A 43309-nucleotide genomic window follows, 5' to 3' on the forward strand; every position below is an offset into this window, starting at 1 on the left:
CGGCGCGCGCTTGGCTTCAGCCTGGCCTACTACCTGGGCGTGTCGGCAGGCCTGTACACGGTCTGGGTGGCCTGCACCGCGCTGGGCGCGATCGTTGGCCCGATGCTGGGCGACATCCACGCCTATGGTTTCGACATGGCCTTCCCCGCCGTGTTCCTGGTGCTGCTGCGCGGCATGTGGCAGGGCATGAAGGCGGCGCGGCCGTGGCTGGTCAGCCTGGTCGTGGCCGCCGCCACTTATCTGCTGGTCCCGGGCGCGTGGTACGTGGCCAGCGGCGCACTGGCGGGCCTGGCCGCGGCCTGGCTGCTGGCGGAGGACGCGGCATGATCTTCAATGGACTGATCCAGTGGACCTCGGTGCTGACCATCGTGCTGATGGCCGCTGCCACCTACCTGACCCGCATCGTCGGCTTCTTGGCGTTGCGCAACCGCACCCTGAGCAAACGTGCGGTAACGGTGATGGAAGCCGCGCCGGGCTGCGTGCTGATCTCGGTGATCGCCCCGGACTTCGTTGCCGACAAACCCGCCGACCTGGCCGCGCTGGCCATTACCCTGCTGGCCGCCACGCGGCTGTCGATGCTCCCGACCGTGCTGATCGGCGTGGTCTCGGCGGGTGTGTTGCGCTATCTGATGGGGTAGCTACCGGTACGCCGGGCAACGCCCGGCGCACCGTAGTGGCGCAGCAGTGCAATCACGCGCTGCTGCTTGCCGCCAGCAGGCACAGGCTGCGCGCCGGCAGCGTCCAGGCGCCTTCCTCATCCGGCTCCAACGGCGTTTCGTCGGTCTGCAGGAGTACGCGCCGGAACGACAGGGCGTCATCTGACACGCAGAACCGCTGCGGCTGCTCGCCGGCGTTCAACAGCAGGGCCAGGCTGACATGCCGCCCGGGCTCGCGCAGGCCACTGTCCGGACTGCGACCGTCCAGCACGATCAGCAGCGCACGCAGCCCTGCGTCATGCCAGTCCGCTTCCTCCATGCCGCGACCATCGGGATGCCGCCAGTCGATATCGCGCAGGCCCAGCGCCTCATCGTACTCGCCGCGCAGGAACCGGTTCCGGCGCAGCAGGCCGTAGCGCCGGCGCAGTGACAGCGCCCGCCGCACGAACGCCACCTGCGCCTGTGCAGCCGGCAGTGCTGCGCGCTCCCAGTCGATCCAGCTCAGTGGATTGTCCTGGCAGTAGGCGTTGTTGTTGCCCTGCTGCGAATGGCCGAACTCATCCCCGGCGAGCAGCATCGGCGTCCCCTGCGCCAGCAGCAGCGTGGCCAGCAGGTTGCGCATCTGCCGCGCACGCAACGAGAGGATCGTCGCATCATCGGTGTCTCCCTCCACGCCGTGGTTGCTGGAAAGGTTGTGCGAGTGGCCGTCACGGTTGTCCTCGCCGTTGGCCTCGTTGTGGCGATCGTTGTAGCTGACCAGATCGTGCAGGGTGAATCCATCATGCGCGGTCACCAGATTGATGCTGGCCGACGGTCGCCTGCCGTGGTGTTCGAACAGGTCGGCCGAGCCGGTGAAGCGCGTGGCAAACTCCGCCAGCTGCCCGCCGTCGCCACGCCACAGCGCGCGCACCGTGTCGCGGAAGCGGTCGTTCCACTCGGCCCAGCCCGGCGGAAACTGGCCCAGCTGGTAGCCGCCCGGGCCGATGTCCCATGGCTCGGCAATCAGCTTCACCTGGCTCAGGATCGGGTCCTGGCGTACCGCATCGAGGAAGCTGCCCGAGGCGTCGAAGCCATGCCGTTCGCGGCCGAGGATGGTTGCCAGGTCGAAGCGGAACCCATCCACCCGCATCTCGGTCACCCAGTAGCGCAGAGAGTCCATGACCATGCGCAGCGCACCGGCATTGGTCAGGTCGAACGTGTTTCCGGTGCCGGTATCGTTGATGTAGTAGCGGCGATCATCGGCCAGGCGGTAGTAGCTGGCGTTGTCGATGCCCTTGAAGGACAGCGTAGGGCCCAGCTCATTGCCTTCGGCGGTGTGGTTGTAGACCACGTCCAGGATCACTTCGATGCCGGCATTGTGCAACCGCGCGACCATCTGCTTGAACTCGGCCACGATGCCCAGCGACAGGTAGCGAGGGTGCGGCGCGAAGAAGCCGATGGTGTTGTACCCCCAGTAATTGCGCAGCCCGCGCTCGAGCAGCTGCTGGTCATCGACGTATGCGTGCACGGGTAGCAGTTCGATGGCGGTCACGCCCAGATGGCTGAGGTGGTCGACCACTGCGTCATGGCGCAGGGCAGAGAAGGTGCCACGCTCGGCCTGCGGGACATCGGGATGCTGCATGGTCACCCCGCGCACATGCGCTTCGTAGATCACGGTCCGGTCCCAGGGCGTGGCAGGTGCACGCTCGACACCCCAGCTGAAGGCCGGGTCGATCACGGCGCAGCGCGGCATGTAGCTGGCGCTGTCGCGGCGGTCGAAACTGAGATCGCCATCGCGGTGACCCAGGGTGTAACCGAACAGGTGGGGGGCCCACTTCAGTTCGCCGACGATCTGCTTGGCGTAGGGGTCCAGCAGCAGCTTGTTGGGATTGAAGCGATGGCCCTCTTCCGGCGCATACGGGCCGTGCACCCGGTAGCCGTAACGCTGCCCGGGCCGCACGTCCGGCAGGTAACCATGCCAGATCTCGTTGGTGTACTCGGGCAGCGCGATGCGTTCCACTTCGCGGTTGCGTCCATCGAACAGGCAGAGTTCCACCCGTGTGGCATGCCGCGAGTACAGTGCGAAGTTCACACCCAACCCGTCCCAGGTCGCCCCCAGCGGGAAGGGCCGGCCTTCGCGCACGCGCGAGGTCTGCGTCCACTTACGGCTCGCCATCAGTGCCCTCCTCCCCGCGCGCGGCGGCAATCTCGGCTTCCACCAGCCGCTCGGCCATGTGCCAGTGCCGTTGCTGCTGGTCGTCCGGGCGCCCTTCTGCCTCCCAGATCTGGTGGGCAAGTGCCTCAATCCGCTGCCGTCGTTCCCTGCTGTCCATCCCTACCTGTCTCCTCGTTGATCCATATCGCCAACGGGCTGCCAGCCAGAAGCCCGGCCACGTCCGCGGTTGCGTTGAAATGTTCGATGCGCCCGTCCAGGACATTGCGCATGGGGCCTGCCGGCAGCCCACGCAGCGTCACGCCGCTGCCGACGTCGCGCGGAATGTGCAGGCTGGGCCCCGGCATGGTGGTGGGCGAACTTCGCCGTACGACCACCAGCAGCACCTGCGCCTGATGCCTGCGCGTGAACGCCAGCCACGGCGAGCGCGCAGGCGCGGACAGCGGCTGCAGCGCGCCGTGCAGGAAAAGATGCGGGTGCCTGCGGCGGCAATCGAGCAACTGCCGGAGCAGGAATGCCTTGATCCCACCGTCCCGCCAGTCATCCAGCAGCGCGGGCCACCCGCGCGCATCACGCAGCCACGCGTGCCGCGCCGGATAGTCCACCGCGTGCCGGTTGTCCGGGTCCACCAGGCTCAGGTCCCAGCCTTCGCCGCCCTGGTAGAGGTCGGGCACGCCGGGCAGGCAGTGCTGCAGGCACAGCTGTGCCAGGCCGTTGCAGGCGCCCGCCGGCGCGATGCGCGCCACGAACGTCGCCAGCGCCTCCCGCACCGGCTGCAACGGCGCTCCATCCAGCAGCGCGTGCAGCCACTGCGCGGCGCCCTCCTCCACGGCCACGTTGGGATCGGACCAGCTGCTGACCCGTTTACCCTCGCGCAATGCCTTGGTCAGCCATTGCACCATCCTCGATGCGAAGTCGGCGCCGGGGGTACCGTGCATCGGCCACGCGGCGACGAGCGCCTGCCATAGCGCATAGGTCTCGGCACCCGGCAACGGCATCGGCGCGCCGGCGTGGGTCGCCATCCGGCTCCAGCGCCGCACCGCGTCCCGCCACTCGACCGTGCAGGTACTGAGAACCGCCAGCCGTGCCCGGCTGTCGGCCCCGCGCTTGTGATCGTGGGTGGCCAGCGCAAGCAGCGCCCTGGGATGGCGCCGCAGGCGCCCGGCTGCATGTTCCAGCAGCTCGCGCCCTTCCATGCCCAGCCGCTGCGGATCACTGCCGACTTCGTTGCGCGACAGCAGCCTGAAATAGCGATAGAACCCGGTATCTTCCACCGACTTGGCATTCAGCGGCGCGGCCAGCTGCCCGAACCGTACGCGCAGCTCGGTTTCAGCCGGCGCCTGGCCGGGAAGTGCCTGCAGCAGCAGATCCAGCGCGGCGCGTGCGGCACCGTCCAGCGCCTCGCGCGCAGCACCGGCAGCGTCCACCAGCGCCTTTCGTTCACCCGCCCCCTCCAGCGAATAGGGCCGGTAGGTGCGGTAATGCCGCAGCAATGAAGCCAATGCGCGTGCCAGCGCAGCCACTCCGATATCGGCCTCGGCCAGCCGGGGCTGCAGGACCTGCTGCGCACTGCGCAGCAGCCGCTGGAAGTCTGCGTGAAGGCCCTGGCGCAACATCATGCCGCGAGCGTCCTGCTGAATCCGGTCAAAGCTGCGCGAGTCACCGCCCAGCGCCTGCCACGTGCGCGAGAGCGCGGGGGCAGCCGCCGGATCGTGCAACCAGGCACCGGTCTGGTCCATGAAGTCATAGCCGGTGGTACCGTCGCAGGCCCAGCTGTCGGGCAGCTGCTCGCCCTCGGCCAGTATCTTCTCCACATGCAGGCTCACCGCCTGCGGATCACGACCGCCGGCCGCACAGGCTGCGTCGAGCGATTCACGAAGGCGCCGCAGGTAGGCGCCCGGGGAGGACAGGCCATCCACATGATCGATACGCAGGCCGTCCACCCGTCCCTCGCGTACCAACCGCAGCGGCAGCGCATGCACCGCCTCGAACACGTCGTCGCGCTCCACCCGCAGCGCGGCCAGTTCATTGATATCGAAAAAGCGCCGGTAGTTCACCTGATCGCCCGCCGTGCGCCACCAGGCCAGCCGGTAGTGCTGCCGCTGCAGCAGCGTATGCAGCCGTTCAACGCTGCGGTTGCAGCGCTCGGCCCACGCCGGCCACTGCGCGGGGTCCAGTGGATGGCTGCGCGGCGACAAGGGCAACGCCAGACCATGGTGGCGCAGCACGGGACGCGCGTTGTCCACCACCACGCGCACTACGCCATCGCGCACCGCGTCGTGCAACGGCCGGTCCAGTGCAGGCAGCCAGAGCCGGCCCTCGCAGCCCGGCGCCTCCCAGTCGATGTCAAACCATTCTGCGTGCGGGCTTCGACGCCCGTGCATCAGCACATCGTTCCACCAATGGCTGTGCGGGGACGCCGCCAGATGGTTGGGTACGATGTCGAGGATCAGGCCCATGCCGTGCGCGCGCGTCGCTGTGGCCAGTTGCCGGAAGGCTTCTTCGCCGCCCAGTTCCGGATTGATGCGGGCCGGGTCGATGCCATCGTAGCCATGCGTAGACCCGGGCAGCGCAGCGGTGATCGGCGACAGGTAAAGGTGGCTGACGCCCAGCGCGGCGTAGTACGGCAGCTGCGTCGCGGCGGCCTCGAGGTCGAAGCCTGCATGCAATTGCAGGCGTACGGTGGCACGCAATGGAGTCATCGCCGCTCCCTCCGCCGCGTGGCGCTGAAGCGGGCAATACGTGCGTCAACCGCGTCCTGGTCCCACGCTAGCGGTAGCCGCCGGCGCCAGTTCGGATGGCCGTTGACGGTGCCCGGCAGGTTCACCTGCGCGCGACTGCCCAGGGCGTCTTCCAGCGGGAGCAGCGCCAGCCGTGACGATGCGTGCGCGACCAGCGACAGCGCACGCGCTTCAAGCGTGGCCCCCTCGCCCCGGGCCACTGCGGACAGCGCCTGGACCTCTCTGGAGCGCGCGTGCAGCGCCGACGGAAGCCCGCTCAGCTCACCCAGGCGGGCGCGCCAGCGCAGGTCGCGCCCGTGCAGCCAGCCGGACAGCGGTGGCAGATCATGGGTGGAGGGCATGGCCACCGCATCGCGGCGCCACCGTGGCGCCGGCAGGAAGCGCTCACCGTTGCGGGCGAACGGCAGCACCTCGATGCCCAGGATGCCGCGGGCTGCCAGCCGCTGGCGAACGCCCGGCGGCACCACGCCCAGGTCTTCACCAATCAGCACGCAGCGATGCCGCCACGATTCCAGCACCAGCAGGTTGATCAGATCATCGAACGGATAGCGCAGGTAAACGCCCTGCCCGGCGCCCGCCCCGCGGGGAAGCACCCACAGGCGCTGCAGGCCAAGGATATGGTCGATGCGCAGCCCGCCACGGCCGGCCATCACAGCGCGCAGCACGCGGATGAACGGCTCAAAGCCCTCGCGCTGCAGGGCGAAGGGTGACCAGCTGGTGATACCCCAGGCCTGGCCCAGCGGATTGAACGCATCCGGCGGCGCGCCCAGTTCAAGACCCTGCAGCAGTTGGTCGCCGCCGGTCCGCGCCTCGACGCCCTGCGGTGCGCAACCCACCGCCAGATCCGCGATCAGCCCGATCGACGCGCCGTCGTTGCGCAATCCCGCCTGCACCTGCGCCCAGCCCTGCCGCGCCAACCATTGCGCAAACGCATGGTCGTCGGCGCTTCCAGTGAACCGGTCGGCGGCGTGCTGGCAATAGCGCAGCAGGGGTTCGCCTTGCGCATCGCGCCACGTCTGCATCTGTTCGCACTGTGCCGGCGCCTGCTGCCGCAGCCACTGGTGCACCTGGCGCAGCCAGCGCCACTTCAACGCCGCCGAGTGCGGCCAGTGGATGCGGCGCGCTGCGGTGGCGGCTGCAACTGCCGTTGCCAGTGCTTGGTCTTCAGCCAGCACGGCGTCGGCTGCCTCCGGCAGTACCTGCGGCAGGGACACCTGCAGTGGATCGAGCCAGTGCCGGTCGCTGGGCGAATAGGGGCTGTAGCCTGGCCCAGGTGGCAAGCCGGCATGCAGCGGGCTCAACGCCACTGCATCGCCGCCGTGACGGTGCAGCAGTTCGCTCCATCGTGCACAGCCGGCGCTGTCACCGATGCCAGCGTCGCAAGAGGCGCGAAGGCTGTAGACCTGCGCCGACAGGCCCCAGCCGCGCAGCGTGCCCTGCGGCCACCAGGCACGTTGTGGCGCCACCGCAACCGCCTGTTGCCGGTCGCCCCGGCGCCACTGCCAGTAACCCGGCTGGTCCGGCACGCGCCAGCGCCCTTGCGCATCGGCGCGTGCCGGCAGCACTGCGCCATGCTCATCCACCCAGCACGCTGCGCCGGCTGCGTCCGGCATCGCCAGCAGCTGTCCACAGCAGGCCGTGCGCAGGCCACCGTGCTCGGGCGCTGCATCGCCCTGCAGCCCCTCCAGCACCGCGCGCAGCACGTCCGGTGCGACTTCGCGCTCGACACCGGCCACGTCGGTCCAGCGAACCAGCAGGCCCGCGCGCCGTGCCGCCTCCAGAACCGCCGCATCGGTCCTCATGCGGCGACCCAACAGGCAAGCACGCCGCCGCCTGCGGGCAGCAACGTGGCAGCGTCCGGCCCTACAACGTGCTCCCCGGCCGGCATCGCATGCACCACCGGCGACGGGCCGACATTGACCGCGATCCACCACTGGCCCGACGGCAGCTGCCAGCCCGCCTGCACCGCGCCTTCGCCCAGCACGCGCGCACCCAACGACCGCGCCTGCAGCAACCCGGGTTGCAGATAGCGCCTGCGCAGTGCCAGAAACCCGCTCGTGCAGCGCAGCCAGTCCTGCGACCAGGGATCATCGCCGGGCGGCGACGTGTAGGACGCCTGCAGGGTGGCCGGGTCGTTCGGGTCGGGAATACGCGCGCGCGAGGCGGCGTCGGCAAAGGCGCTGAAACCAGCGAACTCGCGGCGACGCCCTTCGCGCACCGCCTCGTCCAGCGGCGGCGCGTAGTCGGTGAAGAACAGGAACGGCGATTGCGCCTGCCACGGTTCGCCCATGAACAGCAGCGGGATCATCGGCGTCAGCAGGGTCAACGCCAGCGCCGCACGCAGCCGCGCAGGATCGGTCAGCATCGACAGGCGCTCGCCGAGAGCGCGGTTGCCTACCTGATCGTGGTTCTGCGCGAATACCACAAAACGCGCGGGCGACAGGTCGGCGCTGGGTTCGCCGCGGGGATCGCCGCGCAGGTCCGGTTCACCCTGCCAGGCGAATCCTTCGGCCAGGCAGCGCGCCAGCAGTGCTTCGGCGCGACCGGCATAGGCCGCGTAATAGCCCTCCTGCTCGCCGGTCAGCATCACGTGCAGCGCATTGTGGAAGTCATCGTTCCACTGCCCCTGGTAGGCGCCGCGCAGCCACCGCGCCTGGTTGCGCTCGTTCTCCAGCACCAGGTGCGCGTGCGGGGCCACCGCACGTACCTCATCGGCCAGCTGCTGGAGGAAACGGTCATCGTCAATGGCGTGCACCGCGTCCAGGCGCAGGCCATCGAAGCCGTAGTCGCGCAACCACATCAGCGCGTTGTCGATGAAAAAGCGCCGCACCCAGGGCTGGCGGAAGTCGATGGCCTCGCCCCACGGCGTGCTGCGGTCGTCACGGAAGAACCCGCGCGCGTAGTCGCGCAGGTGGTTGCCCTGTGGTCCGAAGTGGTTGTAGACCACATCCAGCAGCACCGACAGCCCTGCATCGTGCGCCGCTTCGATGAAGGCCCTCAGCGCTGCCGGCCCGCCATAGGCATGGGCCGGCGCATACGGGAACACGCCGTCGTAGCCCCAGTTGCGCTGGCCGGGAAACTGCGCGACCGGCATCAGTTCAATGGCGGTGATGCCCAGGGCCGCCAGCATCGGCAGCTGCGCGGTCAACGCCGCGAAGCCGCCGCAGGCCTCGATGTGCACTTCATAGATCACCAGGTCCTGCCAGGCATGCCCCTGCCACGTGGGCTGTGCTCCATCCGTGCCAAGCACCACCGCGCTGTCACCATCGACGCCGTCCGGTTGCCAGCGCGAGGCCGGGTCGGGCACGTCCTGGCCGGACGGCAGGCGGAACCGGTAGCGGTCACCATGCGACGCCTGTGTCCGCAGCCAATGGCAGCCGTCCGGGTCGCGGTGCATCGGCCGCAGCACGCCCTCCAGGCGCAGCGCCATGGTGTCTGCGTCCGGTGCCCACACACGGAACTCGACACCTTCACCGTCCACCGGCCAAGCGCCCAGGCGCGGAGCCACTGTGGTCATGCATCAACCTGCAGATACAGCGTGGACAGCGGCGGCAGGGTCAGCCGCAGCGACTGGGCGTGACCATGCATCGGCCTCGGCTCGGTATGCACTGCACCGAGGTTTCCCGCATTGCCGCCACCGTAGTAACCGCTGTCGGTGTTGAGCCGTTCGGTCCAACACCCCGGTTGCGGCACGCCGACCCGGTAGCCGTCGCGACGCACCGGAGTGAAGTTGCTCACCACCAGCAGGGTGCGGCCGCTGCCGGCAGGATCCCGTCGGATGAACGCGTAAACGCTGTTGCGGCTGTCGTCGGCCACGCTCCAATCGAAACCGCGTTCGTCGCGCTCGTCGCGATGCAACGCGGGTTCGGCGCGGAGCACGCCGTTGAGGTCTCGCACCAGGCGCGACAGGCCCTGGCCCTCACTGCTGGCCGCCTGTGCCCAGTCCAGTACCGCATCGTGCGACCACTCGTGGCCCTGGCCGAACTCGCCGCCCATGAACAGCAGTTTGCTGCCCGGGTGCGCCCACATGAAACCGTAGTACGCGCGGAGCTGGGCCAGCCGCTGCGCCGGCTCGCCCGTCATCTTGGCCAGCAGCGCTCCCTTGCCATGCACCACCTCGTCATGCGACAGCGGCAACACGAACCGTTCGGAGAAGGCGTAGACCAGGCCGAAGCTGATCTCGCTGTGGTGATGCTGGCGATGGACTGGATCGCGCCCCAGGTACTGCAGGGTGTCGTGCATCCAGCCCATGTTCCATTTGTGGGTGAAGCCAAGCCCGCCCTCCTCCACCGGCGCGGTCACACCCGTCCACGCGGTGGATTCCTCGGCGATCACCAGCACATCCGGGAAACGCTCACGCAGCGCCTGGTTCATCCGCCGCAGGAACGCGACCGCCTGCAGGTTCTCGCGCCCGCCCTGCTCGTTGGGAATCCACTCCCCCTCGGCACGGCTGTAATCCCGGTACAGCATCGACGCCACAGCATCCACGCGCAGACCGTCGATATGGAACCGCTCCACCCACTCCAAGGCACTGCCGATCAGGTAGGCAGCCACTTCGTTGCGGCCGTAGTTGTAGATCAGCGTGTCCCAGTCGGCGTGCACCCCTTCGCGCGGGTCGGCATGCTCGTACAGCGCGGTGCCATCGAACCCGGCCAGGCCATGCGCATCGTTCGGGAAGTGCGCGCTCACCCAGTCCACGATCACTCCCACGCCGGCCTGGTGGCAGCGGTCCACGAAGCGCACGAAGGCCTGCGGCGTGCCATGGCGCGCCGTCGGCGCGTAGATGCCCAGCGGCTGATAGCCCCAGGAACCGCCAAAGGGATGCTCGCTGACCGGCAGCAGCTCGATGTGGGTAAAGCCGAGTCCGGCCACGTACGGAATCAACCGGTCGGCCAGGGCGTCCCAGTCCAGCGGCGCACCCTCGTCGCTGCGCTGCCAGGAGCCCGCATGTACTTCGTAGATGGACAGCGGTGCGCAGGTTCCGGCCTGGCGCCGGGCCTCCAACCAGGCGTCATCGTGCCACTGCATCGGCGCCGCCGAAGGCACCCGCGAAGCGGTGGCCGGTGGCAGCTCGGCCCAGCGCGCCATCGGATCGAACTTGTCGGGCATCACCCGGCCGTCGGCGCCGACGATGCGGAATTTGTAGCGGGCACCGGCCTGCACGCCCGGCAGGAACAGCTCCCACACGCCGGCGGTGTGACGCAGCCGCATCGGATGGCGTCGGCCATCCCATCCATTGAAATCGCCAACCACCGCGACCCGCTGGGCATTGGGTGCCCACACCGCGAAGCGCACGCCCGCGATGCCCTGCACCTGCATCGGCACCGCCCCCAGCTGCCGCGCCGCATCGGCATCACCGGCATGGAACCGCTGCAGCAGTGCTTCGTCCAACAGTGGACCGAACGCATAGGCATCGTGCACCTGCTCCACGCCCTGTTCGAAATGCAGGGCAAGCAACGGTATCGCCGCGTCACCGGCCGCGCCCTCGAACAGGCCGGGCAACGGGCCAGGAGACAGGTCCCAGCGTTGCCCATCGTCTGCAACCACCTCGACGCGCTGCGCGTGCGGCACCAGCACGCGCAGCTGGCGTCCGCCTTCTGGCTGGCGATGCGGGCCCAGCCAGGCAAATGCATCGGCCGGGCGCGCGTGGACGAGGTCCTGCAGCGCCGGGGCGATACGCTGATCCAATCCCGTCTCCGTGATCGCTTCATCCTCCAGGGCGGCCAGATGCAGGCTGTCGTGGCTCATGCGGCCACCTGGCAGGTCTGCTGGTACAGGGCCAGATACGCGCGACCGGCCGCATCCCAGCCACCCGGCCGCAGCATGGCGGCGCGGCGCATGGCCTGCAGCAGGCCGGGCAGGCGGAAGGTGCGCATCGCCCGTTCCACGCAGCGGCGCAGGCCATCGGCATTGGCACCATGGAACAGGAAACCGGTCACGCCGTCCTCCACCGTATCCACCAGCCCGCCGGTCGCGTGTGCGATGGGCAGGCAGCCGAAGCGCTGCGCGTACATCTGGCTCAGCCCGCAGGGTTCGAAGCGTGAAGGCATCAGCAGGAAATCGGCGCCGGCAAACATCTGGCGGGCCAGCGCTTCCTCAAACCCGATGAAGGCGCCCACCCGCCCCGGGTAGCGGCGGGCCAGCGCCTGCACCTGTGCTTCCACCTGCGGCTCGCCACCGCCGATGATGACCAGCTGGCCGCCGGCCGCCACGATCTGGGGCGCCACGTCGCAGGTGATGTCCAGGCCCTTCTGGTGCACCAGCCGCGAGACCACCGCGAACAGCGGGCCGGTCGACGGCGCCAGGCCGAACGCCTTGCGCACCGCATGCGCGTTGGTGGCGCGCCCGGTCCACTCACCAATGCCGAAGTGGGCCTTGAGATGGATATCGCGGCGCGGGTCCCAGCTGGCGTCGATGCCGTTGACGATTCCACTCAGGTGCCCGCCGGCCGCGCGACGCGCCAACAGATCATGCAGCCCGCAGCCGTCATCCGGGGCGGTGATCTGCTGCGCGTAGCGCAGGCTGACCGTGTTCAGCCGCGTGGCGTTGGTGATCCCGCCCTGCAGGAACGACATCTGCCCGTGGAAGTGCAGTTCATCCAGGTGTTCGGCCGGCACGCCCAGCACGGGTGCAAGCGCGTACGGAAACAGCCCCTGGTAAGCCAGGTTGTGGATCGTCAGCAGGGTCGGCACGGCCGTCCGGTCCCAACGCACGTAGGCGGCCGCCATGGCCACCGGCCAGTCATTCAGGTGCAGCAGCTGCGGCGACCAGTCCAGCCCGGCACGCCCGGCCGCAATCTCCGCAGCCGCATGCGAAAGCGTGGCGAATCGAACCGCGTTGTCCTTCCACTCCTGTCCCTGCCCGTCCACGTAGGGCGAGCCCTCACGCTCGTACAGCTCCGCCGACAGCAGCACATAGATCGGAAGGCCGTCGGCCTGCACCGCCATGCCGATCGTGCACGCTGGCAAGCCGGCCCGCGCGCTGACGTGCCCCACCCGCTGCAGCTGTGGCAGGCGCTGCAGTACCTCCGGGTAGCCGGGCAGCAGCACGCGCGAATCACACGCACCGCGCACCGCACGCGGCAGGGCCGCAGCTACGTCGCCCAAGCCACCGGCCTTGACGAAGTCCGCCATCTCGGTGGCAACGAACAACACCCGCTGCACCAGTTCCGGCAGCTCCAGCGGTTGCGAATGGCCGCGGCGGGTGCCGATCGGCACGGGCGTGACCGGAGCGATCGCAACGGGTGAAGCGGACTGGGTGGCGCGGGCCATGGGGATGATCTCGGATGCTTCAGGCAGACAGACGCCAGCGGCGCCCGGACGGGCGCTGGTGCTGGGAAGGAAGTCGACGCAGGACGTGGGGGACGCCAGCGAGAGGCTCAGGACGACAATAGCCCTCCATGCGATCAATCAACCGTGAAGCCATGGCGATTTCTTTGTGACAAGGCGTCATGAGCTCAGTACGCATGAGGTACGCCCGCCAGCCGCCCGTGCCTCTCCTGTAGAGCCGAGCCCACGCTCGGCTGCGGGCAGTCCCGTTGGCGCTCGAGCCGAAAATGGGCTCGGCTTTACAGAGATTCTCCCTGCGACACCCGGTCGCAGGCCTTCGCGCCACGCGCTTGACCAATGTCAAATCGCTCGCCGCCACGCGGGCGTATTCCTATGCAGGAACCGAACACACCGGCGCTGCCGGCCTCTACAAGGACCCCGCGATGAACTACTCCCCCGACAACGACCAGCTCGTGAATGCGCTGCAGAACGTCATGGTGATCTCCACCACCGACCTGCAGGGCAACATCACCTACGCCAATGACCTGTTCTGCACGCTCACCGGCTTCGCCCGCGAAGAGCTGATCGGCCAGCCGCACAGCATCGTGCGCCACCCGGATGTGCCCAAGGCGGTCTACAAGGACATGTGGGACACCATCAAGGCCGGCAAGACCTGGACCGGGATCGTGCCCAACCTCGGCAAGGGCGGCGTGCTCTACGTGGTCGACACCACCGTGCAGCCGCTGTTCGACGCCGACGGCAACATCACCTCCTACATCAGCATCCGCCGCGTGGTGAATGACCTGATGCAGAACTACGACCTGGTCGAGTTCAGCAAGGAAAAGTTCGACGACTTCTACGAGGCCGCGTGAACGCCCTCCCGACCAGTACGCCCTTCAGCCGCCTGCTGGTGGGTTTCGCGTCCGAGTCGGGCAATGCCCGCGCCTTGGCCCAGCGCTTGGGCGCGGACCTGCAGCCGCACGCGCCGCAGGTGCTCCCGTTCAACGACATCGACGTGGCCAGTCTCGGCCACGGCGATGTGCTGCTGGCGATTTCCAGCTCGTTCGGCGATGGCGAACCGCCGGCCAATGGCGAGCGGTTCTTCGAAACCCTGCGCCAGACCCCGACGCTGAGCGGCCTGCGCTATGCGGTGTTCGGCCTGGGTGACACCGGCTACCCCAGCTTCTGTGGCTTCACCAAGGCGCTGGATGCTGCGCTGAGCGAGCGCCAGGCGCAGCCGCTGCTGCACCGCGTGGACGCCGACCTGGGTTACGAGCAGTTCTTCCAGCAATGGCAGCCGGTGCTAAGCCAGGTGCTGGGTGGCGACCTCAGCGCTGGCCAAGACCTGCACCTGCAGGTCACCGCCTATGGTGAAGACAATGCCTTTGCCGCCCGCATTCTCGAACGCCGCCGCTTGAACAGCAGCGACCCCGCTGCCTGGCACCTGCAGCTGGACATTGCCGGCAGTGGCATGGCCTACCGCGCGGGTGACACCCTGCACGTGGTGCCGGAGAACGATCCTGCCCTGCTGCAGGCATTGGCCACTTGGTACGGCGACAGCACCGCCGTGGCCGCCCTGCGCGACCGCGAGCTGCGCCTGCTGAGCAAGAGCGTGCTGCGCGAGCTGGCCCGGCTCGGTGGCAGCGAAACGCTGAAGGGCCTGCTGAAGGTCAGCCAGAAGCGCGAGCTGGACGCCTACCTGCACGGCCTGGACCTGCTGGACGTGCTGCAGGACCACGCCACCCCGGACAGCATGCCGCTGCCGCGGCTGCGTGAACTGCTGTCAGCGCGGCTGCCGCGTGCCTATTCAATCGCCTCGCACCCGCGCGACGACCAGCTGAGCCTGTGCGTGCGCGAAGTGCATTACACCCTGCGCGGCCGCGAGCGCTTCGGCACCGCTACCGGCAGCCTGCTGCACGGTGGCGACCGTGCCCGTGTGTACTGCCGTTCCAACCCTGGCTTCCACCTGCCCGATACCGGCCAGACGCCGCTGCTGCTGGTTGGCACCGGCACCGGCATCGCACCGCTGATGGGCCTGATGCAGGAACTGCAGGCCAACGGCTGCGAACGCGAGGTGCACCTGGTGTTTGGCGAGAAGCACAGCAAGCGCGACTACCTGTACCGCGACCAGCTGCAGGACTGGCATACCCGGGGCGTGCTGGCCGGCCTGCATACCGCGTTCTCGCGCGATGGCGCCGAAAAGGTCTATGTGCAGCATGTACTGCGGCAGCGCGGCGATGAAGTGCGCGATGTGCTGGCCCGCGGTGGGCATCTGTACCTGTGCGGCAACAAGCGCCACCTGGAAAGCGCGGTGCGCGAGGCCATCGATGCCGTCGCTGGCGAAGGGCGCTGGGACGCGCTGCGCGGTGAAGGCCGCACGCACTGCGAATTGTATTGATCCTTTGATCCTGTAGAGCCGAGCCCATGCTCGGCTGCTGTTGGCGGTGTCGCGCAGAGCAGCCGAGCATGGGCTCGGCTCTACAGGTGCAGGTCAATCGCCGACGATCCGGCCGTCCACCACGCGCGCCACCTGCTGGCCGAACATGGCCACATCCTGCGGGTCATGGCTGATCAACAGCAACGGGATGCCGGTCCGGTCCAGCACCGTTTCCAGCTCCTGACGCAGGTGCTGGCGCAGGTCATGGTCCAGTGCGGAGAACGGCTCATCCAGCAGCAGCGCCTGCGGCTGCGTCACCAGCGCCCGCGCCAATGCAGTGCGCTGGCGCTGGCCACCGGAGACCTGCGAGGGCAGCAGATCGCCCACCGTGTCGATGCGGAAGGCGTGCAACCACTGCTCCACGGCATCGAAACGCTGGCCGAGCCCCGGATTCAACCAGCCCTTCTGCAGCCCGAACGCCACGTTCTGGCGCACGCTCAGGTGCGGGAACAGCGCGTAGTCCTGGAACACATAGCCCAGCCGGCGGCGCTGCGGCGGCAGATCCACGCCGGTGGCCGCATCGAACAGGGTCTGCCCCTGCACGCGCACATGACCCTGGCCCGGCCGCAGCAGCCCGGCCACCGCCTTCAAGGTCAGGCTCTTGCCCGCGCCCGAGGGCCCGAACAACACCACTTGGCGCTGCGTGCACTGCAGCGATACGTCCAACACGAAATCCTGGCCGGCCGCCTGCAGGCGACGCTGCACCTGCAGGTCAAGCCACATCGCGCAGCTCCCGGCGACGCCCGCCCACCAGCCGCGCGGCCAGCAACAGGATCACGATGCAGACCACCGAGGTCAGTATCACCAGCGCATTGGCCTTGCCGTCCTGGCCGGCCTGCACCGCCTCGTAGATGGCAATCGACAGCGTCTGCGTGCGGCCCGGAATGCTGCCCGCCACCATCAGCGTGGCGCCGAACTCGCCCATCGCGCGCGCAAACGCCAGCAGCAGGCCGGCGAGGATGCCGCGCCAGGCCAGTGGCAGCGTGATGCGGAAGAAAACCGCCGCTTCGGATACACCCAGGGTGCGTGCGGCCTGCTCCAGCTGACCGTCCACTTCCTCGAACGCCGCGCGTGCCGGCTTGAACACCAGCGGCAGCGAGGCCACCGTCGCAGCAATCACGGCCGCCTGCCAGGTGAACACCAGGTTGATGCCGAACCACGACTGCAGCCACGCACCGATCGGACCATTGCGACCGATCAGCACCAGCAGGTAATACCCCAGCACCGTCGGCGGCAGCACCATCGGCAAGGTCAGCAGCGAATCCAGCAGCTCACGGCCGGGAAATCGCCGCCGCGCCAGCAATGCGCCCAGTGCCACGCCCAGCACCAGATTGATCGCGGTGGCCCAGCCGGCCACCTTCAGCGACAACCACAGTGCGCTCCAGTCCAGATCCATGCCTCAGGGCTTGCCGAACCCGTGCCTGGCCAGGATCGCCTGGCCTTGCGGCGAACGCACGAAGGCAGCGAAGCGCCTGGCCTCCACCGGCTGCGTACTGGCCTTGGTCACCGCCAGCGGATAGGCGATGCGCCCGGACACCGGCACCACGAACGCACGGCGCACCCGGTCGGGCATTGCCTGTGCATCGGTGGCATAGACGAAGCCGGCATCCACTTCACCGCGCGCCACGTAATCCAGCGACTGGCGCACGTTCTGCGTCGTGATGATCCTGCCCTGCACCGACGGCCACAGGCCCGCCGCTTCCAGCGCGCCTTTGCCATAGCGGCCGACCGGCACGCTGTCCGGGTTGCCCAGTGCGATGCGCTGCACACCGGCACCGGCCAGGTCCTTCAAGGTACGCGGCGCCGCCTTGGCCTGCGGCGGCACCACCACCCACAGCGCGTTCACCGCGAACACCTCGCGGGTGCCGGCCGCCAGCAGGTTCTGCTGCTGGGCCTGGTCCATCGTGGTTTCGTCGGCCGAGGCGAACACGTCCACCGGCGCACCGCGGCTGATCTGTTGCACCAACACGCCGGACGCGGCGAAGTTGAAATCGACCCTGGTGCCCGGGTGCGCCTTCTCATAGGCATTGCCCAGTTCGCGGAAGCTCTCGGTCAGGCTCGATGCCGCCGACACCGTCAACTCGGCCGCCCAGGCCGGCACTGCAGCCAGCATTCCCAGCACCAACAGCCCCGCTCGCATCATGGGTCGGCCCCTCGCCTGCCTGATCAGTCCAGTCCGGATTCCCGAGCCACGGCCAGTTCCGCCAGCCGCTCGGGTTGCAGCAACAGCATCTCACGTTGATTGACCGCAATCACACCCTCGTCGCTCAACCGGCGCAGCACCCGACTCACCGTCTCCGGCGCCATCCGCAGGTAGTTGGCGATCTCGGTGCGGGCCATGCTCAGGTTGAAGCGGGTGGCTGAGAAACCGCGCCGGGCATAGCGTCCGGAAAGATCCAGCAGGAACGCTGCCATGCGCTCCTCAGTGCGATGGTTGGCCGCCAGCGTGGCGACCTTGCCGATCTCGGCGCTGAGCAGGCTGAACAGCCGCGCCTGCAACCCCGGCATGCGCGTGGCCAGCAGGCTCAATCGCGGAAACGAGATCCGGCACAGGTAGACCGTATCCAGTGCCACCGCATTGCAGGGGAAGCGCGCGCCATGGATGGCATTGAGCCCGATCACTTCACCGGGCAGGCTGAAGCCCAACACCTGCTCGTTTCCCTGGCTGTCATCGACGAAGGTCTTGACCATGCCGGCACGCACGGCTGCGATGGAATCGAACGGATCACCCGCACGGAACAGGTAATCACCGGCCTGGAACGGCCCCACGTGGTCGACCAGCACATGCAACTCGCCCAGCGCAGCCTTGTCATAGCCCTGCGACATGCAGGCGTCCGAGAACGCACAGGTACTGCAGAAGTGCAGCGCGTCACCGTCATCGGCCGCTGCCGGATTGGGCGTGGCCGGTCGGGACGCGGAGGGAGCGGAGGGATTCAGGGGCATTGCAGCAACGCAGGAACGAAGGCCGTCATCATACGACAGCGGGGCGCCCCACCCTGCGCACCATGCGCCTACTCTGCCGCAGGTTCAGAGCGTCGCTGCGGGCCACGCTGGCGCATGCTGTCGCGCACGTCCACGTCGAACTGGAGCTGCAACATGCTGTCGTCATCCAGGGCGATACCGAAGCCCAAGCCATCCCGGCAGGGCAACCGCCCCGCCAGCGACTCAACGGCTTGGCGCGGCAGTACCAACCGGCAGAATGTACCGCCATCGAGCAGCACCGCCTGATCGCCGGCATGCAGCGACAGCGCTACGCCCCAGCCGCCGCTGCCGCCGAAGCGGGTCAGGTTCTCGACCGACTCGCCGGCCAGCAAGCGTGCCAGCTCTTCCTCATCCACGCGCAGGCGCATCGATTGCTGTTGCAGCTGGACCTTCATGCTGTGATGGACTCCCACTCTGATGGCGTATTGCAGTTGAGCAGCAACGCCTGATCCTCGGGTGCCAATGGCAATCGGGTCACGCCCAGGCGTTCCTGCAGGGCGCGCAGTGAACGTCGCGCCATCGGATCATCAATCAAGTCCCGCAGCACGCGGCGGCAATGATCATCGATCTGCAGCCGCATCGGCAACGGTTCATCGTCGAATACCGTGCAGGCGCGCGCTTGATCGGCCTGCAGACGTAGCAACAGCGCGGGCGTCATCCGCGGCGTATCGACCGGCACCACCCAGGCCGGCCCGTCAGGCATCTGCATCGCCACGCTGTAGAGCCCGCCCAGCGGGCCGCAGCGTGCCACGCAGTCCGGCACGCCGCCGAACGCCGGGTAGTTGCCGCTCACCCATACCCGCCCGGCGCCCGCCTGCTTCAACACGCCGCGCATGTGTTCCAGCAGGGTGCGGCCCTGCCAGGGCAGCAGCGCCTTGTCGCGGCCCATCCGGCTGGACAGGCCACCGGCCAGCACGATGCCGTTGATGCTCATCGCAGTAGGGCCACGCCATGCGTGGCTGCGTCGGCCGGATTCATCGGGAACGCCTCATCCACGCATGGCGTGGATCTACTGGACCCGGCGCCCTCCCGAAGGGCGCGGTCAATGCCCATGGTCATGTGTGTGGTCGTGGGAGTGCGAAGCTTCGCTGTCCACATGGCACAGGCTGCAACCCTCGCTCCACTGGCTGTCGCCGTCCTCGTAATGCTCCTGCTTCCAGATCGGGCACTGGTGCTTCACCACCTCGATCAGCTGCCGGCACGCGCGGAACGCCTCGTCCCGGTGCGGACTGCCGGCGGCCACCACCACCGCCACATCGCCGATGCCGAGCCGGCCCTTGGCATGGGCCACATACAGCTTCAGCTTCGGCCCGAACGTGCCTTCGACCTCGGCGGCCAGGCGCTTGAATTCGTTCAGCACCAGCGGTTCAAACAGATCGTAGGTGATCCCGGTCACCCGCCGGCCCACATTGACGTCGCGCACCTTGCCGATGAACACATCGATGCCGCCGAAGCCCGGATCGGAGACCGCCGCGATGCCCTCGGCCGGATCAATCGCCGCCTGCGCGCGGTCCACCACCTTCGCGATGATCTTCTCGCTCATCGCTCAGCCCCCGCTCACCGGCGGCAGGATCGCCACCCGGCCATCGTCGGGCAACGCGTCGTGGTCGCGCAGCACGCGTTGCTGATCGGCGAATGCCGAGTAATCCAGCAGGCCGGCACGGAAACCCGGCCAACGCAGTGGCAGCAGCTCGCGCAGCGCCTGGCGCAGATCGGCCACGGTGCCACCAGCCACCTCCACCGCGATTTCACGGCTTGCATCCAGATCGGAAAACGCACCGAACAACTGCAGATTCACCTGTCTCATCACGGCTCCTGGCTCGCCAGCTGCACCGGGTCCTGATGACCCCAGCCCTGCACACGCACCGGCGTGCCGGCAGGGGCCAGACCGCCCTCGCCTTCCAGCACCACCCAGGCGTTGGCCTGCAGCATGGACATCAACCGGAACGACTCCTGCCCGGCCAGCACGCGCGCACTCAGGCGACCCTGCGCATCCACTTCCACCCGCGCCCGCGCGTGGAAGCGCAGGCCCGGCGGCGTGCGCACGTCGGCCTGCAGCGGCAACGTCAGCACCGGCTCCGGTGCCAGCCCCAGCAGGCGGCGCAGCACCGGCTCGACAAAGAAGCGCTGGCCCACCGCAGCGGAGACCGGGTTGCCCGGCAGGCCGAAATACAGCGCGCCATTGGGCAGCACCGCGAACAGCAACGGCTTGCCGGGGCGGATCGCCACCTTGTGGAACACGATGCGCGCACCTCGGCCACGCAGCGCGTCGGGAATGAAATCGTAGCGGCCGGCCGACACCGCGCCTGTGCTGATCAACAGCTGCGCACCCGCGTCCAGCGATTCATCCAGGACAGCGTTGAACGCCGCCACCTCATCGCCCACCGTGCCCTGCCAGACCACCTCGGCACCGGCGGCCTGCAGGCGGCCGACCAGATACGGCCGGTTGCTGTCACGAATCTGCCCGGATGCCAGCGTCTGCGCCGCCTCGGTCACCAGCTCCTTGCCGGTAGCAATCACCGCCGCCTTTGGCCGCGCCACCACCGCCACCTCGCCCACGCCGATGGCATGCAGCAGGGTGCGCGCGTTGATGTCCAGCACCTGCCCGGCCTGCAGCACGCGCTCGCCGTCGCTTACATCCTCGCCGCGCAGGCGCACGTTCTGGCCCGGCTTCACCAATGCCTTCAGGGCAATGCGGGTCGGGCGGCCATCCTCGCTGGCGAGGATCTCCACGTTCTCGACCGGCACCACCGTATCCAGCCCAACCGGCATGCGTGCCCCGGTCATGATTTCCCAGGCACCCTCGCCGCCTTCGGCGCCAGCATCGCCGGCCGCCTGCCAACCCTGCACGGCAAATTCGGTGCCGGCCTCGAACGTCGCGCCGTTGGCGCGCAGCGCGAAGCCGTCCATCGCCGAATTGTCGAACGGCGGCAGCGACTGTGCGCTGTGGATGTCACGGGCCAGCGTGCGGCCCGCGGCCTCGTGCAGCGGCAGGCGTTCGGCCGGCAGCGGCGTAGCCGCGTCCAGCAGGCGCTGCAAGGCCTCGCTGTAGGCAATCATCAGTGGCCACCGCCATCGACCATGGCCAAGGCGTGGCCCAGCACCGGCGCCAGAATATCGAGGCACTGCGCCGCCGCCTTTGGGCTGCCCGGCAGCGCGAACACCAGCATGTTGCCCAGCTGCACCACCTCGGCGCGGCTCAGCCAGGCCATCGGCGTGTGCTGTGCACTCAGTGCCCGCACCATCTGCGCCAGGCCATGCACCGGCCGCGCATTCAACGAACGCAGCGCCTCCGGAGTCAGGTCGCGCGGGCCCAGCCCGGTACCGCCGGTACACAGGCACAGGCGCACGCCCTCGGCGGCCAAGGCCTGCAGGCGGCCTGCCAACGGCTCGATGCCATCGGGCAGCACTTCGGCGGCCACCACCTCGCCACCCAGCTTTTTCAGCCCGGTCACCAGGGTCGGGCCGGAGACATCTTCATAAGTGCCTTCACTGGCGCGATCACTCAGTGTGATCACCGCGCAGGCCGCGCCCTCCAACCCCTTTGGCGCACGCGGGTTGAAACGCTCACGCTCGGCCTCGTCCATGCCGTCCGGGTGCAGCCACACACCACGCTTGCCGCCTTCCTTGAACAGCAGGCGGATGCCTTCGATGCGCAGGGCCGGCTCCACCGGCTTGCTCAGGTCGTACAGGGTCAGCAGCGCCGCGTTGACGCCGGCCAGTGCCTCCATCTCGACGCCGGTGCGTGCCTCGCTGGCGCACTCGCACCACACGCGGATCGCCTGCCGTTCCGGCACCGGCGCGCAGAACACCTGCACCAGCTCCAGCGGCAACGGATGGCACAGCGGCATCAGCATCGAGGCCATCTTCGCGCCCTGCAGGCCGGCTATCTCGGCCATCACCAGCGCATCGCCCTTGGGCAGGCGGCGCTCGACAATCAGCGGATAGGCCACTGGACCGGCATGCAGCTCGCCCACCGCCACCGCACGGCGGCGGCTGATGCGCTTGTTGCGCACATCGGCCATGTGGAAGGCCGTGTTCAATTCCCCACTCATCGTGTTGCTCATCCTCCGATCGAGGCCAGGTGCGGGGTCAGCCCGGTCTGGCCCTGGTGCAGTCCATGCCCGGCCGCTTTCAGGCCAAGCTGGGTGGTGATGCGTGCCAGCAGCGCGTCGTGGTCCTCGTCGCGCTGCAGCAGCGGGCGCAGCGGAACGCCGAACTCGCCGAACAGGCACAGCCGCAGGTCGCCCTTGGCGGTCACCCGCAGGCGGTTGCAGCCCTTGCAGAAGTCACGCGAATACGGCGCGATGATGCCGATGCTGCCGCGATGGTCAGGGTGGCTGAACTCGCGCGCCGGGCCGGCATCGGCGGCGCGCGGGCGCTCGTGCCAGCCAGCGGCCAGCAGCTGCTCGATCACCCGATCGGCGCGCAGGTGGTGGCGCTGGAAATAGGCTTCGTTGTCGCCGGTGCGCATCAGTTCGATGAAGCGCACGCTGAAGGGGCGATCGCGCAGGTACTCCATCCACTGCGGGAGCTCGTCGTCATTCAGGCCGCGCAGCAGCACCGCGTTGAGCTTGATCGCCGGCAGGCCCAACGCCTGCGCCAGGGCCAGGCCCTGCTGGATCTCCGGCAGGCGGTCATGCCCGGTGATGGTCCTGAAGCGTTCGCGCTGCAGGCTGTCCATGCTCACGTTCAGCGCGGTCAGGCCGGCGCGGTGCCAGCCCGGCAGGCGCCTCGGCAGCAGCGTGCCATTGGTGGTGATGGCCACCTTGCGGATGCCCGGAACCGCCGCCACGGTGGCGATGATCTCGTCCAGATCCTTGCGCAGGCTGGGCTCGCCGCCGGTCAGGCGGATCTTGCTCATGCCCAGCGCGGCAAAGGCCCGCACCAAGCGGCCGATCTCATCCACCTGCAGGAAACGCGGGCGGCCGTCGGCCTGGTACCCGTCGGGAAGGCAGTAGCTGCACCGGAAGTTGCAGGCTTCGGTGAGCGACAAGCGCAGGTACGGAAAGCTGCGTCCGAAGCTGTCGGTGAGTTGGCTCATCGCTGTTCCGCCTCCTGGTACCACCCTGCAGCCCTGCCCCTGAACGGGTTGTCGACCCCAACCCGCAGAGTGCGCTGGGGCGTTGAAAGCGTCAACCCGGGAGGCACGCAGCCTGAATTGGCACCGCCTGTCGTGATAGGCCCTCCCCGCCCGTCCCGTTCGCCGTGACAACCTCGACCCCTGTCGCAGATTGCACGTTGCGGGTGGATCGCTACGCCAGCCAGCACTGGCGGGGCTTAACAGCGTAGGACAATGTCAAAAGCGTCTCCAATCGAGTGATGTTTGCAACTCTTCTGATTGGCATTGCACAGCGCCAGGGGCTCAGATGGGCGTGCCACCGGAAAAGGGTGGCCGGGTTTCGAATCCCGAGTTGGTCCTGAGTGATTGCGCTTGCCAGTCGGCGTCCACATTCCGTGGCGCCGGCTGGCAATCCGTCTGCCGGCTATGGCGGGCGGTGCGTGGGGGCGTTCGCGCCCACCGGCTTGGGACCAACCCGGATTCGAACCACGTACCGCCCGCCACTTTTATGGGTGGCGGCTACCGATTGCCCTGCACGGAGCCTTGCCATGAACGAATCGGACTTCCCGCATCTGCACGCCTACCGCAGCACCGCCGGCGACGACGGTTCACCACAGGCTGCGCCTGCCATGGACAGGAACACCTTCATTGCCAATCTCCACCGCATCGGCTCCGGTGCGGCGGCCGATGGGCAACCGTGGCCGGAGCGTCACCCGCTGCCCGGCCGCCGCCTCGCCCTGGCCGACGCCGATTGCGCGTTGACCGGGTTGCGGGTGGTGCTGGAAATGCTGCTGGCGGCGGAGCGCACCCGCCAGAACGGCGAACCGGAAGAGTACGTGGGCGACCGGGTGATGGAGGGGTTGGTCATGGCCTGCCAGTCGTTGTGCGCGCAGGCGGTGGGGCGGTTGCAGCCCGAAGGGTGAAGGGCATGCGCCACGCCCTTCAGCGAGGACCGCTTTCAGCAGGCGTCAGCGCTAGCTGAAAGCGCTCCTCAGATCGACGCCGATGATCGGCGAGAAGTCCACCTTGCACAGCTCCAGCTCGAAGAGCTGATCGTGATTGTCCAGGCACAGGGTGACTCTCACCGGCACGCCGTCGGCATCGGCAAGCATCGCCGTGGCAATGTCGCTTCCGAAGACCTGGGTCGTGCTGGACAGGAACACCACGCCCCCGAATCCGACGACCTCCACGTCCTCCACCTGGGCGAGCGCCAGATCCTTCAACAACCGTTCGGACAGCTCGGTCGTCTCGGGCAGCAGCCTGTGGATGAGGGAGACCTCGTCGGGGGTGAGGAATCTGGGCACGGGATGTCCTTCAGGGCACTGCATCCAGCCTCCCCCGCAAAGACTACTGTGAGTAATTGACTTCTTTAGTGACATTTCCACTTCGGTCGTACCATCGCCACACACCGGCCTTATGCCCATTCTTAAACTGTCCACGCATACGAATATACCCATCATCTGCGGCGACAAATGGACCATCAGCAATCTCGCACCCCTTCAAAGAGCCCGCTTTTCCCCACGGCTCGGTCTTCAGTCGAGCGGGCTCAACACATTCTATCCGCTCATCGTCGAACGAATTCGTCGTTGCGCCCTGCTTCTGATCCGCACATGCCGAAGAAAGTGACGCCAGCAGGACGCATGTCATGTATCTCTTCATACCTACCTCAGCCCAGGAACCTTCGAGTTGAGCAATCGTTTGTTCTGCTCTTGCTGCAGTTCGACTGTACTAGCATTCCAAAGTGTCTTGGCTACAAATGATTGGCAATGGTTGGTAGGCCCCCACCTACCAAGTGATCTCCCTATCTGAAGCTGGGAATTGACTCTCGCTTCGTCGACATTTTTAACCACTTTGCATGATGCTCCAGGCTCATTGCTACGACCGACATGGTTGGTCACCTGCACGGGATCGCCCGGCATGTCTCCACTGTCGTTACCAGGTACGTTTCCACGAGTGCCACCCATGCCTGCCTCAACTGTATCCGTACGAATCCATTGGTGATCAATTGGATTGTTGGATACTCCAAAGGCCGGCTGACTACATACAAGTACTTCCAAGCCCTCAGGGTCAATCCAACTCATCGGATTTCCCATCACGTAGCCAAAGGTATTTGGCCCCGCTGCGAGCCCAATCGGATCACTCTGCGAATAACGACCCACCGCAGGGTCATACTCCCGCTGGTAGTTGTAGAACAGCCCACTCGCATCCGTCGCCTGCTGGCCCGGGAAGCGCAGCGCCAGTTCGAACGCCACACCATCCCCGTCCGGGTCTGCACTCGGAATCTGGTTGCCGAACACCTCGCTCTTGTTGCTCCACTCCCAGATCGCGACATTCCGTACCGGATCGATCACTACGCGCGGTGTGCCCAGGTGATCCGGCTGCACGTAGGCCAGTTCCGGCACGCCGGTGGCCGGCATGTTGATCAACGCCACCGGGTAGTTGTCCAGCCAGATGGCCTGCTGCTGCGCCTGGCCCGTGGCCGAGTAGTTGCCCAGCCACTGCCCTGCTTCGTCGTACAAGGTGATCTGCGCTGCGCCACCGGCCGGGGTACGCAGTACGCGCTCACCGCGATGGTTGTAGGCGTAGCTTTCCAGTACAGCATCGCCCTGCTTCACTGCGTTCATGCGGTTGGCATCGTTGTAGGTGAACGTCTTGCCACCGATGCTGGTGGTGTTGCCCACCGCGTCATGGTTGCGCGACTCGCCATCCACCGCAGTCAGGCGATGGCTGGTTGCGGGATAGGTGTAGCTGGCCGTGCCTGCCGAGGTGGTCAGCGCGGTGCGATTGCCGGTGGCGTCATACGCATAGGTTTCAATCGGGGTGCCGGTCGTGCCGTCCTGGGTCTGGGTCAGGCGGCCCAGCGTGTCGTAGGCGTACTTGGCCAGCACCGTCGAGCCTGCGCCATTCTTCAGCTCAGTGATCGAGCCGACCGGATCATAGCCATAGCCCAGCGACAGGCCGCCTGCAGCCGGGTCATGCACCGCCTGCGGGCGATAATCCAGATCCAACGGACGCTGCAGCTGGCGGCCGTTGCCGTAGGCCCAACCGGTCGCCGGGCCGAAAGCCGCGTAGGTCAGGTTGTTCACCACGATCTGGCGGGCCTGGCCGGGGCGGGTCAGGCCGATCTGGCTGATGCGGCCCTGGGTATCGCGGACGTAGTCGGCCACGCTGCCGTCGGGGTAGGTCAACGCAGTCAGGCGGCCCGACTTGCTATAGGCGTAGCGCAGCGTGCTGGCAACGCCGTTGACGGTCTGTACCTTGCGGGTGACCTGGCCGAAACGGTCATAGCAGTACTGGGTACTGCCATTGGCGTGCAGCACCTGCCCCAACCGTCCCTTGGCGAAGCGCTCGTCGGCGGCACAGGCGGCAGGCGCCACGTCATAGCTGTAGCCCGCGTCCAGATTGGGATCCGGGTAGGCGATGCCGATCAGGCGGTTGAGTGCATCGTAGTGATAGGTGGCGGTGACGCCACGCGCATCGGTAGCCGTCTTGCGATTGCCGGCGGCGTCCACGGTGAAGCTGCTGGCGCCACTGTCCGGGCTGACTTGCCCGGTCAGATCACCGAAACCGTTGTAGACATAGCCTGCTCTTCTCGGGCTTCACGCGCGGCTCGCATCGCTACCTGGCGACCGGGCACACCCTCCAGCGCGAGGATCCTGCTGCAGTGGTGGCCGCGATTCAATCCGTCTCCGGCACTTTGAAGTAGCCGTTCCAGGCAATGGCTTTCCGGGTTGTTCCCTGCTACTGCCCACGCAGGCGCACCGCAAAGTACCGCGCCGGGGAAAGGCCAAGCGCCTTCTTGAACATCGTGATGAAGGCCGTCACCGACTCATAGCCCAGCGTCTCGGAAACGCGTTGTACCGGTGCGCCCGCGGCGAGTTCACGAATGGCGATGAGCAGGTGCAGCTGCTGCCGCCAGCGTCCGAAGGACAGTCCCGTTTCCCGTTCGATGAGGCGGGTCAACGTGCGCTCGCCCAGGGCCAGGCGCACAGCCCACTGGCTGATGGTGCTGCGGTCTGCCGGATCCGCCGACAGCGCCGCCGCCAGCGCACGCACCTTCGGGTGATGGCTGACCGGCAGCGACAGATGCTCGGCCGGCATCTGTACCAGCTCGTCCAGCAACACCCGCGCCAGCCGGTCGGTGTGGCTGCCATGCGGATAGTCCAGCGGCGCGTCGGCCAGGTGCAGGATCATCTCGCGCAGCATCGGCGAGATCGCCAGCGTCACGCACTGCGCCGGCAGGTCGACGATGCCGGGCTCGACGAATAGATAGCACAGGCGCGCGTTGGCGGTGGCGCGGTTGCTGTGCGGCATGCCGCCCGGAATCCAGACGCCACACTGGGGCGGCACGATCCACAGCGCATTGGCCACTTCGCAGGTCACCGCCCCATGCAGCGCAAGAATGAGCTGGCCCTTTCGATGCTCATGCACCGGAATTTCCGCGTCGTGCTCGGCCACCTGCAGGCGGCTGGCAACCGCCGGGCGATCGGTCTCGTCCGGGTCCAGGTCAAAGCCGGGGAGCGAAATGCGAGCCATTCTCACATTGACCGGTTTTAGCGATTGGTTGTCATTGTAGCGAAATTCGCCAGTGCGGCCGATCACTAGGATGAGCCGCATGCACTCCCCCACTCCTGCCCGTCCCCACGTGTTCCAGGCATTCGCCCGGTTGAAAAGCCCTGCCCTCAGGACCGATCAGGAGGCGGTGCTCTTCTCGCTCAAATGCCTGCTCGCCGCGTCGCTGGGGCTGTATGTCTCCCTGCGGATCGGCCTGAATCGCCCGTTCTGGGTGATCGGCACGGTCTATCTGGTGTCGCAGCCCCTTTCCGGGGCAACACTGAGCCGCGGCCTGTTTCGCCTGCTCGGTACCGTGGGCGGGGCTGTCGCCACCGTCGCGCTGGTGCCACGCTTCGCCAATGCACCCCTGGTGCTGAGCGCCGCGCTCGCCACCTGGATGTCGCTTTGCCTGTATCTGGCAATGCTCGACCGCACGCCGCGTGCCTATGCGTTCCTGCTGGCCGGCTATACCACCAGCCTGATCGGCTTTCCTGCGGTGATGGTGCCGGGAGACGTGTTCACCATTGCCATCACGCGGGTGCAGGAAATTGCCATCGGCATCCTGGCCGCAACGCTGATACACGCGCTGGTGCTGCCGCGCCGGGTCTCGATGCGCGTGCACGCACGGGTCGCTGCCGTGCTGGATGACGCGGAACGATGGACACGGGACATGCGCGCCGGCGCATCGGACACGGTGCTGGCGACGGACCGCTCGAAAGTGGCGGCCGACCTGCTCGAGCTGCATGTGCTGTCGATCCACCTGCCCTTCGACAGCGCCCACGGCGTGGCCCAGGTGCAGATCCTGCGTGCCCTGCATGACCGGATGCTGGACGTGCTGATGCTGTCCAGCGCGGTGGAAGATTCCATCGACCGGCTGCGTTCACCACAGGCCGGCGCGATGGATGCAACGGGCTGGCGCGATCTGCTGCAGGCCGGCCTCGCCGCGCAACAGACCGAGCTCGACCTCGCCCACGCCGATTGCCGCGTACTGCAAGCGGAGCTGCACACTGCCCGGCCCGACTGGCGCCGGCATGTACCTGCCCGCCTTGCACGACATGTGCAGGGTGCGGTACTTCACCGGGATCATCGGCTTGCCCTGCGCAGCGCGCTGGGCGCGTTCGTCGGCATCCTGCTGAGCTGCGTTCTATGGATCGCTACCGGCTGGTCGGAGGGCGCCACGGCGGTGTCCATCATCGGCACGGCGTGCGTGCTGTTCGGCACGATCGAAGCGCCGGCACCGCATGTCATGCGCTACCTGGTGGGATCGTGCATCGGCGTGGCCGTCGGCCTGCTCTACGGTCTGCTGATCTTCCCCGCGTTGTCCGATATCACCGGCCTGATTACCGCGCTCGCGCCGGTGCTGCTGCTGTGCGGATCGTTCCTGGCCCGGCCGCCCTTCATCATGGCCGCCCTGGGCGTGGTACTGACCTTCCCGATCATCGCAGGCCTGGGCGCGACCAATTCGGTCAACATCGTCGGCGCGCTCAACAACAGCGTTGCGTTGTTCATCGGTACGACGGTGGCACTGTGCAGCATGCAGCTGTTCCAGACCGCCGATGCGGGCCGCAACCGCGCTCGGCTGGAGCGGTCGATCCGTCGGGACATCGCACGACACGCCGCCGGGCAAGGCGGTGCGAGCCACGCGTGGCTCAGCCGCATGCTGGATCGAATCGGGCTGCTCGCTCCCAGGTTGCAGGGCCGTTCCAGCGCAGTACACGAGCTGCGGGCATTGTTTGCGGACGTTCGTGCGGCACATGCATCCAGCCAACTCCGCACACTGGACAAGTACCTGGACGACCCGCACGTTCGGGCGCTAAACGCGGCGCTGGTCGAACGCGTCGCCGCACATTTCAGGGTTCGCGCCCACGCGCCACGCAGTGTCGATGCCCATCTTCTGAAGTTGTTGGACTGCATGCGCGAGGCCGCAACAGCCATCGCCGAGGCCGATCGAGGGAATCTGCTGCACCTGCTCAGCGGGTTGCGCCGCGACCTGCTGGCCTCACCGCTCACCCATCGGCACTGACCGCATGCTCTCTGATCTTTCCATTGATGGCGTGCTCATTCCCGGCCTGCTCGCCGTGGCCATCGCCGCGTTGGCGCTGTCGGTACTGACCTCACGTTTCCTCGCCAGCCTCGGTCTGTACCGGTTGTTCGCCGCGTGGCCACTGGTGGGCCTGTCCCTGTTCGTGATCCTGGCGGAGCTGATGATCCAGCTCTCGCCCCTGCTCGAGAAATGAAATGAAAGACCTGCTTGCTGTCATCGGGCGCTGGAGCGCAACTCTGGTAGTGTTCGCAATTGCCGTCGTCGCTGCACTGGCCATCTGGCATCGCTACGAAACACGCCCATGGACGCGCGATGGCCGGGTGCGCGCCGATGTGGTGCGCGTTGCGTCAGACATGGGGGGGCTGGTCACCCAGGTGCTCGTGCACGACAACCAGCGGGTCAGTGCCGGCCAGCTGCTGCTGGTGCTCGATCAGCCACGCTTCGCCGCCACGCTGGAGAAGGCAGACGCGGCGGTCAGGAGCGCGCATGCCACGCTGGCGCTGGCTCGCCGCGAATCGGCGCGGGACAACGCACTTGGCAACCTGGTCGCTTCGGAAACCCGCGAACGCAACGCCGCCAAGGTCGATACCGAGCTGGCCGCGCTGGCGCAGGCACGGGCCGAACAGCGCGTTGCCCAGCTCAACGTGCAACGCACCGAGGTGCGCGCAACCACCGATGGCATCATCACCAACCTCGACCTGCACGCGGGCGACTACCTGCAGCCGGGGGCACAGGCGCTGGCGCTGATCGACACCGGCAGCCTGCGCATCGAGGGCTACTTCGAGGAAACCAAACTGGCCTGCATCACCGAGGGCGATGCCGCCGTGGCCCGGCTGATGGGCGACAACCACGACGTCCGCGGGCACGTGGATACCATCGCCGCCGGCATTGCCGACGATCAGCGCTCAAGCACACACAACCTGCTGCCCGCCGTGGCGCCAACTTACACCTGGGTGAGGCTGGCGCAGCGCATCCCGGTACGCATCCGCATCGATGATGCGCCGTCGGATACCCGCCTGATCGTGGGTCGCACTGCGAGTGTGACCATCACACCCTCGGCAGCGGGAGCCTGCAAGTGAGCGTGCGAACACTACGCGGTGGGCTGCTTGCCCTGCTGCTGCCCATGACGGCCTGCGTATCCGGCCCCGACTATCACCTGCCTGCGAATGCCGTCGCAGCCTCCCCCCGGGCGGCCCGGGCGTTCGTCTCGGGCAGCGAGGCATCGTTCAGCCACGACGCGCCACCGGATCGGTGGTGGGAACTGTATGGCGACCCCCAGCTTGACGGCTACGTGCGCGAAGCACTGGCGGCCAACACCGACCTGCGCGCTGCCGATGCCAACCTCCGGCGCGCCAGCGCTACCGTGCTGGAGTACCGCGCGCGCGGTGCCGTACAGGCCGACGTGGATGCGTCGGGCACGCTCATCCATGCCGGTGGCTACACCCAGGCGTCGGCCGCGCCGCAGTCGTACGCGCTGGGCCTTCACCTCTCCTATCCACTGGATCTTGCAGGCGGTATCCGCCGCGGCATCGAAGCCGCCAACGCGGACGCCGAGGCCGTCGCTGCGGCGCGGGACCAGGTCCGCGTGGTCGTCGCTGCGGCCGTCACCCGGGCCTATCTCCAGGTGTGCACCCGAAATCACACGCTCGCTGCAACCCGGCAGGTGCTGGCGGTGCAGCGCGCCACCCTGGAGGCAACCCGACGCCTGGCTGCCGGAGGGCGCGGAACGGACTTCGATGTCAGCCGTGCCGGTGCCGCCGTCAACCGCAGCGCGGCGGGGATACCGCACCTGCTGGCGGAACGCCAGGCCGCACTGTTCGAACTGGCCGCATTGATGGGCAGGCTCCCGGCGGACTATCCCAGGGAGGCCGAAGCCTGCCCAGGCCCCCCGGAGCTGGAGCAGGCGCTGCCGGCCGGTGATGGTTGGCAGCTGCTCCAGCGGCGCCCCGACGTACGCGCAGCCGAACGCAGCCTGGCCGCCGCGACTGCAATGATCGGTGTCGAGACGGCGGGTCTCTATCCGCAGATCACCTTGGGCGCCTCTTCGGGCGTGGCCGGCACACCGGCGCATCTGCTGTCGGCCGACGGCTTCGGTGCGAGCATCGGTCCCGCGCTGTCATGGCACTGGCCCAACCGCCGCGTGGCCAAGGCCCGCGTCGCAGCGGCAGGTGCCAATGCAGATACCGCGCTCGCGTCCTTTGACGGCGTCGTGCTGCAGGCACTGCGCCAGACCGAGACCGCGCTTTCTGCCTGCACGCAGGAACTTGAACGCGAGCGCAGCCTGGCGCAGGCGCGTGGGGATGCAGCGCGGGCCGCCGGGCAGGCGCAGCAGCTCTACCGTTTCGGCAGGATCGATTTTCTCGACCTGCTTTCGGCCCAGGCCGCGCTGGCAGATGCGGAGTCCGCATTGGCCGTCTCGCGCGCGGAGCGCATTGACCGGCAGATGGATCTTTTCCTGTCGTTGGGTGGAGGCTGGGCTGCAACAGATTCAGCCCCGGGCGGGGTCCAGTGACCCGTTGCCTGGCAGCGGCTGCAGGCCGCGCCGTCTGTTCAGAAAAGTGCCGCCCAAACCCGTATTCATTCACACTGACTGCCCTATATTCCCGCCACAGTGCCGCATGCTGCGGCCATGACGGAGGCACTTCCATGAAGACCACACGTTTGCTTGCCATCGCTTTGACCACCGCCACCGCGTTGGCTGCGGCCCCCGCCTTCGCTGACCCGCCGCATCACGCCCGCGGCAACGGCCCGCCGCCGCATGCAGGCGGCCCGCACAACCGTGATGCGCCGCCGCCCGGCTGGCAGAAGAAGGCCTGGCGTCGTGGCGACCGCCTGCCCTGGGCCGAAGTGGACCGCCGCTACTGGGTGGACGATTACGCGCGTTATGACCTGCGCAATCCGGGTCGCGGCCAGCGCTGGGTGCGCCAGTCCGACACCGAGTACCTGTTGGTGGAGATCGCGACCGGCTTGATCATCGACGCGCTGCATCGTTGAATGCGGAGCGCGCCGGGGCCCTGTAGCCGTGGCCCCGGCGGCGCTTCCACCCTACGAAGGCCGTCATGAACGATGCGAACCACCGGAATCCAGAACGCGCTTCTCGCTGCGTGCCTCGCCGCAGGCCTGCCGGCCCATGCAAGCCAACGCCCATCGTCGGCTGATGCAGCGGCGATCGAACACGTGGTCGAGTCATTCCGCGCCTCGCTCATCAACAAGGACAAGCCGACCTACATGAGCCTGTTCTTTTCGGACAGACCGGAAGATATCGGCTGGCAGTTCGTTTCCGAAGATGCCGGCCGATTGAACGTCGCTTGACGCGGCCGACCCCAGGCCGCGAACCATTCAGCATGCGCATTGGCAATCAGTCAGGGATCGGGCACAGTTCGGCCACGCGCAAGGACGCACGCCATGACCCGCCTGCTGATCATCGAAGACAACCCCGAGCTCGTAGCCAACCTGTACGCTTTCTTTGAACCTATCGGCTACGTGCTGGACGACGCCCGCGACGGTGCCAGCGGCCTGCGCCGGGCCACGCAGCACGACTACGACGCCATCCTGCTGGACCTGATGCTCCCGCGCCTGGATGGCATGACGCTGTGCCGAAAGCTGCGCCGGGAATTCCAGAACCCGGTGCCGATCCTGATGCTGACCGCGCGCGATCCGGTCGAGGACCGCGTGCAGGGCCTCGCTCTCGGCGCCGATGACTACCTGGTCAAACCGTTCTCGCTGAAGGAACTGGATGCGCGGATCAAGGCCCTGGTGCGACGCGCCCAGGGCCGTCAGGTCGACAGCGTACTGGCGTGGAAGGACTTGCAGGTAGATACGCGCTCGCCGCAGGCCTGGCGACAGGGGCGCTGCATCGCGCTGACGCCTACGTCGCACAAACTGCTGATGTGCCTGGTACGCGCGGCCCCGGCCGTGGTGCGCAAGCAGGAGATGGAATACCTGGTCTGGGGCGACGAGCCACCGGACAGCGGCGCGCTGCGTACCCACATCCATGAGCTGCGCCTGCAGGTGGACCGCAGCTTCGACACCACGTTGATCGCCACGGTGCACAGCGTCGGCTGGCGCATGCCGGCGTGACCCCTGCCGCTCTCTACCGCCGCCTGGCCCTGCGTACCCGCATCACGATTTCGTTCGTGCTGCTGATGGCCGGCGCGATGGGCTTCATCGTCCTGGCCGAACAGGTGGACTACGACCAGGTCAGGGCCGCGGTCATCGCCCGGACCCAGGACAGTGCCGTGCACAAGCTGCAGGCAGCACTGGCCCGTGGCGAGCGCCCCGCCCTGCCCCCGGGCAGCCAGCTGTACGACAGCCATAGCGTGCCGATGGTGCTGCGCCAGTACGGCCTGGGCTACCACGGCGAAGCAGGACCCGACGAGTGGCACCTGCGTGTGTTCGACAGTGGCGGCCAGCGCTACTACCTGCTGCAGGACGCTGCACCCTATGGCTACCTGGAACACCTGATCAATGCCTTTGCCGCGGTGGTCATTTCGATCTGCGTGCTCGGCGCCTTCCTGATCGGTCGCAGGGTGGCATCGCACGTCATCGCGCCCATCACGCAGTTGGCCGATGCCGTGCAGAGCAGGCGGAAGCCCTTTCCCTGTCAGGACGCCCGCGACGAGATCGGTGTACTCGCCCGTGCCTTCGCCCGGCACAGTGATGAGCTCGAACGGTTCCTGCATCGCGAGCAATGCTTCAGCGGCGATGCCAGCCATGAGCTGCGCACGCCCTTGGCCATCATCGGCGGCGCTGCGGAAACCCTTGCCTGCCAGCTTCCGTCCGACAGCCACCTGGTCCCCAGCGCGGAGCGTATCCTGCGCACTACCCAGGAGATGCAGCGCCAGCTGTCCTGCCTGCTGCTGCTCTCACGTACCCCCGGCTCCGTGCCGCGCAACAAGGTGGCCCTGCGCCCATTGATCGAATCCTGCATGGAGCGCTGCCAACCGTGGATTTCCGGCAAGCCGGTGATCGTTGCGTTTGATGCCCGGCATGACGCCGTGCTGGACACCAACGCAGATCTGGCGCACAGCGTGATCTGGAACCTGCTGCGCAACGCCTGCCAGTACACCGAAAGGGGCGAAGTGAGGATCACCCTCCACGACACCGCACTCACCGTCGCCGACACCGGACCCGGCCTGCCCTCCAGTATCGACCCACAGCAGTTCCAGCGCTTCGTGCCCGGCAGCCCGCACAATGGCGAGGGACTGGGGCTGTCCATCGTGCAGCGCATCGTCGAGCACCTGGGCTGGAGGATGACGGTGCACTCCTCGCAGCAGGGATGCCGGTTCAGCCTGGAATGGCCCGCCTGACGGTTTCCTGACACGCGCGTGCACATGCTGGGGATTGCTCACTTCACGGCGGAAACGGCATGCAGCACCCCAAGGACAGCGGCAAGTACCCGCATGGCAAGACCGGCCTGGGCCGCATCTTCCACACCCTGATCCATTCGCGAGACGGATTCATCGCTACCTTTCGTGGCGAGGCTGCTTTTCGCCAGCTGCTGCTCCTGCACGCGCTGTTGATCACTGCAGCGTTCGTACTGGACATCAGCGCGGTCGAGCGCGCATTGGTGTTGGCGGTCTGCTTCATCAGCCTGCTGGTGGAACTGCTCAACTCGGCGATCGAAGCCGTGGTTGATCGCATTTCGCTGGAGCAGCATCCGCTGTCCAAGAACGCCAAGGACATGGGCAGCGCCGCGCAGACCACCGCGTTGTTGATGGTCGGCGCAGTGTGGGGCGTGATCCTGCTGGGCTAGCCCGGCAAGGCTGACAACTTCCTGATAAAGCCGTTTCGATACTGCGCGCACTCCTGTTCCGCGGAACCTGCTCGTGCGCCAATGCCTCCGTTTTCCACGGCCCCATCCGATCATCCTGGTCTGGGCCGCAGCGTTTTTCTTCACCACGATTGGAAACATCGCCCTCTGGAAGACGCTGTGGGGGCTGATCGACCTCAACAGCCTGCGCAGCGTGCTGTTCCTGGCCAGCCTGCCGCTGGTGCTTTTCTGCCTGTTCAACCTGATGCTGACGCCACTGCTGGCACTGCCGTTCCTGCGCAGGCCGCTGCTGGTGCTGCTCGTTGTCGTCAGCGCCGCCTGCAGCTACTTCATGCTGCACTACAACGTGCTGATCGATCGCAGCATGGTGCAGAACGTGTTCGAGACCAACCAGGCCGAACTGAACGCCTATCTGTCGCTGCCACTGCTGTTGACCCTGCTGGCGCTGGGCGTGCTGCCCGCTGCCGGGCTGGCCCTGGTGCGCACCACCAGCGGGGCCGGTTCGATACGTTCGCTGCTGGTGTGGCCAGTCAGCGTTCTGGCGTCATTGCTGGTACTGCTGGCAATCGGCTTCGCGTTCTACAAGGACTATTCCTCACTGCTGCGCAACAACCGCCACATCCGCGACCAGGTGCTGCCGTTGAACGTGGTGCGGCATACCCACGGTTATCTGAAAGGTCTCTACAGCACCCGCCAGCAACCGCTGCGCGCGATTGGCATGGACGCACAGCGCGCGCCGGGCCCGCGCCCGAAGCTGGTGATCCTGGTCGTCGGCGAGACCGCGCGATCACAGAACTTCCAGCTCAACGGCTACCCACGCGCGACCAATCCCCGGCTCTCGCGCAAGGAAGGCGTCATCAGCTTCAATGATGTCTCCTCATGCGGGACCGCCACGGCCATCTCGGTGCCGTGCATGTTCTCGCAGATGACCCGAGGCCAGTACGACGACGTGCGCGCCGCAACCGAGGAGAACGTGCTCGACATCCTGCAGCGCACCGGCATCAGCGTGCTCTGGCGCAACAACAACAACGGCGGCTGCAAGGGCGTGTGCGAACGCGTACCGACCGAGGACATGCCTGCGCTGAAGGTGGCCGGCCAGTGCGTCAACGCCGACGGCACCTGCTACGACGACGTGCTGCTGCACCAGTTGGGCGCACGCATCGATGCCATCAACGGCGACGCCCTGATCGTGCTGCATCAGCTCGGCAGTCATGGGCCGACCTACTTTGAACGGTATCCCGCAGCGTCGCGGGCTTTCAGCCCGACCTGCGACAGCAATCAGATCCAGCACTGCAGCAACGAGGCACTGGTCAACACCTATGACAACACCCTGGTGCACACCGACCAGGTGCTTGCGGAGGCCATCGGCCTGCTGCGGGGCTACTCGGCCCACCGCGACGTTGCGCTGATCTATGTCTCCGACCATGGTGAGTCGCTCGGCGAACGCGGCATGTACCTGCATGGCACGCCCTACTTCATCGCCCCGCGCGAACAGACCCAGGTGCCGATGATGATGTGGTTCTCAACGGAGTTCAGCCACAACGCGGGCCTGGACCTGGCCTGCATGCGTGGGAATGCGCTGCACCGCGCGTACAGCCATGACAACGTCTTCCACTCGTTGCTGGGCCTGTTCGGGGTCAGCAGCACGGTATACCAGCGCGATCTGGATGTGTTCGCCGGTTGCCGCACAGGGACGGCCCAGAGGACTACCGGGCCCGCGGTTGTCAGCGCGCCTGTTGCCGCGCTGCCAGCGAGGACCCGGCGTTGCTGGGCCAGGCTGAGCCTCGTCAGAAGTCCGCAGCTGCGGCGACGCGATGCTCTGGGCTGCTGGCGAGGCGTCGCCTTCGGATGGGTTCGCGGCACCGCTGGGCGCGGGGGGTTATCACCTTGATGACGTTGATCATCTTGATGCACCTGGCGGGCGCTGCTAAGGTCCCGGCAGAGTGCTGCTCCTGATCGGCCGCTTGGCGCATTTCCGGCACCGGTCTACTGGCAACAGGGCAAAGGATATGGCCGACAGAAAGTACTGGTTTACAGCGCGCAGTCACGGATGGGGCTGGGGACTGCCCTGCGCGTGGCAGGGCTGGGTGGTCTATGCGATCGCCTTTGCGCTTCTGCTCGGCGGTCCGTTCCTGTTCTCACCCTTTCGCAACCCTGTTGCCTTCCAGATCTACACTTGGACAATCGTAGTCGCGCTTGTGCTGGTCTGCTGGCGCAAGGGCGCGCCCCCCGGCCCGATGTGGTGAGGGCGGCGCTGCCGGATCTTAGTTGGCCAGGGCGAAATCCAGGCCCGCACACACCGCCGCCACCTGGGCGTCGTTGCATTCCTGCGGATTGGTGCGCGGGCTGTCCGGGTAGACCTCGGTGGTGGTGGCAAAGCGCGCATCGGTGAAGCCAGCGCAGGCGCCGATCGAACGGGATTCGCCCCAGACCACGCCCGGCGACTGCAACGGCAGGCCGACCAGATTGCCTTCGGCGTCGGCCGGGGCGATGTGGGTGATGGGCGCCACTGCGGCGATCAGTGCCTTCTGGAACTCGGCCTGCGGATCTTCACTGTTGCCGATCACGTAGAAGCCATCGGGAATGGTGTCGCGCTCGAACGGCTTGCCGTCGCGGGCGCAGCGCGCCGGATCGAACTCGTTCAGGTCGCTGTCGGTGGTCTCGTGCAGGTCCAGATGCACCAGCAGGTTCGGCTTGCGCTCGGCCACCCAGCGCATCAGCGCGGCGGCTTCCTCGATCTGGCCGCCGTCACGGAAGCTGCGGTTCGGGTCGATCGCATCCGGGTTCCAGCGCTGGATGCGCTCATAGCCCCACGGGCTGACGCAGGGCGCGACGATCAGGTTCAGCCGGCCCAGGTAACGCTCCGCCTGCTGCTCCAGGAACTGCAGGGCACCGTGCACGCCGCTGGTCTCGTAGCCATGCACGCCACCGGTGATCAGCGCGGTCGGCAGCGCCGGGTTCCAGTCGTGGTTGACCACGGCGAACAGCGGGTAATGGTCCGGCGCATAGTCCAGCTGGCCGTACTGGATCACGTCGAAAACGCTGTCGTCCAGGCGCTCAAGGGCGGCCACCACGTCATCATGGTAGCTGCGCTGGCGCTGCTGGCGGGCCCGCCACTGTGCGCGTTCCGCGTCGCCCCAGGGCTGTCCGGGGGTGCCGATCGGGTAGAACTGCGCAACAGTCATGGGGGTACTCCAAGGATCGAACGGGTGGATGCAGCCGGACATTCTAAGCCTTGTCGCGCCTGCGGGTACCGCCCCCCAGGCCCCGCCTTCATCCAGCCGGGGTCATCTGGTTGTAAAATCAACGGTTTTTGGCCCCTCACCCCTTGATGGCGAACACAGCGCAGCCGGTCCTGGGTGGACCGGAGTTCCTCCGCCTGCTCGCCCGTCTCAGCGACGGCGCGATGCCGGCCAGCAGTCCCGCCCTGACCGATCGCCTCGGCCAGTGGGTGGACTGGAGCCGTGCCGTGGCCCTGTCCGGGGCGCTCGGAGGACGCCTGCCCGAGCCCGGTGAAGCCGTCGAAGCGGTCGAGGATGTGCTGGCCGACTGCGCCCAGGCGCACGCCAGCCTGCGCGCCTCGATCAGTGAGGACGCCGAGGCCGAGCGCCTGCTGGACCTGGCCGAGGCCGCTGCCGCACCCAACTTCGCCTCGCTGCGCCAGCGCTACCGGGTGTTGCAGCAGGCCATCCAGACCGCCACCGGGCGCCTGCGCGGCCGCCTGCGCGACCAGCTGGTACAGGTCTCGCCGGAGCTGGCGCGGCTGGCCGAGGTCGATGCAGTGATGGAACAGACCCTCACCCCGCGCGAGCACAGCCTGCTGGCCACGGCGCCGGCAGTGCTCGGCGCCCGTTTCGACCGCGTGCACGGCCAGCCCGGCTGGCGCGCGGCCTTCCGCCATGACATGCGCACCCTGCTGCTCGCCGAGCTGCAGCTGCGCTTCCACCCGATCGAAGGGCTGCAAGACGCCCTGCGCTCCCACTGACCGGAACACCATGTCCAGAACTGCTTTCCATGTCGTTGTTTTCCTTGTCGGCCTGCTGGCCGTGTGCTGGATCGGCATCGGCTACGTTTCGGTGCATCCGCTGGGTGCAGCGGTGGCGGCGATCATCGCGGCCTGCTACATCGCCGGCGGCGTGGAGCTGTACCGCTACCGCCAGGCCAGCAACGGCCTGCGCGCCGCACTGAATGACCTGTCCAGCGCGAAGGAAAGCCTCGCCCCATGGCTGGAGCGCGTGCCGGTAGGCCTGCGCAACGCCGTGCGCCTGCGCGTGGAAGGCGAGCGCACCGCCCTGCCCGCACCGGTGCTGACCCCGTACCTGGTCGGCCTGCTGGTGCTGCTGGGCATGCTCGGTACCCTGCTGGGCATGATGGACACGCTGCGTGGCACCGGACTGGCCCTGCAGAGCGCGACCGACATGGCCGCGATCCGCGGCTCGCTGGCCTCGCCCGTGCAGGGCCTGGCGGTGGCCTTCGGTACCTCGATCGCGGGCGTGGCCAGCTCGGCCATGCTCGGCCTGCTGGCGGCGCTGCTGCGTCGTGACCGCCTGCTGGCCGTGCAGCAGCTGGACCGCGCCATTGCCGGCGACCTGCACCCGTATTCGCAGGCCTGGCAGCGCGCCGAATCGCTGCGCCTGCTGCAGGCACAGTCCGCGGCGCTGCCGGCGCTGGTCGACCGCCTGCAGGCGATGACCAGCACCTTTGAACAGCACAGTGCGGCTGCCAACGAGCGCCTGCTGGCCGGCCAGGCCGAATTCCTGACCCAGAGCCAGGCGCTGCAGGAGCGCCTGGCGGTCTCGCTGCAGCAGTCGCTGCGTGAAGGCGCCGAAGCCAGTGCCGCCGCCATCGGGGGCGCGCTGCAGCCGATGGCCGAGACCACGTTGGCCGGTCTGGCCCACCATGGCGAGGCACTGCACGCCCGCGTCGAGCGGGCCGTGCAGCAGCAGCTGGTTGGCCTGAGCGACGGTTTCGAGCGCAGCCGCGTTGCGACCGAAGCCAGCTGGGCCAAGGTGGTGAGTGAACAGACCCAGGCGCAGCAGGCGCTGGTGAGTGATCTGCGCCAGCACCTGCAGGCCTTCAGCGATGGCCAGGGCACGCACGCCGAAGCACTCGTCGCGCGTATCGGCGAGCGCCTGCAGGCCGATGCACAGAGCAATGCAGACGCCTTGCGTGCCGCCGCCGAGCAGCAGCAGGCCCTCAACAGCGCGCTTGCCGAGCGCCAGCAGCAGGCGTTGATCGCCGCCAGCGAACATCTGGACGCGCGTGCGCAGGCGCTGCTGCAGGCACTGGAACAGCAGCACAGCGCCAACCAGTCACTGCTGCAGGATCATGAAGCGCAGCGCTCGCAGCAGTGGCAGGCCGCGCAGGCCGCCGCCGCGACTGCGCACGCCGAACTGCAGGCCAGCCTGGAAAGCCGCGAGCAGCAGCGCCAAGCGCGCTGGGACGCGGTCAGCGCCGAGTTGCAGCAGGCCCACGCCGCCCTGCAGGCGCAACTGCAGGCTGGCGACGAACAGCGCCTGCAGCGCTGGAGTGATGCCCTGCAGCACGTTTCCACCGAGCTGGCCGAGCGCCTGCAGGCCAATGGCGAACGCCTGGCTGCGCAGCAGCAACAGGTCTGCGACACGCTGGCGGCGACCGCGCAGCAGATCGGCGAGAACGGTCGCGCGCAGGCCAGCGCCACGCTGGCCGAAGTTTCCACCCTGCTGCAGACCGCGGCGGCGGCACCGAAAGCTGCTGCCGACGTCATCAACGAGCTGCGCAGCACGCTGTCCGAGAGTCTGGTGCGTGACAACGCAATGCTGGAAGAACGCGGCCGCCTGCTGACCACCGTGCAGACCCTGCTCGATGCGGTCAACCATGCGTCGCACGAACAGCGCACCGCCGTGGACGCGCTGGTTGGCGGTTCGGCCGAGCTGCTGGAGCGCGTTGGCAATCGCTTTACCGACCATATCGCCGCCGAGACCGGGAAGCTGGACGGCATCGCCGCAGCGCTCCACGGCAGCGCCGGTGAAGTGGGCCAGTTGGCCAGCACCTTTGGTGAAGCAGTCGCGCAGTTCGGCAGTGCCGCCACCGCGCTTTCCGGCCGCCTGGAACAGATTGGCGGCGCACTGGACGCCTCGCTGGCCCGCAGCGATGAGCAGCTGGCGTACTACGTGGCACAGGCGCGCGAGGTGGTCGACCTCAGCCTGCTGTCGCAGAAGCAAGTGATGGAAGAACTGCAGCAGCTGGCCACGCGCCGCGGCAAGGCCGGCAGCGCATGAGCGACGAGCTGGAGGTCGATGGCGGCTCGCATGCCCCGATCTGGGCCGCCTTCGGCGACCTGATGTCGGTGCTGCTGGGCGCGTTCGTGCTGATCCTGGTGGGTGTGGTCGCGGTGCAGCTGGAGCTGTCGCAGCGGTTGGACCAGGAAGTGAAGCAGCGCCAGGCCGAAGCCAAGCGCCTGCAGACGCTCGAACAGGCACTGGCTGGCCCGCTGGCTGCCGGTCGCGTGACGCTGGTCGACGGCCGCATCGGCATCAGCGGCAGCGTGTTGTTCGCGCTCAACTCCGACCAGCTGCAGCCGGAAGGCAAAGAGCTGCTGCGCAGCCTGGCGGCACCGCTGGCCGCCTACCTGGGCAGCCGCGAGGAGATCCTGATGGTCAGCGGCTTCACCGATGACGCGCCGGTACGCGAAGGCAACCGGCGTTTCGCCGACAACTGGGAGCTGTCCGCGCAGCGCTCGCTGACCGTGACCCGCACCCTGATCGCCGATGGCGTACCGGCCGACGCCGTGTTCGCCGCCGCGTTCGGCAGCGAGCAGCCGGTCAGTTCCAATGCCAATGAGGAAGGCCGCGCACGCAACCGTCGCGTGGAGATCGCGCCGATTCCCAAGCCCAAGGCCCCGGATGCCAAGTAAGCCGCCAGCGCTGGAGGGCCTGCGCGCACTGGTGCGCGACCTCGATGCGGGGTCGCGCTCGCTGCCGCATTACCCGCAGGTGCCGATGCTGCAGCAGGTGCAGCGCGAATGGTCGGAGCTGCGCAGCGAACTGCAGGTGCGCCGCTCGCTGCGCGCCGAGGCCCCGGCTGACGGCGGCCCGCTGAACTCGGCGGTGCTGGTGCAGCGCATGCTGGACACGATGCAGGCCACCAGCCCCGGCTACCTGCGCCACTTCATCGACTATGTGGACACCTTGTCCTGGCTGCAGGCGCTGCAGGATGGCGCCGCCAGCGGCAGTGATACCGCAAAGCCGAAACGGACACGCAAGCCGCGCTGACCGTTGAATGGTAGTGCCGGCCGCTGGCCGGCAGCTACGCACCTCCGCGCGGGTCATGTCGTTGCCGGCCACGGCCGAAGCGCGCAAGCGGCGCTGAGCAGCGAATGGCCGCGCTGAACATTGAATGATGGTGCCGGCCGCTGGCCGGCATCACATCCAGGCTGACCACGGCCGAAGCGCGCACGCGGCGCTGAACAACGAATGGCCGTGCCGAACATTGATTGGTAGTGCCGGCCGCTGGCCGGCATCACATCCAGGCCGACCACGCCCAAAGCGCGCGCAAGCGCCGCTGAACAGCGAATGGCCGCGCTGAACACTGAATGGCAGCGCCGGCCGCTGGCCGGCAGCTACGCATCTCCTCGCGGGTTCCTGCGGTTGCCGGGCGCC

General features: G+C 67.6%; 39 protein-coding genes and 4 pseudogenes. 21 read left to right on the forward strand and 22 right to left on the reverse strand.

The window, feature by feature from the left end:
* Positions 1 to 327, forward strand: a pseudogene (locus O0J15_RS11340) (branched-chain amino acid ABC transporter permease); the annotation flags it as partial.
* On the forward strand, positions 324 to 638 hold the full coding sequence (locus tag O0J15_RS11345; RefSeq protein WP_058982748.1) for an AzlD family protein: 315 nt from the start codon (positions 324 to 326) through the stop codon (positions 636 to 638). The pseudogene O0J15_RS11340 and the gene O0J15_RS11345, both read left to right, overlap by 4 nt.
* Positions 639 to 690: 52 nt before the next feature.
* Here O0J15_RS11345 and glgX read toward each other — a convergent pair whose 3' ends face one another.
* Genes glgX through glgA form a run of 7 tightly spaced genes read right to left on the reverse strand, consistent with a single transcriptional unit; the run spans position 691 to position 12820 of the window.
* A complete protein-coding gene (gene glgX / locus O0J15_RS11350; RefSeq protein ID WP_308305665.1) occupies positions 691 to 2811 on the reverse strand; it encodes a glycogen debranching protein GlgX in 2121 nt (706 codons plus the stop codon).
* Complete coding sequence (locus O0J15_RS11355) at positions 2798 to 2968, reverse strand: DUF2934 domain-containing protein (protein WP_080352942.1); 171 nt, start codon at positions 2966 to 2968, stop codon at positions 2798 to 2800. The genes glgX and O0J15_RS11355 overlap by 14 nt, the downstream gene beginning before the upstream one ends.
* The gene (treY, locus tag O0J15_RS11360; protein ID WP_155029671.1) at positions 2937 to 5510 is read right to left on the reverse strand and encodes a malto-oligosyltrehalose synthase; all 2574 of its coding nucleotides are present in this window, start codon (positions 5508 to 5510) and stop codon (positions 2937 to 2939) included. The genes O0J15_RS11355 and treY overlap by 32 nt, the downstream gene beginning before the upstream one ends.
* Complete coding sequence (locus O0J15_RS11365; RefSeq protein ID WP_134729029.1) at positions 5507 to 7351, reverse strand: 4-alpha-glucanotransferase; 1845 nt, start codon at positions 7349 to 7351, stop codon at positions 5507 to 5509. Before O0J15_RS11365 ends, treY begins: the two co-directional genes overlap by 4 nt.
* Positions 7348 to 9066 (reverse strand): malto-oligosyltrehalose trehalohydrolase, encoded by a 1719-nt coding sequence (treZ, locus tag O0J15_RS11370; protein ID WP_308305666.1) that lies wholly within the window; start codon positions 9064 to 9066, stop codon positions 7348 to 7350. The genes O0J15_RS11365 and treZ overlap by 4 nt, the downstream gene beginning before the upstream one ends.
* Positions 9063 to 11297, reverse strand: a complete 2235-nt coding sequence (locus O0J15_RS11375) for a 1,4-alpha-glucan branching enzyme (RefSeq protein ID WP_308305667.1) — start codon at positions 11295 to 11297, stop codon at positions 9063 to 9065. Before O0J15_RS11375 ends, treZ begins: the two co-directional genes overlap by 4 nt.
* Entirely contained in the window at positions 11294 to 12820 is a 1527-nt protein-coding gene (glgA, locus tag O0J15_RS11380) for a glycogen synthase GlgA (protein ID WP_019659881.1), read from the reverse strand. Before glgA ends, O0J15_RS11375 begins: the two co-directional genes overlap by 4 nt.
* Positions 12821 to 13260: 440 nt before the next feature.
* Between glgA and O0J15_RS11385 the strand changes: the two genes are divergently transcribed.
* A complete protein-coding gene (locus O0J15_RS11385; protein WP_026347009.1) occupies positions 13261 to 13689 on the forward strand; it encodes a PAS domain-containing protein in 429 nt (142 codons plus the stop codon).
* Positions 13686 to 15215: a sulfite reductase flavoprotein subunit alpha gene (locus O0J15_RS11390; protein WP_308305668.1), complete on the forward strand. Its 1530-nt coding sequence runs from the start codon at positions 13686 to 13688 to the stop codon at positions 15213 to 15215. Before O0J15_RS11385 ends, O0J15_RS11390 begins: the two co-directional genes overlap by 4 nt.
* A 93-nt stretch (positions 15216 to 15308) precedes the next feature.
* Here O0J15_RS11390 and O0J15_RS11395 read toward each other — a convergent pair whose 3' ends face one another.
* From O0J15_RS11395 to moaA, 11 genes are all read right to left on the reverse strand, one after another.
* Positions 15309 to 15977 (reverse strand): sulfate/molybdate ABC transporter ATP-binding protein, encoded by a 669-nt coding sequence (locus O0J15_RS11395; RefSeq protein WP_134729019.1) that lies wholly within the window; start codon positions 15975 to 15977, stop codon positions 15309 to 15311.
* The gene (gene modB / locus O0J15_RS11400; protein ID WP_021204216.1) at positions 15967 to 16650 is read right to left on the reverse strand and encodes a molybdate ABC transporter permease subunit; all 684 of its coding nucleotides are present in this window, start codon (positions 16648 to 16650) and stop codon (positions 15967 to 15969) included. The genes O0J15_RS11395 and modB overlap by 11 nt, the downstream gene beginning before the upstream one ends.
* Positions 16651 to 16653: 3 nt before the next feature.
* Positions 16654 to 17397: a molybdate ABC transporter substrate-binding protein gene (gene modA / locus O0J15_RS11405; RefSeq protein WP_308305669.1), complete on the reverse strand. Its 744-nt coding sequence runs from the start codon at positions 17395 to 17397 to the stop codon at positions 16654 to 16656.
* Positions 17398 to 17420: 23 nt separating this feature from the next.
* The gene (locus O0J15_RS11410; protein WP_308305670.1) at positions 17421 to 18197 is read right to left on the reverse strand and encodes a helix-turn-helix domain-containing protein; all 777 of its coding nucleotides are present in this window, start codon (positions 18195 to 18197) and stop codon (positions 17421 to 17423) included.
* Between the two features lie 68 nt (positions 18198 to 18265).
* A complete protein-coding gene (locus tag O0J15_RS11415) occupies positions 18266 to 18631 on the reverse strand; it encodes a hypothetical protein (RefSeq protein WP_164144752.1) in 366 nt (121 codons plus the stop codon).
* A complete protein-coding gene (locus O0J15_RS11420) occupies positions 18628 to 19170 on the reverse strand; it encodes a molybdenum cofactor guanylyltransferase (RefSeq protein ID WP_058981727.1) in 543 nt (180 codons plus the stop codon). The genes O0J15_RS11415 and O0J15_RS11420 overlap by 4 nt, the downstream gene beginning before the upstream one ends.
* 108 nt (positions 19171 to 19278) lie before the next feature.
* Complete coding sequence (locus O0J15_RS11425; RefSeq protein WP_308305671.1) at positions 19279 to 19779, reverse strand: molybdenum cofactor biosynthesis protein MoaE; 501 nt, start codon at positions 19777 to 19779, stop codon at positions 19279 to 19281.
* Between the two features lie 3 nt (positions 19780 to 19782).
* Positions 19783 to 20043, reverse strand: coding sequence for a MoaD/ThiS family protein (locus O0J15_RS11430; protein ID WP_021204222.1), 261 nt, complete (start codon positions 20041 to 20043; stop codon positions 19783 to 19785).
* On the reverse strand, positions 20043 to 21296 hold the full coding sequence (gene glp / locus O0J15_RS11435; RefSeq protein WP_308305672.1) for a gephyrin-like molybdotransferase Glp: 1254 nt from the start codon (positions 21294 to 21296) through the stop codon (positions 20043 to 20045). Before glp ends, O0J15_RS11430 begins: the two co-directional genes overlap by 1 nt.
* Positions 21296 to 22291, reverse strand: coding sequence for a bifunctional molybdenum cofactor biosynthesis protein MoaC/MoaB (gene moaCB / locus O0J15_RS11440; protein WP_308305683.1), 996 nt, complete (start codon positions 22289 to 22291; stop codon positions 21296 to 21298). Before moaCB ends, glp begins: the two co-directional genes overlap by 1 nt.
* A gap of 8 nt (positions 22292 to 22299) precedes the next feature.
* Positions 22300 to 23280, reverse strand: coding sequence for a GTP 3',8-cyclase MoaA (gene moaA, locus O0J15_RS11445; protein ID WP_308305673.1), 981 nt, complete (start codon positions 23278 to 23280; stop codon positions 22300 to 22302).
* A 566-nt stretch (positions 23281 to 23846) separates the two neighbouring features.
* Between moaA and O0J15_RS11450 the strand changes: the two genes are divergently transcribed.
* Positions 23847 to 24221: a hypothetical protein gene (locus O0J15_RS11450; RefSeq protein ID WP_308305674.1), complete on the forward strand. Its 375-nt coding sequence runs from the start codon at positions 23847 to 23849 to the stop codon at positions 24219 to 24221.
* 51 nt (positions 24222 to 24272) lie between these two features.
* Here O0J15_RS11450 and O0J15_RS11455 read toward each other — a convergent pair whose 3' ends face one another.
* Both O0J15_RS11455 and O0J15_RS11460 read right to left on the reverse strand, forming a co-directional pair.
* Positions 24273 to 24602, reverse strand: coding sequence for a hypothetical protein (locus tag O0J15_RS11455; protein ID WP_308305675.1), 330 nt, complete (start codon positions 24600 to 24602; stop codon positions 24273 to 24275).
* 750 nt (positions 24603 to 25352) lie between these two features.
* Positions 25353 to 26873 (reverse strand): annotated as a pseudogene (locus tag O0J15_RS11460) (RHS repeat-associated core domain-containing protein); the annotation flags it as partial.
* On the opposite strand from O0J15_RS11460, the pseudogene O0J15_RS11465 reads away from it, so the two are divergent.
* Positions 26873 to 27004, forward strand: a pseudogene (locus O0J15_RS11465) (alpha/beta hydrolase); the annotation flags it as partial. The pseudogenes O0J15_RS11460 and O0J15_RS11465 overlap by 1 nt on opposite strands.
* Before the next feature lie 35 nt (positions 27005 to 27039).
* Here the strand turns inward: O0J15_RS11465 and O0J15_RS11470 are convergent.
* Entirely contained in the window at positions 27040 to 27834 is a 795-nt protein-coding gene (locus O0J15_RS11470; protein WP_021204230.1) for a helix-turn-helix domain-containing protein, read from the reverse strand.
* 79 nt (positions 27835 to 27913) lie between these two features.
* On the opposite strand from O0J15_RS11470, the gene O0J15_RS11475 reads away from it, so the two are divergent.
* The 11 genes and pseudogenes from O0J15_RS11475 (at position 27914) to O0J15_RS11525 (ending at position 37915) form a co-directional block, all read left to right on the forward strand.
* A complete protein-coding gene (locus tag O0J15_RS11475; protein WP_308305676.1) occupies positions 27914 to 29875 on the forward strand; it encodes an FUSC family protein in 1962 nt (653 codons plus the stop codon).
* Between the two features lie 4 nt (positions 29876 to 29879).
* Entirely contained in the window at positions 29880 to 30089 is a 210-nt protein-coding gene (locus O0J15_RS11480) for a DUF1656 domain-containing protein (protein WP_180876671.1), read from the forward strand.
* A 1-nt stretch (position 30090) separates the two neighbouring features.
* A complete protein-coding gene (locus O0J15_RS11485) occupies positions 30091 to 30975 on the forward strand; it encodes a biotin/lipoyl-binding protein (RefSeq protein ID WP_180876669.1) in 885 nt (294 codons plus the stop codon).
* The gene (locus O0J15_RS11490) at positions 30972 to 32408 is read left to right on the forward strand and encodes an efflux transporter outer membrane subunit (protein ID WP_180876667.1); all 1437 of its coding nucleotides are present in this window, start codon (positions 30972 to 30974) and stop codon (positions 32406 to 32408) included. Before O0J15_RS11485 ends, O0J15_RS11490 begins: the two co-directional genes overlap by 4 nt.
* Before the next feature lie 134 nt (positions 32409 to 32542).
* Positions 32543 to 32890: an RcnB family protein gene (locus O0J15_RS11495; RefSeq protein ID WP_021204235.1), complete on the forward strand. Its 348-nt coding sequence runs from the start codon at positions 32543 to 32545 to the stop codon at positions 32888 to 32890.
* A 72-nt stretch (positions 32891 to 32962) separates the two neighbouring features.
* A pseudogene (locus tag O0J15_RS11500) lies at positions 32963 to 33184 on the forward strand (nuclear transport factor 2 family protein); the annotation flags it as partial.
* Between the two features lie 117 nt (positions 33185 to 33301).
* Positions 33302 to 33976 carry a response regulator transcription factor gene (locus tag O0J15_RS11505; protein ID WP_019659910.1) on the forward strand — a complete coding sequence of 225 codons (675 nt, stop codon included), beginning with the start codon at positions 33302 to 33304 and terminating at the stop codon, positions 33974 to 33976.
* Entirely contained in the window at positions 33973 to 35205 is a 1233-nt protein-coding gene (locus tag O0J15_RS11510; protein WP_308305677.1) for a HAMP domain-containing sensor histidine kinase, read from the forward strand. Before O0J15_RS11505 ends, O0J15_RS11510 begins: the two co-directional genes overlap by 4 nt.
* 59 nt (positions 35206 to 35264) lie before the next feature.
* Positions 35265 to 35651 (forward strand): diacylglycerol kinase, encoded by a 387-nt coding sequence (locus O0J15_RS11515; RefSeq protein ID WP_021204238.1) that lies wholly within the window; start codon positions 35265 to 35267, stop codon positions 35649 to 35651.
* A 73-nt stretch (positions 35652 to 35724) separates the two neighbouring features.
* Positions 35725 to 37560 (forward strand): phosphoethanolamine transferase EptA, encoded by a 1836-nt coding sequence (gene eptA / locus O0J15_RS11520; RefSeq protein WP_308305678.1) that lies wholly within the window; start codon positions 35725 to 35727, stop codon positions 37558 to 37560.
* A gap of 52 nt (positions 37561 to 37612) precedes the next feature.
* Positions 37613 to 37915 carry a hypothetical protein gene (locus O0J15_RS11525; protein WP_227853028.1) on the forward strand — a complete coding sequence of 101 codons (303 nt, stop codon included), beginning with the start codon at positions 37613 to 37615 and terminating at the stop codon, positions 37913 to 37915.
* An 18-nt stretch (positions 37916 to 37933) separates the two neighbouring features.
* Here the strand turns inward: O0J15_RS11525 and O0J15_RS11530 are convergent, their stop codons facing one another.
* A complete protein-coding gene (locus tag O0J15_RS11530; RefSeq protein WP_021204241.1) occupies positions 37934 to 38854 on the reverse strand; it encodes a M14 family metallocarboxypeptidase in 921 nt (306 codons plus the stop codon).
* 146 nt (positions 38855 to 39000) lie between these two features.
* Here O0J15_RS11530 and O0J15_RS11535 point away from each other — a divergent pair, with 146 nt between their 5' ends.
* The 4 genes from O0J15_RS11535 to O0J15_RS11550 are packed head-to-tail and all read left to right on the forward strand — an operon-like array spanning position 39001 to position 42922.
* Complete coding sequence (locus O0J15_RS11535; RefSeq protein WP_308305679.1) at positions 39001 to 39654, forward strand: DUF3348 family protein; 654 nt, start codon at positions 39001 to 39003, stop codon at positions 39652 to 39654.
* Positions 39655 to 39664: 10 nt separating this feature from the next.
* A complete protein-coding gene (locus O0J15_RS11540; RefSeq protein ID WP_308305680.1) occupies positions 39665 to 41929 on the forward strand; it encodes a DUF802 domain-containing protein in 2265 nt (754 codons plus the stop codon).
* Positions 41926 to 42564 carry an OmpA family protein gene (locus O0J15_RS11545; protein WP_308305681.1) on the forward strand — a complete coding sequence of 213 codons (639 nt, stop codon included), beginning with the start codon at positions 41926 to 41928 and terminating at the stop codon, positions 42562 to 42564. The genes O0J15_RS11540 and O0J15_RS11545 overlap by 4 nt, the downstream gene beginning before the upstream one ends.
* Complete coding sequence (locus O0J15_RS11550) at positions 42554 to 42922, forward strand: DUF2894 domain-containing protein (RefSeq protein WP_308305682.1); 369 nt, start codon at positions 42554 to 42556, stop codon at positions 42920 to 42922. Before O0J15_RS11545 ends, O0J15_RS11550 begins: the two co-directional genes overlap by 11 nt.
* The last annotated feature ends 387 nt before the right edge of the window (positions 42923 to 43309 follow it).

This window comes from Stenotrophomonas sp. Sm10, assembly GCF_030985515.1.
GTDB classification, from domain to species: domain Bacteria; phylum Pseudomonadota; class Gammaproteobacteria; order Xanthomonadales; family Xanthomonadaceae; genus Stenotrophomonas; species Stenotrophomonas hibiscicola.

Excerpts from the sequence above, each read along its gene's own strand:
- O0J15_RS11345 (WP_058982748.1), top strand. The coding sequence starts at position 324 with ATGATCTTCAATGGACTGATCCAGTGGACCTCGGTGCTGACCATCGTG.
- glgX (WP_308305665.1), bottom strand. The coding sequence starts at position 2,811 with ATGGCGAGCCGTAAGTGGACGCAGACCTCGCGCGTGCGCGAAGGCCGG.
- O0J15_RS11355 (WP_080352942.1), bottom strand. The coding sequence starts at position 2,968 with ATGGACAGCAGGGAACGACGGCAGCGGATTGAGGCACTTGCCCACCAG.
- treY (WP_155029671.1), bottom strand. The coding sequence starts at position 5,510 with ATGACTCCATTGCGTGCCACCGTACGCCTGCAATTGCATGCAGGCTTC.
- O0J15_RS11365 (WP_134729029.1), bottom strand. The coding sequence starts at position 7,351 with ATGAGGACCGATGCGGCGGTTCTGGAGGCGGCACGGCGCGCGGGCCTG.
- treZ (WP_308305666.1), bottom strand. The coding sequence starts at position 9,066 with ATGACCACAGTGGCTCCGCGCCTGGGCGCTTGGCCGGTGGACGGTGAA.
- O0J15_RS11375 (WP_308305667.1), bottom strand. The coding sequence starts at position 11,297 with ATGAGCCACGACAGCCTGCATCTGGCCGCCCTGGAGGATGAAGCGATC.
- glgA (WP_019659881.1), bottom strand. The coding sequence starts at position 12,820 with ATGGCCCGCGCCACCCAGTCCGCTTCACCCGTTGCGATCGCTCCGGTC.
- O0J15_RS11385 (WP_026347009.1), top strand. The coding sequence starts at position 13,261 with ATGAACTACTCCCCCGACAACGACCAGCTCGTGAATGCGCTGCAGAAC.
- O0J15_RS11395 (WP_134729019.1), bottom strand. The coding sequence starts at position 15,977 with ATGTGGCTTGACCTGCAGGTGCAGCGTCGCCTGCAGGCGGCCGGCCAG.
- modB (WP_021204216.1), bottom strand. The coding sequence starts at position 16,650 with ATGGATCTGGACTGGAGCGCACTGTGGTTGTCGCTGAAGGTGGCCGGC.
- modA (WP_308305669.1), bottom strand. The coding sequence starts at position 17,397 with ATGATGCGAGCGGGGCTGTTGGTGCTGGGAATGCTGGCTGCAGTGCCG.
- O0J15_RS11410 (WP_308305670.1), bottom strand. The coding sequence starts at position 18,197 with ATGCCCCTGAATCCCTCCGCTCCCTCCGCGTCCCGACCGGCCACGCCC.
- O0J15_RS11415 (WP_164144752.1), bottom strand. The coding sequence starts at position 18,631 with ATGAAGGTCCAGCTGCAACAGCAATCGATGCGCCTGCGCGTGGATGAG.
- O0J15_RS11420 (WP_058981727.1), bottom strand. The coding sequence starts at position 19,170 with ATGAGCATCAACGGCATCGTGCTGGCCGGTGGCCTGTCCAGCCGGATG.
- O0J15_RS11425 (WP_308305671.1), bottom strand. The coding sequence starts at position 19,779 with ATGAGCGAGAAGATCATCGCGAAGGTGGTGGACCGCGCGCAGGCGGCG.
- O0J15_RS11430 (WP_021204222.1), bottom strand. The coding sequence starts at position 20,043 with ATGAGACAGGTGAATCTGCAGTTGTTCGGTGCGTTTTCCGATCTGGAT.
- glp (WP_308305672.1), bottom strand. The coding sequence starts at position 21,296 with ATGATTGCCTACAGCGAGGCCTTGCAGCGCCTGCTGGACGCGGCTACG.
- moaCB (WP_308305683.1), bottom strand. The coding sequence starts at position 22,291 with ATGAGTGGGGAATTGAACACGGCCTTCCACATGGCCGATGTGCGCAAC.
- moaA (WP_308305673.1), bottom strand. The coding sequence starts at position 23,280 with ATGAGCCAACTCACCGACAGCTTCGGACGCAGCTTTCCGTACCTGCGC.
- O0J15_RS11450 (WP_308305674.1), top strand. The coding sequence starts at position 23,847 with ATGAACGAATCGGACTTCCCGCATCTGCACGCCTACCGCAGCACCGCC.
- O0J15_RS11470 (WP_021204230.1), bottom strand. The coding sequence starts at position 27,834 with ATGGCTCGCATTTCGCTCCCCGGCTTTGACCTGGACCCGGACGAGACC.
- O0J15_RS11475 (WP_308305676.1), top strand. The coding sequence starts at position 27,914 with ATGCACTCCCCCACTCCTGCCCGTCCCCACGTGTTCCAGGCATTCGCC.
- O0J15_RS11480 (WP_180876671.1), top strand. The coding sequence starts at position 29,880 with ATGCTCTCTGATCTTTCCATTGATGGCGTGCTCATTCCCGGCCTGCTC.
- O0J15_RS11485 (WP_180876669.1), top strand. The coding sequence starts at position 30,091 with ATGAAAGACCTGCTTGCTGTCATCGGGCGCTGGAGCGCAACTCTGGTA.
- O0J15_RS11495 (WP_021204235.1), top strand. The coding sequence starts at position 32,543 with ATGAAGACCACACGTTTGCTTGCCATCGCTTTGACCACCGCCACCGCG.
- O0J15_RS11505 (WP_019659910.1), top strand. The coding sequence starts at position 33,302 with ATGACCCGCCTGCTGATCATCGAAGACAACCCCGAGCTCGTAGCCAAC.
- O0J15_RS11515 (WP_021204238.1), top strand. The coding sequence starts at position 35,265 with ATGCAGCACCCCAAGGACAGCGGCAAGTACCCGCATGGCAAGACCGGC.
- O0J15_RS11530 (WP_021204241.1), bottom strand. The coding sequence starts at position 38,854 with ATGACTGTTGCGCAGTTCTACCCGATCGGCACCCCCGGACAGCCCTGG.
- O0J15_RS11535 (WP_308305679.1), top strand. The coding sequence starts at position 39,001 with ATGGCGAACACAGCGCAGCCGGTCCTGGGTGGACCGGAGTTCCTCCGC.
- O0J15_RS11540 (WP_308305680.1), top strand. The coding sequence starts at position 39,665 with ATGTCCAGAACTGCTTTCCATGTCGTTGTTTTCCTTGTCGGCCTGCTG.
- O0J15_RS11545 (WP_308305681.1), top strand. The coding sequence starts at position 41,926 with ATGAGCGACGAGCTGGAGGTCGATGGCGGCTCGCATGCCCCGATCTGG.
- O0J15_RS11550 (WP_308305682.1), top strand. The coding sequence starts at position 42,554 with ATGCCAAGTAAGCCGCCAGCGCTGGAGGGCCTGCGCGCACTGGTGCGC.